The sequence below is a fragment of the Denitratisoma sp. genome, from assembly GCA_032027165.1.
GTDB lineage: Bacteria > Pseudomonadota > Gammaproteobacteria > Burkholderiales > Rhodocyclaceae > Desulfobacillus.
Genome location: JAVSMO010000001.1, coordinates 1967181 through 2022485, shown reverse-complemented (window position 1 = coordinate 2022485; position 55305 = coordinate 1967181). Strand labels below are relative to the sequence as shown.

General features: G+C 66.4%; 61 protein-coding genes (2 of these 61 running past the window's edge). 44 read left to right on the top strand and 17 right to left on the bottom strand.

From position 1 onward, the window contains the following. The 7 genes from ROZ00_09925 to ROZ00_09895 all read right to left on the bottom strand — a co-directional run. Positions 1-35: the 5' portion of a hypothetical protein gene (locus ROZ00_09925; protein ID MDT3736533.1), read on the bottom strand. 391 nt of this gene lie to the left of the window's left edge; only the first 35 of its 426 coding nucleotides appear in the window; it begins with the start codon at positions 33-35; the stop codon falls past the left edge of the window. Beyond that, entirely contained in the window at positions 32-754 is a 723-nt protein-coding gene (locus ROZ00_09920) for a hypothetical protein (protein ID MDT3736532.1), read from the bottom strand. Before ROZ00_09920 ends, ROZ00_09925 begins: the two co-directional genes overlap by 4 nt. A gap of 5 nt (positions 755-759) precedes the next feature. Then, positions 760-1206, bottom strand: coding sequence for a hypothetical protein (locus ROZ00_09915; protein ID MDT3736531.1), 447 nt, complete (start codon positions 1204-1206; stop codon positions 760-762). Next, a complete protein-coding gene (locus tag ROZ00_09910; protein ID MDT3736530.1) occupies positions 1203-1988 on the bottom strand; it encodes a molecular chaperone TorD family protein in 786 nt (261 codons plus the stop codon). The genes ROZ00_09915 and ROZ00_09910 overlap by 4 nt, the downstream gene beginning before the upstream one ends. Positions 1989-2070: 82 nt before the next feature. Beyond that, on the bottom strand, positions 2071-4707 hold the full coding sequence (locus tag ROZ00_09905; protein MDT3736529.1) for a molybdopterin-dependent oxidoreductase: 2637 nt from the start codon (positions 4705-4707) through the stop codon (positions 2071-2073). Between the two features lie 22 nt (positions 4708-4729). Then, positions 4730-5599 (bottom strand): NrfD/PsrC family molybdoenzyme membrane anchor subunit, encoded by an 870-nt coding sequence (gene nrfD / locus ROZ00_09900; GenBank protein MDT3736528.1) that lies wholly within the window; start codon positions 5597-5599, stop codon positions 4730-4732. An 11-nt stretch (positions 5600-5610) separates the two neighbouring features. Continuing rightward, positions 5611-6321 (bottom strand): 4Fe-4S dicluster domain-containing protein, encoded by a 711-nt coding sequence (locus ROZ00_09895; protein ID MDT3736527.1) that lies wholly within the window; start codon positions 6319-6321, stop codon positions 5611-5613. Positions 6322-6648: 327 nt separating this feature from the next. Between ROZ00_09895 and ROZ00_09890 the strand changes: the two genes are divergently transcribed. The 10 genes from ROZ00_09890 (at position 6649) to ROZ00_09845 (ending at position 15785) form a co-directional block, all read left to right on the top strand. Next, the gene (locus tag ROZ00_09890; GenBank protein ID MDT3736526.1) at positions 6649-7500 is read left to right on the top strand and encodes a PhnD/SsuA/transferrin family substrate-binding protein; all 852 of its coding nucleotides are present in this window, start codon (positions 6649-6651) and stop codon (positions 7498-7500) included. Position 7501: 1 nt separating this feature from the next. Beyond that, a complete protein-coding gene (locus tag ROZ00_09885) occupies positions 7502-8956 on the top strand; it encodes an ATP-binding protein (GenBank protein ID MDT3736525.1) in 1455 nt (484 codons plus the stop codon). Further along, positions 8953-10296 (top strand): sigma-54 dependent transcriptional regulator, encoded by a 1344-nt coding sequence (locus tag ROZ00_09880; protein MDT3736524.1) that lies wholly within the window; start codon positions 8953-8955, stop codon positions 10294-10296. Before ROZ00_09885 ends, ROZ00_09880 begins: the two co-directional genes overlap by 4 nt. Positions 10297-10352: 56 nt before the next feature. Beyond that, a complete protein-coding gene (locus tag ROZ00_09875; GenBank protein ID MDT3736523.1) occupies positions 10353-10685 on the top strand; it encodes a metalloregulator ArsR/SmtB family transcription factor in 333 nt (110 codons plus the stop codon). 3 nt (positions 10686-10688) lie between these two features. Beyond that, complete coding sequence (locus ROZ00_09870; GenBank protein ID MDT3736522.1) at positions 10689-11186, top strand: arsenate reductase ArsC; 498 nt, start codon at positions 10689-10691, stop codon at positions 11184-11186. Beyond that, positions 11187-12254, top strand: a complete 1068-nt coding sequence (gene arsB, locus ROZ00_09865; GenBank protein MDT3736521.1) for an ACR3 family arsenite efflux transporter — start codon at positions 11187-11189, stop codon at positions 12252-12254. Between the two features lies 1 nt (position 12255). Beyond that, positions 12256-13683: a permease gene (locus tag ROZ00_09860; GenBank protein ID MDT3736520.1), complete on the top strand. Its 1428-nt coding sequence runs from the start codon at positions 12256-12258 to the stop codon at positions 13681-13683. After that, a complete protein-coding gene (locus ROZ00_09855) occupies positions 13677-13910 on the top strand; it encodes a thioredoxin family protein (protein MDT3736519.1) in 234 nt (77 codons plus the stop codon). Before ROZ00_09860 ends, ROZ00_09855 begins: the two co-directional genes overlap by 7 nt. A 128-nt stretch (positions 13911-14038) precedes the next feature. Further along, positions 14039-14443, top strand: a complete 405-nt coding sequence (locus ROZ00_09850) for a hypothetical protein (protein MDT3736518.1) — start codon at positions 14039-14041, stop codon at positions 14441-14443. Between the two features lie 76 nt (positions 14444-14519). After that, the gene (locus ROZ00_09845; GenBank protein MDT3736517.1) at positions 14520-15785 is read left to right on the top strand and encodes a hypothetical protein; all 1266 of its coding nucleotides are present in this window, start codon (positions 14520-14522) and stop codon (positions 15783-15785) included. On the opposite strand, the gene ROZ00_09840 is transcribed toward ROZ00_09845, so the two are convergent. Continuing rightward, the gene (locus tag ROZ00_09840; GenBank protein MDT3736516.1) at positions 15782-16120 is read right to left on the bottom strand and encodes a ribbon-helix-helix domain-containing protein; all 339 of its coding nucleotides are present in this window, start codon (positions 16118-16120) and stop codon (positions 15782-15784) included. The genes ROZ00_09845 and ROZ00_09840 overlap by 4 nt on opposite strands. On the opposite strand from ROZ00_09840, the gene ROZ00_09835 reads away from it, so the two are divergent. The 12 genes from ROZ00_09835 to ROZ00_09780 all read left to right on the top strand — a co-directional run bounded on the left by ROZ00_09835 (position 16119) and on the right by ROZ00_09780 (position 22103). Continuing rightward, complete coding sequence (locus tag ROZ00_09835) at positions 16119-16733, top strand: YeeE/YedE thiosulfate transporter family protein (protein ID MDT3736515.1); 615 nt, start codon at positions 16119-16121, stop codon at positions 16731-16733. The two genes, ROZ00_09840 and ROZ00_09835, sit on opposite strands and share 2 nt — an antisense overlap. A gap of 2 nt (positions 16734-16735) precedes the next feature. Continuing rightward, positions 16736-17362 (top strand): YeeE/YedE thiosulfate transporter family protein, encoded by a 627-nt coding sequence (locus ROZ00_09830; GenBank protein MDT3736514.1) that lies wholly within the window; start codon positions 16736-16738, stop codon positions 17360-17362. A 21-nt stretch (positions 17363-17383) separates the two neighbouring features. Beyond that, positions 17384-17689 (top strand): sulfurtransferase TusA family protein, encoded by a 306-nt coding sequence (locus ROZ00_09825; protein ID MDT3736513.1) that lies wholly within the window; start codon positions 17384-17386, stop codon positions 17687-17689. Between the two features lie 3 nt (positions 17690-17692). Further along, complete coding sequence (locus ROZ00_09820; protein ID MDT3736512.1) at positions 17693-17905, top strand: hypothetical protein; 213 nt, start codon at positions 17693-17695, stop codon at positions 17903-17905. Positions 17906-18002: 97 nt separating this feature from the next. Then, a complete protein-coding gene (locus tag ROZ00_09815; GenBank protein MDT3736511.1) occupies positions 18003-18281 on the top strand; it encodes a hypothetical protein in 279 nt (92 codons plus the stop codon). Further along, positions 18281-19213 (top strand): hypothetical protein, encoded by a 933-nt coding sequence (locus ROZ00_09810; GenBank protein ID MDT3736510.1) that lies wholly within the window; start codon positions 18281-18283, stop codon positions 19211-19213. The genes ROZ00_09815 and ROZ00_09810 overlap by 1 nt, the downstream gene beginning before the upstream one ends. Next, positions 19213-19500 carry a hypothetical protein gene (locus ROZ00_09805; protein ID MDT3736509.1) on the top strand — a complete coding sequence of 96 codons (288 nt, stop codon included), beginning with the start codon at positions 19213-19215 and terminating at the stop codon, positions 19498-19500. Before ROZ00_09810 ends, ROZ00_09805 begins: the two co-directional genes overlap by 1 nt. Then, on the top strand, positions 19497-19775 hold the full coding sequence (locus tag ROZ00_09800) for a hypothetical protein (protein MDT3736508.1): 279 nt from the start codon (positions 19497-19499) through the stop codon (positions 19773-19775). The genes ROZ00_09805 and ROZ00_09800 overlap by 4 nt, the downstream gene beginning before the upstream one ends. A 20-nt stretch (positions 19776-19795) precedes the next feature. After that, positions 19796-19981 carry a hypothetical protein gene (locus tag ROZ00_09795; GenBank protein MDT3736507.1) on the top strand — a complete coding sequence of 62 codons (186 nt, stop codon included), beginning with the start codon at positions 19796-19798 and terminating at the stop codon, positions 19979-19981. A gap of 16 nt (positions 19982-19997) precedes the next feature. Then, positions 19998-20945, top strand: a complete 948-nt coding sequence (locus tag ROZ00_09790; GenBank protein MDT3736506.1) for a rhodanese-like domain-containing protein — start codon at positions 19998-20000, stop codon at positions 20943-20945. Between the two features lie 2 nt (positions 20946-20947). Beyond that, positions 20948-21565: a cytochrome c gene (locus ROZ00_09785; GenBank protein ID MDT3736505.1), complete on the top strand. Its 618-nt coding sequence runs from the start codon at positions 20948-20950 to the stop codon at positions 21563-21565. 37 nt (positions 21566-21602) lie between these two features. Beyond that, complete coding sequence (locus ROZ00_09780; GenBank protein ID MDT3736504.1) at positions 21603-22103, top strand: heme-binding protein; 501 nt, start codon at positions 21603-21605, stop codon at positions 22101-22103. A 1-nt stretch (position 22104) separates the two neighbouring features. Here the strand turns inward: ROZ00_09780 and ROZ00_09775 are convergent, their stop codons facing one another. Next, the gene (locus tag ROZ00_09775; protein ID MDT3736503.1) at positions 22105-22605 is read right to left on the bottom strand and encodes a hypothetical protein; all 501 of its coding nucleotides are present in this window, start codon (positions 22603-22605) and stop codon (positions 22105-22107) included. A gap of 73 nt (positions 22606-22678) precedes the next feature. Here ROZ00_09775 and ROZ00_09770 point away from each other — a divergent pair, with 73 nt between their 5' ends. From ROZ00_09770 to ROZ00_09755, 4 genes are all read left to right on the top strand, one after another. Continuing rightward, positions 22679-23311 carry a Crp/Fnr family transcriptional regulator gene (locus ROZ00_09770; protein ID MDT3736502.1) on the top strand — a complete coding sequence of 211 codons (633 nt, stop codon included), beginning with the start codon at positions 22679-22681 and terminating at the stop codon, positions 23309-23311. Positions 23312-23321: 10 nt separating this feature from the next. Next, positions 23322-23864, top strand: coding sequence for an arsenate reductase ArsC (locus tag ROZ00_09765; GenBank protein ID MDT3736501.1), 543 nt, complete (start codon positions 23322-23324; stop codon positions 23862-23864). Then, on the top strand, positions 23857-25149 hold the full coding sequence (locus tag ROZ00_09760; GenBank protein MDT3736500.1) for an MFS transporter: 1293 nt from the start codon (positions 23857-23859) through the stop codon (positions 25147-25149). Before ROZ00_09765 ends, ROZ00_09760 begins: the two co-directional genes overlap by 8 nt. Positions 25150-25277: 128 nt before the next feature. Next, positions 25278-26549, top strand: a complete 1272-nt coding sequence (locus tag ROZ00_09755; protein ID MDT3736499.1) for an FAD-dependent oxidoreductase — start codon at positions 25278-25280, stop codon at positions 26547-26549. Positions 26550-26561: 12 nt separating this feature from the next. Here ROZ00_09755 and ROZ00_09750 read toward each other — a convergent pair whose 3' ends face one another. Then, entirely contained in the window at positions 26562-27596 is a 1035-nt protein-coding gene (locus tag ROZ00_09750; GenBank protein ID MDT3736498.1) for a thioredoxin fold domain-containing protein, read from the bottom strand. Positions 27597-27685: 89 nt separating this feature from the next. After that, the gene (gdhA, locus tag ROZ00_09745; GenBank protein ID MDT3736497.1) at positions 27686-29029 is read right to left on the bottom strand and encodes an NADP-specific glutamate dehydrogenase; all 1344 of its coding nucleotides are present in this window, start codon (positions 29027-29029) and stop codon (positions 27686-27688) included. Positions 29030-29303: 274 nt separating this feature from the next. On the opposite strand from gdhA, the gene ROZ00_09740 reads away from it, so the two are divergent. Further along, complete coding sequence (locus ROZ00_09740) at positions 29304-30293, top strand: efflux RND transporter periplasmic adaptor subunit (GenBank protein MDT3736496.1); 990 nt, start codon at positions 29304-29306, stop codon at positions 30291-30293. Between the two features lie 99 nt (positions 30294-30392). Continuing rightward, a complete protein-coding gene (locus ROZ00_09735) occupies positions 30393-33596 on the top strand; it encodes an efflux RND transporter permease subunit (protein MDT3736495.1) in 3204 nt (1067 codons plus the stop codon). Positions 33597-33664: 68 nt separating this feature from the next. Here the strand turns inward: ROZ00_09735 and ROZ00_09730 are convergent, their stop codons facing one another. Beyond that, a complete protein-coding gene (locus ROZ00_09730) occupies positions 33665-34084 on the bottom strand; it encodes a hypothetical protein (protein ID MDT3736494.1) in 420 nt (139 codons plus the stop codon). Beyond that, entirely contained in the window at positions 34062-34652 is a 591-nt protein-coding gene (locus ROZ00_09725) for a helix-turn-helix domain-containing protein (protein ID MDT3736493.1), read from the bottom strand. Before ROZ00_09725 ends, ROZ00_09730 begins: the two co-directional genes overlap by 23 nt. 198 nt (positions 34653-34850) lie before the next feature. Here ROZ00_09725 and ROZ00_09720 point away from each other — a divergent pair, with 198 nt between their 5' ends. The 6 genes from ROZ00_09720 to ROZ00_09695 all read left to right on the top strand — a co-directional run bounded on the left by ROZ00_09720 (position 34851) and on the right by ROZ00_09695 (position 40034). Continuing rightward, a complete protein-coding gene (locus tag ROZ00_09720) occupies positions 34851-35081 on the top strand; it encodes a DUF2892 domain-containing protein (GenBank protein MDT3736492.1) in 231 nt (76 codons plus the stop codon). A gap of 207 nt (positions 35082-35288) precedes the next feature. Continuing rightward, a complete protein-coding gene (locus ROZ00_09715; protein ID MDT3736491.1) occupies positions 35289-36428 on the top strand; it encodes a Fic family protein in 1140 nt (379 codons plus the stop codon). Beyond that, positions 36425-36580 (top strand): hypothetical protein, encoded by a 156-nt coding sequence (locus ROZ00_09710; GenBank protein ID MDT3736490.1) that lies wholly within the window; start codon positions 36425-36427, stop codon positions 36578-36580. Before ROZ00_09715 ends, ROZ00_09710 begins: the two co-directional genes overlap by 4 nt. Positions 36581-36916: 336 nt before the next feature. Further along, positions 36917-37582 carry a DUF4145 domain-containing protein gene (locus tag ROZ00_09705; GenBank protein MDT3736489.1) on the top strand — a complete coding sequence of 222 codons (666 nt, stop codon included), beginning with the start codon at positions 36917-36919 and terminating at the stop codon, positions 37580-37582. A 79-nt stretch (positions 37583-37661) separates the two neighbouring features. After that, a complete protein-coding gene (locus ROZ00_09700) occupies positions 37662-38264 on the top strand; it encodes a hypothetical protein (GenBank protein ID MDT3736488.1) in 603 nt (200 codons plus the stop codon). Between the two features lie 81 nt (positions 38265-38345). Next, positions 38346-40034 carry an AAA family ATPase gene (locus ROZ00_09695; protein MDT3736487.1) on the top strand — a complete coding sequence of 563 codons (1689 nt, stop codon included), beginning with the start codon at positions 38346-38348 and terminating at the stop codon, positions 40032-40034. Between the two features lie 272 nt (positions 40035-40306). On the opposite strand, the gene ROZ00_09690 is transcribed toward ROZ00_09695, so the two are convergent. The 4 genes from ROZ00_09690 to ROZ00_09675 all read right to left on the bottom strand — a co-directional run bounded on the left by ROZ00_09690 (position 40307) and on the right by ROZ00_09675 (position 44510). Next, complete coding sequence (locus ROZ00_09690) at positions 40307-41986, bottom strand: iron ABC transporter permease (protein ID MDT3736486.1); 1680 nt, start codon at positions 41984-41986, stop codon at positions 40307-40309. Positions 41987-41992: 6 nt separating this feature from the next. Continuing rightward, positions 41993-43102 (bottom strand): ABC transporter ATP-binding protein, encoded by a 1110-nt coding sequence (locus tag ROZ00_09685; protein ID MDT3736485.1) that lies wholly within the window; start codon positions 43100-43102, stop codon positions 41993-41995. A 19-nt stretch (positions 43103-43121) separates the two neighbouring features. Next, positions 43122-44123: an extracellular solute-binding protein gene (locus ROZ00_09680; protein MDT3736484.1), complete on the bottom strand. Its 1002-nt coding sequence runs from the start codon at positions 44121-44123 to the stop codon at positions 43122-43124. Between the two features lie 75 nt (positions 44124-44198). After that, positions 44199-44510: an XRE family transcriptional regulator gene (locus tag ROZ00_09675; GenBank protein MDT3736483.1), complete on the bottom strand. Its 312-nt coding sequence runs from the start codon at positions 44508-44510 to the stop codon at positions 44199-44201. A 335-nt stretch (positions 44511-44845) separates the two neighbouring features. Here ROZ00_09675 and ROZ00_09670 point away from each other — a divergent pair, with 335 nt between their 5' ends. The 10 genes from ROZ00_09670 to ROZ00_09625 all read left to right on the top strand — a co-directional run. Next, complete coding sequence (locus ROZ00_09670) at positions 44846-45454, top strand: TetR/AcrR family transcriptional regulator (protein ID MDT3736482.1); 609 nt, start codon at positions 44846-44848, stop codon at positions 45452-45454. Beyond that, entirely contained in the window at positions 45451-46641 is a 1191-nt protein-coding gene (locus ROZ00_09665; GenBank protein ID MDT3736481.1) for an efflux RND transporter periplasmic adaptor subunit, read from the top strand. The genes ROZ00_09670 and ROZ00_09665 overlap by 4 nt, the downstream gene beginning before the upstream one ends. Continuing rightward, positions 46638-47840, top strand: a complete 1203-nt coding sequence (locus ROZ00_09660; protein MDT3736480.1) for an ABC transporter permease — start codon at positions 46638-46640, stop codon at positions 47838-47840. The genes ROZ00_09665 and ROZ00_09660 overlap by 4 nt, the downstream gene beginning before the upstream one ends. Next, positions 47841-48548 (top strand): ABC transporter ATP-binding protein, encoded by a 708-nt coding sequence (locus ROZ00_09655; protein ID MDT3736479.1) that lies wholly within the window; start codon positions 47841-47843, stop codon positions 48546-48548. An 11-nt stretch (positions 48549-48559) separates the two neighbouring features. Continuing rightward, on the top strand, positions 48560-49009 hold the full coding sequence (locus tag ROZ00_09650) for a CopD family protein (GenBank protein ID MDT3736478.1): 450 nt from the start codon (positions 48560-48562) through the stop codon (positions 49007-49009). Positions 49010-49083: 74 nt separating this feature from the next. After that, a complete protein-coding gene (locus ROZ00_09645; GenBank protein MDT3736477.1) occupies positions 49084-51474 on the top strand; it encodes an ATP-binding protein in 2391 nt (796 codons plus the stop codon). A 35-nt stretch (positions 51475-51509) separates the two neighbouring features. Beyond that, the gene (locus ROZ00_09640; protein MDT3736476.1) at positions 51510-52085 is read left to right on the top strand and encodes an ANTAR domain-containing protein; all 576 of its coding nucleotides are present in this window, start codon (positions 51510-51512) and stop codon (positions 52083-52085) included. A gap of 281 nt (positions 52086-52366) precedes the next feature. Continuing rightward, the gene (locus ROZ00_09635) at positions 52367-53635 is read left to right on the top strand and encodes an ABC transporter substrate-binding protein (protein ID MDT3736475.1); all 1269 of its coding nucleotides are present in this window, start codon (positions 52367-52369) and stop codon (positions 53633-53635) included. Between the two features lie 10 nt (positions 53636-53645). Next, on the top strand, positions 53646-54551 hold the full coding sequence (gene ntrB / locus ROZ00_09630; GenBank protein MDT3736474.1) for a nitrate ABC transporter permease: 906 nt from the start codon (positions 53646-53648) through the stop codon (positions 54549-54551). A gap of 13 nt (positions 54552-54564) precedes the next feature. Continuing rightward, positions 54565-55305, top strand: the 5' portion of a protein-coding gene (locus ROZ00_09625; GenBank protein MDT3736473.1) for an ABC transporter ATP-binding protein. Its footprint extends 51 nt past the window's final position; only the first 741 of its 792 coding nucleotides appear in the window; it begins with the start codon at positions 54565-54567; its stop codon lies off the right edge, out of view.

Below are 55305 nucleotides of genomic sequence, written 5' to 3'. Positions count from 1 at the left end.
AGCGCGGCGACGGCGGCCGCGACAAGCCTTTTCACCCGGTTCCCTCGTTCGGCAGCCCGAAGTCCGGCCCGCTGGCCAAGGCTGCAAGATAGGGATCGCTCTGGAGCAGGCCCTCGGACGCCGCAATCCGGCGCACGCCGCCCAGTTCGACCCAGGCGGCGAAGTCCGGCGCCGGATCGGCGAGCGGCGCCAGCCACAGGCGCTCGCCCCAGCGCTCGCTGAGACCGGCGAGGATGTTGAGATCGGCGTCGTCCGTCATGTCGACGCGCAGCAGGGCGCTGGATGCGCCCCGCTTGAACATCTCGCCGATCCACCAGGCGGCATGGGTGCCGCTGCGCGTGCCGTCCGCCCTGAGGATTTCCCAGCAGGGCTCGCACACCGAAGGCGTCATGACGCGGAAGTCGGCGTTGGAGACGGCATCCATGCTCCAGCTGACCTGCATGCGCCGCAGCGGCAGGTAGAGTCCGATTCGCTCGGCTCCGAACTCGGCGGCCAATGCCTCGACCAGGCTGCCGTCGAGCAGCGCGGCTTCGCCGATGTAGACCCGCTGCGCGCCCGCCAGGAGCAACTGGCGGAGGGCGTCCTGTCCGCGCTCCGGCGCGACGATGCCCTCGATGCGCTGCGGGTTGGCCGGAATCACGTTGCAGTCGAACAGGAACGCCGGCGCGCTGTCGTCCGTTGGCAGGGTCTCGCACAACGGGCGCAGCGCCACTTCCGGGGCGACCGCGGCCGAAATCTCGTGGGGAGCGTTCATCGCGTCTATTTCCGGTACTCGAACTTGTGGTACACGAAGGGCCACAACGGGCACTCGGCCTCCGGCGCCAGTCCGGCCAGCAGCGGCCGCAGTTCCTCCAGCGTGGCGAGGATCGGGTCGACCTGCACGCCGAGGAAGCCGGGCCGGAAGCGGTTGAGAGCGATCAGGGCGTCGTCGATCATCATGACGGCGCCTTCCTGATTGGCGTGCTGGGTGAAGTACAGCGCCAGTACCGCGAAAGCCAGACCCTGCAGGAACTGCGCTTCCGGATCCGCCTGGCCGGCAATGCTGTTGCGGATCAGCCGCGACCAGCGCTCGTTGAGCCAGTCGTGGGCGGCGGCGAGATCGTTGCCGTCCCACAGATGGGCCAGTTCCTCCCACTGGAAATGGGCATGCGTAGGCGCCTCCGGCGGCGCGAAGGCGCGGGGTGAAAGGTCGAGGAGCGTGGTCATTTCGCCCCCGGGCAGGCGCCGCAGACCGGTTCGTCCGGGTTGAACTCGACCTTCACCTCGCTCTTCGGCACCACCAGCCTGCCCTTGTCCTGGTCGTCTATGCGCAGGCGGAGCGCGGCGATCTCGGCCTCGGCAAACTCGCCGAGCAGCCGCGCCATCTCTCGGTAGAAGGATTGCTCGGCGGCGCGTTCAATCAGCCGTGCGTAGCCGCGTACCCATTTGCCGAGGTGCACCGTCCAGAAGCGCTTCAGCTCGCGTTCCTGTCGCCTGAATGCCGCCTGGTCGCCGGCGGCCAGCGCGGCGGCGCAGCGCTCGAGCAGCTCGGCGACGAAGGAGAGCTCGACGCCGAGCTGGTCCTCGAAGACGAAGAAACGGCCCTTCTTCAGTTCGAAGCCGGCGTGCTTGTAGGTTTCCCTCACCGCGAAGAGCGGTTCCTGCTGGTAGCGCCCGGTCAGGCGCACCGACTCCACCGGCGGAAAGCCGCCGGAGGCGGCAAACAGCGTCGAGTATTCGATGGCCAGCGCTTCGCACAGCGCAGCGGTGTCGGGCGCGGTGAAGTCCTTGCCGAAGCGCAGGCCGGCCTCGGCCAGGCTGTCCAGCGACTCCGGTTGGCGCAAGGCATCGACGAATGCCGGCCCCGCCTCCTCGACGAATACGCCGGCGAGCAGGCGGCAGATGCCGGCGCGCGCCAGGTAGTCCTCCTGCGTTGCCTCTTCGTGCGTCGCCACAGGAATCGGCAAGGGAATGCGCGCGGCAGGTTCCAGCGCCAGATCGTTCAGCATGCTTGTCCTTTCCTAAAAAAACCGGCCCGCCAAGAGGAGGGGAATCGCGGCGGGCCGGAACTCCTCGCTTACATGCTCTATATCAGTGGCCGCCGCCACCCGCCTTGTGCTTGACGCTCTCCGGTCCGCCCCAGGCCGCCATCTCCGGATGCATCTTGCGGTGCAGGTCGCCGGTGTAGGCGTAGCGCATCGTCTCCTTGAAGGCTTCGACGTGCTTCTCCCAGGAGGCCTCGATGTCGCCGTACTTGTCGTTCGGCCCGGCCTTGGTCACCTTCGCCACCGTGTCGTACCAGCCCTGCGAGCCGCCGATCGGATCGGCCACCACTGGGATGATGTCGTTCGGATGCACGCCGCGGTCGTCCCACCAGACGTTCTGCAGGTCCGGATCCTCCGTGCCGCCGAAAGCCGGCTTCTCCTTCAGCTTCAGCGTCGCCAGGCGGCCGTACTCCCAGTGGCCGAAGGCGGTCGGGATGGAGATCACCTTCGGATGGATGCCCTCGGTGACGTAGGCCTTGGTGACCAGGTGGCCGACGCGCGTCTCGATGCGCACCAGGTCGCCGGTCTTCACGCCCAGCTTCTTCGCCGTCTCCGGATTCATCCAGGCCGGGTTGCTGTGGGCGATCTCGGCCAGCCACTTCACCGCCGCCGTGCGCGACTGCTTGTGCACGTTGAGCTTGAAGGTGGACAGGATCATCTCGTCCTCCTTCATGGTTTCGTGCCAGGGGATGCGCTTGAAGGTCGGCATCGGGTTGAAGCCGTATTCCGCCCACTGGTCGACGCGCACGTTGATGATGCGGTTGCCGGTGGGGAAGCCGACGTAGTTCTTGCCGTTGCGCTTGACGCCGATGGCCTTGCCGTTCTTGCTGATCGTGCCGTCCTTGCCGACGACGGCACCGGCCATGTCGGCGTCCGACAGCTCCTTCTTGTGCAGCCCGTAGTCGGCCTTGATCTCGCGGCCGGTCTTGTCGGTGACCTTGCCGGTCTTCGGATCGAGCTTGCCGTAGATCGGCCAGCAGCCATGCTTCTTGAGGAAGTCGAGGCCGCCGGCTTCCTTCAGGCCGGGGATGTTGTCGAAGTGCTGCTTCATGTAGTCTTCGGCGTCCTTGAAGTTCCAGAACTGCTTCATGCCGCGCTTGCCGTCCGGATCCAGCTTGTGAATGATGTCGCGCAGCAGGATGCGGTTCTCGCGCGACTCGCCGAGCGAGGCATGCACCGGCTGGCGGATGCCGAGCCAGGGCCACAGCGAGTTGGGCATCGACTCCGGCTCCCAGCGCTCCAGGTAGGGGCAGTCCGGCAGGATGATGTCGGCCAGCGCCGTCTCTTCGCCCATGTGCGAGCTCATGGAGACGATGTAGGGCAGCAGCTTCTCGTCCTTGAACAGCTTGCCCCACACGGCCCGGGCCCCCGGGTTGGTGTAGACCGGGTTGTCCTGGTAGGTGAAGTAGACGTTGATCTTCTGCTTGCCCTCGGCGATCCAGAACGGCACCAGGTGGCTCACCTTGTGCCCGGCCAGCGGATACTCGGTCGGGTGCGACAGGTAGGAATCGTGCTTCGGCCCCGGCGGCTGCGGGTTCGGCTGCGGCCAGCCCATGCCGCGCGGCAGGCAGTAGCCGCCGCGCGTCTCGATGTTGCCGGTCATGATCGGCAGCATCATGCAGGCCTTCTCGTTGTAGGAGCCGTAGAGGTGCTTGGCCGGGCCGCGGTAGGTGAACAGCGTCGCCGGCTTGGTCAAGGCGAACTCGCGGGCGATGCGCTCGATGGTCTCGGCCGGCACGCCGGAGATTTTCGAAGCCCATTCCGGCGTGAACGGTTTGTAGTGCTCCTTCAGTTCCTTGACGGAGACGTTGGTCCAGGTCTCGATGAAGTCCGAATCCTGCAGGTTGTCGCGCAGGATGACGTGCCCCATCGCCAGCGCCACCGCGCCGTCGGTGCCGGGGAAGACCGGGATCCACTCGTCCGAGAAGCCCGCCGTGTTCGACAGCCGTACGTCGAAGGTGACGATCTTCATGTGGTTGTCGACGCGGCCTTCCGTCACCCGCTGCGACAGCGGGTTGTGGAAGTAGGCGGCCTCCAGCACGTTCGAGCCGAAGTTCAGCACGTACTTGGCGTTGGCGAAGTCCGGCGTCTCGATGTCCGGCCCCCAGGTGGGTTCCATGCCGATCTTCTTCGAGGATTCGCACACCGAGGTGTGGTTCACCACCGTGGCGGAGCCCAGCGTCTTCATGAAGCGGTCGATGGTGCCGCCGGTGCGATTGCGGCCGTACTTCAGCATGATGGTGTTCGGGTCCTCCTTCAGCGCCGCGTCCAGCTTCTGCACCACTTCGGCGAGCGCCTCGTCCCAGGTGATGCGCTTCCACTTGCCTTCGCCGCGGGCGCCGACGCGCTTGAGCGGGTAGAGGATGCGGTCCGGGTCGTAGCTGTACCACATGCCGGCGTTGCCCTTGGCGCACAGCCGCCCGCGCGTGGACACGTGCTCCGGGTTGCCTTCCAGCTTCACCACCCGGCCGTTCTCGACGAAAGCGATGGCGCCGTCCTGGATATTGCAGACGTGGCAGTTGACCGGGATGGCCTTGCGCTCGGCCAGCGATTCGGGATTGAAGTCCTTGCCGCCGAGTTCATGCTCCATCGCGTTGAGCAGGCGGGGCGCGGCGGCCGCCGCCGCCGTGGTGCCGGCACTGACTTTCAGGAAGGTGCGGCGCGTAACTTTTGGCATTTCCATGTTTCTGTCTCCTCGTGGCCGGTCAGTACAAGGTCTGCAGTTGCTGCGGGCCCATCAGCAGGGCGTAGCGCAGGGTGGCGCTGCCGAGCAGGATGAGCAGGGCGGAGAGCATCAGCATCGCCGCGGTGGTCTGCTGGCGCATGTGCGCGAGGAACAGGATGGCGACCGGCGCCGCGGTGCCGAGCAGGATGCCGCCGCCGACGAAGATCGTGCCCATCGTGCCGCTGGTCAGGACCATGAAGGTCAGCTCCGAAGCCGAGCCGCCGTAGTTGGTGGTGCCGAGGATGGAAATCAGCGCCACGCCGACGCCGGCCGTCGACCACAGCATGTACTCGCGCAGCACCTTCTGCGCCTCGGCGTTGCCGCCCGCCAGGAGCGAGCCGACGGCCGAGCCGGAAGCGATCGCCAGGGCGACGAACAGCACCGGCATGATCGGCGTGTTCCAGATCGGCCGCGACTGATGCACCGTCAGGTCGTAGCCGGTGTAGATCGGCAGGCCCAGCGCCAGCAGGGCGGCGATCATGGCCAGCAGCTTGCCGCGCGCGCTGTCCTGTCCCTTCTTCAGTTCGAGGACGTAGAGCACCGAGACGACGCCGAAGGCGACGATGTTCAACGCCCCCCAGGCCAGCGGCGAACTGAAGTTGAGATAGGCCGGGTTGAGGGTATTGAGGAAGCGCAGCGGCTGCGACAGATCGGCGATCAGCAGCAGGCCGCCCACCGCCAGCAGGACGAGCGAGATGTAGGCTGCCTTCTCGCGCAAGGGCCGCAGCGCCGGCGTGATCCAGGAGCCGTAGGACAGGAAGGACAGGCCGGCCAGGATGCCGATGACGAAGAAGTAGATGGCGTAGCTCGCATGCCACGACACATCGTGAAACCAGACGTAATCACCCATGATTCACCCCCTTAGATTTTGAAGTGGCGCTTGAAGGCGGAACGTTCCTGCTCCATCACTTCCGGCTTGCTGTAGGCGTCGCGACCGAACTCGGTGGCGTTGCGGTCGGCGCCGATGTAGTAGACCTGCGGCTTGGTGCCTTCCTCGGGACGCAGCACCTGGGTGGCGTTGCGGGCGATCAAATAGGAAACCTCGCTATTCGGGTCGTTGATGTCGCCGAATACCCTGGAGCGACCGATGCAGGTCTGCACGCAGGCCGGCACCATGTTCTGCGTCACGCGGTGGAAGCAGAAGGTGCACTTGTCCACCACGCGGGTGATCGACGAGTAGGTGCGGTGCGCCGGCAGCATGAAGCGGGCGTTGTAGGGGCAGGCCGCCATGCAGCTGCGGCAGCCGATGCAGCGCTCGTAGCGCTGCAGGACGAAGCCGCCGTCCTCGACCTTGTAGGTGGCGTCCACCGGGCAGTTGCGCACGCACGGCGGATCGTCGCAGTGGTTGCACAGGCGCGGCAGGAACTGCTTCTTCACGACGGGATACTTGCCGACGACCTTGTACGGCACCCAGGTGCGATTGACGCCGAGCGGCGTGTCGTACTCGGCCTTGCAGGCGACCTGGCAGGCCATGCAGCCGATGCAGCGCCGCGTGTCGACCACCATGGCATAGCGCTTCTTGCCGGCAGCCCCCCGCGTTTCTATGGACGAAACCCTCAGTTCTTCGCTCATGTGACCATCTCCTCCTTGTTTTCTCCCGGCGACTGATCGATGACATCGGAAGATGTCCTGTTTCCAGCGGAGTCTCATCAGCAACAACCGTGCCTCGCGGTAAAGTTACTGATTTGATTGGAGTGGTCCCGGGCAAACGAGGAACATTGGTTACGTTTCGGTAACATCGTGCGCCGCAGCAAGTCACCGACGGGTAACCATTCTTTTTGCATGCCGAATGCAATCCTGGCGCCGGCCCTCACGACCGCAGGCGTGTCTGCTAGCATCGCCGCTATCGCTCAACGATTCGTGCCGCTTAGAAAGGCGGCCATCCTCAAGGAGGAACACTTGGATCGCAGGACTTTTCTGGCACTGGCCGCAGCGGTATCGGCTTCGCCGCTGTGCGCCGAAGCGCAGACCAACGCCGCGATGCGCATCGGCCTCTCTCCGGTGTTCCTCGACGACCAGCTCTCCTTTCTCAACGACTGGCGCGATTACCTGCAGGGCCGCATCGGGCGCGCCGTCCGCTTCGTGCAACGCGGCAGCTACCGGGAGATCATGGACCTGCTGCTGGAGCAGAAGCTCGATTTCGCCTGGATCTGCGGCTATCCCTACGTTCGGAACAGGGCCCGGTTGCGTCTGCTGGCGGTTCCCGTCATGGAAGGCCGGCCGCAGTACCAGTCCTACCTGATCGTGCCGGCGACGGACAAGACGACGAATTCCATCCTCGACCTGCGCGGCAAGGTGTTCGCCTACTCCGACCCGGATTCGAATTCCGGTTTCCTCTACCCGCGCTACGCCCTCATGCAGTTGAAGGAGAACCCTGAGCGCTTCTTCGCGCGCACCTTCTTCACATGGGCGCACCGCAAGATCGTCGAGGCCGTCGGATCGAACCTGGCCCAGGGCGGCGCGGTCGACAGCTACGTCTGGGAGACGCTTCGCCTCTATCATCCGGAGCTGACACGACGCACCCGGATCGTCGAGAAATCGCCCTACTTCGGCCACACCCCGGTGGTGGCAAGAACCGGCGTATCGCGGGCGGAGTTCGACACCATGCAGGAGGCCCTGCTGGGCATGTCGCAGAACGTCGCCGGGAAGGCCCTGCTGAAGCGCCTCAACCTGGACGGGTTCGTCGCCGGCGACGATGCCCTGTTCGACGGCATCGCGCGCATGATGCGGGCCCTGGATGCAAGGACCTGAGATGCTGCGGTTGCACGACCTCAGCTTCCGCTACAAGATCCCGCTGCGCAGCAGCGTGCTGATGCTGATCACGGCACTGGTGGTGACGGCCTCGCTGATCGTTCGCGAGTACGACGAACTGCGCCAGGACCTGGCAACCACCTCCGGCCACCTCGGCCGGGTGCTGGCCAATACGCTGGTGGCGCCGCTCACGCACGACGACCCATGGCGCGCCTACGAGATCATCAACTCGCCGTTCCACGGCGGCGCCAGCGAGTCGAATCCGCAGACCGCCTCGCTGGTGATGGTGCTCGACGCCAACCGGCGCGTCTTCGTCGCCACCGACCCGAACCAGTACCCGATGCTGTCGGATCCGTCGCGCGCGAATACCGACTTCTACGAGCTGTGGCAGGCCGTGGCCAGACACAACGAGCCGGATACGCGCCCCGTCGAGGTCAAGGGCTCGAAATCCCTCTACATGGTGACGCCGATCATTTCCGACGGCTACCGCCTCGGCACGCTGATCATGGGCTATTCCAAGGACGCCTTCCTGCCCCGCTTCTTCGGTATCGCCAAGCGCGCCGGCCTGATCACCCTGGCGGTGCTCGTGCTGCTGCTGCCGGCCAGCTGGTACTGGGGCCAACGCTTCGCCAAGCCGCTGGTCGACCTGGCGCAAAGCATGGGGCGGATCGGCAGGGAAATTCCGGATGAAGACGAAGTCGGGTTGTACGAGTCGAAGGACGAGATCGGCCAGCTCGGCGCCGCCTTCAAGACCATGCTGCGGGAGCTGCGCGAAAAGCAGTCGCTGGAACGGGAAGTGATGCTGTCCGAGCGCCTGGCCGCGGTGGGACGGCTGGCGGCCGGCGTCGCGCACGAGATCAACAATCCGCTCGGCGGCATGCTCAACGCCATCAGCACCTACCGCCGCCACGGCAACGACGATCCCCTGGCGGCCCGCACGCTGTCGCTGGTCGAGCGAGGCCTGGTGCAGATCAAGGACACGGTGTCGGCGCTGCTGGTGGAGTCGAAAATGCAGAGCCACTACCTGACGCGGCAGGACATCGAGGACACGCACACCCTGGTGCAGACGGACGCCCACCGCAAGCGTGTGCGCTTCGACTGGCGCAACGAGGTGGACGGCACCCTGCCGCTGCCGTCTACGCTGGTGCGCCAGGTGCTGATCAACCTGATGATGAACGCCATCCAGGCGGCGCCGCAGGAAGGCGAAGTCGCCTGTCGCGTCGAGCGCGAGGGCGAACGCCTGCGCGTGCAGGTCGGCAACAACGGCGACTACATTCCGCAGGAGCGGATGGAACATCTGTTCGAACCGTTTTCCAGCCAGCGAGAGGACGGCCACGGGCTTGGCCTCTGGGTGACCTGGCAGATCGTGCACCAGCTCGGCGGCGAGATCGTCGCCGAGAGCGTGCCAGACGAGACGCGCTTCACCGTCACGCTGCCCCTGGCGGAGGCGGCATGAACGCTGCAACGCAACCGGTGATCTGCCTGATCGAGGACGATCCCATCATGGGCGAGTCGCTGTGCGACCGCTTCCAGCTGGAAGGGCTGGCCTTCGACTGGCACCAGACCGCCGCCGGCGCCATGGAAGCCATCGGCCGGCATGCCTATGCGGCGGTGGTCAGCGACATCCGCCTGCCGGACCTCGACGGCGGCGAGATGTACCTGCGGCTGCGCGCCGCGCACCGCACGCTGCCGCCCTTCATCTTCATCACCGGCTACGGCGCCATCGACCGGGCCGTCGAACTGCTCAAGGCCGGCGCCGCCGACTACATCACCAAGCCCTTCGACCTCGAGCAGCTCATCGAGAAGGTCAAGGCACTGACCAGCGCCTTCGTTCCGCCGGCAGGGCGAAAGAGGCTCGGCGTGTCGCAGGCCATGCGCCGGATCGAGGACATGCTGCCGCGCCTGGCCACGCACGCCAGCACGATCCTCATCAGCGGCGAATCCGGCGTCGGCAAGGAACATGTTGCCCAGGCGCTCGACCGCCTGGCGCGCAAGAGCGAACAGTGCCCCTTCGTCCCGGTGAACTGCGGCGCCGTCACCGAGAGCCTGTTCGAGGCCGAGCTGTTCGGCTACGAGAAGGGCGCCTTTACCGGCGCCGCGCGCACCAAGAAGGGCTTCTTCGAGCAGGCGCACTGCGGCACGCTGTTCCTCGACGAGATCAGCGAGCTGCCGCCTTCCATGCAAGTCAAGCTGCTGCGCGCCATCCAGGAGCGGCGCATCGTCCGCGTCGGGGGCGAGGCGCCGATCCCGCTCGACCTGCGGCTGTACTGCGCCACCAACCGCGACCTGAAGGAAATGGTGGAGCTGGGCCAGTTCCGCGAAGATCTTTATTACCGCATCAACGTCATCCAGCTGAGGATTCCGCCGCTGCGCGAGCGCAAGGAGGACATCCTCTGGTTCGCGCGCATCTTCCTCGACGAGTTCTCCGCGAAGCACGGCGGCGGCCGGCGCGCGCTGTCGCAGCGCGCCGAGCAGGCCTTCCTCGAATACCCGTGGCCAGGCAACATCCGCGAACTGCGTCACGCCGTCGAGCGTGCCTGCATCATTTCCGCGGATGACACGCTCGGCCCCGAGGCCTTCTTCGGCGACGGGCTGACGACCTGGACCCCGCCGGCGGCGGATGGAAACCTCAGCGCCTACCTGCAGGAGTGCGAGCGCAACTACATCCGCCAGGCATTGCTGCTGCACAACGGCCACATTTCCCGAACAGCCGAAAGCCTGGGCATCAGCCGCAAGAGCCTGTGGGAGAAGATGCGCAAGCTCGGCTTGCAGGCGCACGGCTCGGACGAGCAGTAACCGGGTGCCGGGAAGAGTGCTTGATCCCGGTCTGTCATTTCGATGATAATAGAAATATGGAAATGAAATCGGCCGTCACGGCATTGGGCGCACTGGCCCAGGAAACCCGCCTTTCGATTTTCCGCCTGCTGGTCGAGGCCGGTCCGGAAGGGCTGTGCGCCGGCGACATCGGCGCGCGGCTCGGCGTGCCGGCGGCGACGCTGTCCTTCCACCTGGCGCAGCTGGCCAGCGCCGGCCTGGTGCAGGCGCGCCAGCAGAGCCGTTTCATCTTCTATTCCGCCGACTTCGAGGCGATGAACGGCATCGTCGGCTTCCTCACCGAGAACTGCTGCGGCGGCAGGCCGTGCCCACCCGCCAGGGCCAGGCGCAAGAAAACCACAGCATCCTGACCGATCGTGGCAAATCGAACCTTCAATGTTCTGGTGCTGTGCACCGGCAATTCCGCCCGCAGCATCCTCGGCGAGGCGCTGTTCAACCATCTCGGCGGCGGCCGGGTGCACGCCTTTTCCGCCGGCTCGAAGCCGACCGGGCGGGTGAATCCCGTCGCGCTGGAGACGCTGAAGCAGCACGGCATCGCCATGACGGACGCCCGCAGCAAGTCCTGGGACGAGTTCGCCGTGCCGGGCGGACTCACTTTCGATTTCATCCTCACCGTCTGCGACAACGCGGCGAACGAAGCCTGCCCGGTCTGGCCGGGGCACCCCGCCACGGCGCACTGGGGCATTCCCGATCCGGCGCACGTCGAGCCCATCGAGGCACGGCGCGTCGCCTTCGAGACGGCCTACCAACAACTCAGGCGGCGCGTCGAGGCCTTCCTCGCCCTGCCGCTGGAAACCCTGAGCCGCGAGGAGGCGATCGCCGCCGCCCGCCGCATCCACGAGGAAAAATGAATGAGCGCGCAATGTGAAATCGCGGTGAAGGCCTCGGCCCATGCGCCAATGAGCCTCTTCGAGCGCTGGCTGACGCTGTGGGTATTCCTTTGCATCGTCGCCGGCATCGCGCTGGGCCAGTTCCTGCCGGCGCCGTTCCAGGCGCTGGGCCGCATGGAAGTCGCGCAGGTCAATCTGCCCGTCGGACTGCTCATCTGGGTGATGATCGTCCCGATGCTGGTCAAGGTCGATTTCGGCGCGCTGCACGAGGTGCGCAAGCACGTGCGCGGCATCGGCGTCACGCTGGTGGTCAACTGGCTGGTCAAACCTTTCTCCATGGCGCTGCTGGGCTGGCTGTTCATCCGGCACCTGTTTGCCCCGCTGCTGCCGGCCGAGCAGATCGACAGCTACATCGCCGGCCTGATCCTGCTCGCCGCGGCGCCGTGCACGGCGATGGTCTTCGTCTGGAGCCGGCTGACGAACGGCGATCCGCTGTTCACGCTCTCGCAGGTGGCGTTGAACGACACCATCATGATCTTCGCCTTCGCGCCCATCGTCGGGGTGCTGCTCGGCATCTCGGCGATCGTCGTGCCGTGGGACACGCTGGTCACCTCCGTCGTGCTCTACATCGTCATTCCGCTGGCGCTGGCGCAGCTCTGGCGCCGCGCGCTGCTGACGAAGGGCCAGGCGCACTTCGAAGCGACCATGGCGAAGCTCGGCCCGTGGTCGATCTCGGCCCTGCTCGCCACGCTGGTGCTGCTGTTCGCCTTCCAGGGCCAGGCCATCCTCTCGCAGCCGCTCGTTATCGCGCTGCTGGCGGTGCCGATCCTCATCCAGGTCTTCTTCAATTCCGCGCTGGCCTATTGGCTCAACCGAGCGGTAGGGGAGAAGCACAGCGTCGCCTGTCCCTCGGCGCTGATCGGCGCCAGCAATTTCTTCGAGCTGGCCGTCGCGGCGGCCATCAGCCTGTTCGGCTTCGAATCGGGCGCGGCGCTCGCCACCGTGGTCGGCGTGCTGATCGAAGTGCCGGTGATGCTGCTGGTCGTCAAGGTGGTGAACGCCAGCAAGGGCTGGTACGAGCGGGGTTGATTTGGAACTGCTCGTAACCGCGCTGCAAAGCGGCCTGGCCAGCCTCGCCGCCTACCTGGCGGCGCATGTCCTGCTCTGCCTGGTGCCGGCCTTCTTCATCGCCGGCGCGCTCTCGGCGCTGGTGCCGCAGCAGTCCATCCTGCGCTTCCTCGGACCGGATGCGCCGAAGTATGTTTCCTATCCCGCCGCCGCCGGCGCCGGCAGCCTGCTGGCGGTGTGCTCCTGCACCGTCCAGCCGCTCTTCGCCGGCATCTACGGCAAGGGCGCCGGGCTGGGGCCGGCCATCACCTTCCTCTTCTTCGCGCCGGCCGCCAACATCCTCGCGCTGTCCTACACGGGCGTCGCACTCGGCGCCGACTTCGCCATCGCGCGCGTCCTGCTGGCGCTCGTCTTCGGCATCGGCATCGGCCTGCTGATGGCCCTGCTGTTCCGCGGCGACGAAAAGGCGCGCAGCCCCATGCCCGAAGCCTTCGCCGACGGCGGCATTCCGCGCCGCAACCTGGCGTTCGTCGGCACCCTCGTCGCCCTGCTCATCGCCGGCACGCTGAAGGTGGACGGGCTGCAGGCCGAACTGGCGCGCGTCACGCTGGCCTGGGACGGCGCCGCCGCCGCGCAGGCGATGCTCGACCGCCTGGTGCCGGTCGATGAACTCCGGGGCGCCGAGGGCCTCAGCCTGCAGGGGCTGACGCTGATCGTCCTGCTCGGGCTGATCGGCGCGGTGGCCTGGCGTGGGCTGGGCAGGGTCGACGAAGGCTTCAACCGTCTCACCGCCGTGTCGCTGGGACTGACTTTTGCCGTGCTGGCGTTCGCCGCCCTCGGCGTGCGCGCCGGCGGCGACGGACTGGCCGTCACCGTGACCGTGCGCACGCTTGCCGTCGCGGTTCTGTGCGGCCTGCTGCTGCCGCTGGCGCGCCGCTTCGACGCCTGGGACATGCAGCAGTGGCTGTGGGAAACCTGGCGCTTCGTGAAGATGATCTTTCCGCTGCTGGTGGTCGGCGTCTTCCTGGTCGGCGTGATCCGGACCTTCATCCAGCCCGAGTGGATCCAGGCCATCGCCGGCAGCAACACCGTGCTCGCCAATCTGGCGGGCGTGGTCTTCGGCGTCTTCATGTACTTCCCGACCCTGGTCGAGGTGCCGATCGCCAGGATGTTCCTCTCGCTCGGCATGCACCCGGGGCCGCTGATCGCCTACCTGATGGCCGACCCGGAACTCTCGCTGCAGAGCATACTCATCACTTCGGCCATCATCGGCAAGCTCAAGGCGTGGACCTACGTCGGCCTCGTCGCGCTGTTCTCGACCGCGGCCGGCCTGGCCTACGGCGCCTGGGTCGACGGCATGTCCTTCGCCGCGCTGGCTCTGACGGTCGGCGGCGGCCTCGCCGCGCTGCTGCTGGCCCTGCGCCTCATCGAAAGGAGACGCCCATGCTGATCAAGATCCTCGGCACCGGCTGCGCCAAGTGCAACCGGCTGGAGCAGCTCACGCGCGAAGCGGTTGCGGAGCTGGGAATCGACGCGACCTTCGAGCACGTCAGGGAGATGGACAGGATCATGGCCTATCCGGTGATGACGACGCCGGCGCTGGTGATCGACGAGGCGGTCAAGGTGTCCGGGCGCATGCCGAGCCGGGAAGAGATCGTCGGCTGGCTGAAGCCATAAGCCATTCCGGCGTCGCGCCCGGGTTCGGCTTGGACTTTCAGCGAAACAGGACTATCTTGAAGCAGCAGAACAAGAAATTGCCGGCAGGCAGCAGCCGGTCCATCCCAACGGTCAGAAAGGAACACATCATGAAACTTGCAAAGATCGCAATGACGGCACTGCTCGGCGCCTCGCTCTCCATTTCCGTACACGCGCAACAACCCGGCCAGGGCATGGGCCCCGGCGGCGGCATGGGGCCGGGCATGGGTCCCGGCGGCGGCATGGGTGGCATGGGCGGCATGGGGCCCGGCGGCCGGGGCATGCGCTTCGAGTTCAACAAGGACAACACGCCCGGCTGGAGCCTGATGACGCCGGAAGAGCGCACCGCCCACCGCGAGAAGATGCTGGCGGCGAAGACGCCGGAGGAATGCAAGGCCGTCCAGGAAGAGCACCACCAGCAGATGGCAGCGCGCGCCAAGGAGAAGGGCCAGACCCTGCGCGGCCCGCGCCAGAACGCCTGCGACCGCATGAAGGCGCGCGGCTTCTACAAGTAATACACGGCGTTTCATTTTGACGGCCCGCCCCTGGCGGGCCGTTTTCATGCGCCGTACTGCGGAGACTGACTTTCGGATGCGCTTGCTGCTGCGGCTGGTGTTCCTGTTCTTCGTTGCGATTGCGCCGGCGACCGCCGCCGAACCGCCTTCGCTGACCATCCACTACTTCCGCGCCGACGGCTGCCCGCACTGCGAGGACGCCGGCGCCTTTCTCGCCCGCCTCGCCGCCGAGGAGCCGCGCATCGCCGTGCGCGACTACGAGGTCAGCCGCGACGCGGCCAACCGCGCGCTGTTCCAGGCTGCGCTGCAGGCGCTCGGCGTGGAGGAGGGCGGCGTGCCCTTCATCTTCGTCGGCGACTGGGCCACGCTCGGCTACCACACCGACGCGACGAGCGGCGCCGAGATCCGCCGCCAGGCGGCGCGCTGCCTGGCCTCGTCCTGCCCAGACGCGCTGGCGGCGATCCGCGAAGGCCGCGCCCTCGCCGCGCCGCCGCGTCCGCACGACCCGGCCCCGCTCAGATTGCCGCTCATCGGCGAGGTCGATGCCGCCTCGCTGTCGCTGCCGCTGCTGACCCTCACGCTGGCCGGCCTCGACGCCTTCAACCCCTGCGCTTTCTTCGTGCTGCTGTTCCTGCTTTCGATGATGGCGCACCAGAAGAGCCGCGCGCGCATGCTCACGGTCGGCGGCATCTTCGTGCTGTTCTCCGGCCTGATGTACTTCGCCTTCATGGCGGCCTGGCTCAACCTTTTCCAGCTGCTCGGCCAGCTCGCCTGGGTGACGCTGGCGGCGGGTGTGCTCGCCGTCGTCGTCGGCGCGGTGAACGTCAAGGACTTCTTCCTGTTCGGGCGCGGCGTCAGCCTGTCGATTCCGGAATCGAAAAAGCCCGACCTCTTCCGCCGCGCCCGCGCCATCCTCGCCGCCGACAAGCTGCCGGCGATGCTCGTGGCCACGGTGTTCCTCGCCGTCGCCGCCAATTTCTACGAACTGTTGTGCACCGCCGGCTTTCCGATGGTCTACACGCGCCTCCTCACCCTGGGCGAGCCGTCGCCGGCCGTGCGCTATCTCTACCTCGCCTTCTACAACCTCATCTACGTGCTGCCGCTGGCCGCCATCGTCGTCGTCTTCGCGCGCACGCTGGGCGCGAGGAAGCTCGGCGAGCGCGAGGGCCGCCTGCTGAAACTGCTGTCGGGAACGATGATGCTGGAACTGGGCGTGCTGCTGCTGTTCGCGCCCGAATGGCTGAGCCGCCTCGGCGTCGCTTTCGCCCTGCTGGCGGTCGCGGTCGCCGTCACCTGGATCGCCGCGCGGCTGACGCGCGGCGGCGGGGGAAAGCCCGCCTAGGCCACCCGCGTCAACTCGGCGCGCGCCGCCGGGGCGCAGCCGCTGTAGACGTTGAGGTACTTCAGGCAGATCACGCGCAGGCAGGAGGCGATGTTCTTGTCGTTGGCGACGAGGCAGCCGTCGTGCACCTTCTCGATCAGGCGCGGCAGGGGCATCTTCGATTCGCTGGCCATGTCGTCGAGCACGTTCCAGAAGGCGCGCTCCAGCGAGATGGTGGTGCTGTGGCCGTGGATGCGGAAGCCGCGCTTCTCCGGAATGAATTCGTTGATCTGCGAGGTGGAGCACGCGTTGAACATGTGGTCCAGCACGTCGTTGATTTCAGAGTAGATATTCATGCCTGTTTCCTTGCGATGGGCAGTTGGCAATAATTACCACCACACGACTTGGCGTGGCCAATACCATGTGCAGCATACAAGAAGAGCGGCGGTTGGCGTAGACCGGCGCGTGGAGGAGACGATGGAGTTTTTCCGCAAGACCCTGGACCCGGTGTTCGCCCTGGCGGCGATCGCCATACTGGACATCTTCCTGTTCCTCATCCTCGGCGCCTGGACGGTGGGCGGCGGCGAGACCATGATGACCGGCCTGGTCGCCCAGCTCTTCCTCGGCGACGAGCTGATGCGCATTCCCTTCTGGCAGCTGGTGTTCCCGCCGCAGGGCGACTACTGGAAGATCTACATCAGCCTCGGCATGTTCTTCGGCGCCTTCGTCGGCGCGGTGCTCTCCAAGGAGTTCTACTGGCGCCTGCCGCGGCGCGCCTCGGAGTGGCTGATGATCACCGTCGGCGGCCTGCTGATGGGCATCGGCATCCGCCTCGCCTTCGTCTGCAACGTGTCGACCTTCTTCGGCATGGGCGCGGAGATGAACCTCGGCGGCTACCTCGCCATCTCCGGCATCATCGCCGGCGCCTGGGTCGGTTCGCTGATCTACAAGAAGATTCTGGAGGGTTGAAAATGTCCGCTGTCGCCGAATGCCTCGTCGCGTTCCTGTTCGGTTCCATCGTCGGCCTGCTGGTGCAGCGCTCGCGCTTCTGCAACACCGCCGCGCTGCGCGACGCCATCATGTTCAAGACCTACCGCAACACCAAGGCGCTGCTGGTGGCGATGATGATCCTCTCCATCGGCTTCACCGGCTTCATGACGGTGGGCGCCGGCCACCCGATGCAGTTCGACGTCGGCCTCAACACCTTCGCCGGCCTGTTCCTGTTCGGCATCGGCATGGTGCTGGCGGGCGCCTGCACGGTGTCGACGTGGGTCAAGGCGGGCGAGGGCAACATCGGCGCAATCTGGGCGCTCTTGTTCACCTTCGTCGGCATGTTCCTTTTCTCGCTGGTCTGGTCGTGGAACTACTGGCCGCCGGCGCCGCAGAGCATGACCGGCGAGCCCAACCTGCCGGCGCTGCAGCTCGGCTTCGCCAACGCGCGCACCCTGCAGGACAAGCTGGGCATCCCGGCCATCTTCTTCGGCCTGATCCAGTCGGCCGTGCTGTTCGCCATCTACCGCGCCATCCTGCGCCGCGAGCGGGCGCAGCACGCCAAACACGAGCAGCATCAGCAGGAAGCCGCCGGGCAGGAAGCCTGACGATCAATTGGGAGGAAAAAGATGGGACTGTTCGGATCGAAGAAGAAGGTCGAGGAAGCCGCCGCCGGCGGCGAGGCCGTGCTGTCCGACGGCAGCAAGGTGCAGGTGGCGCGGCGCGTCGACTGCCGCGGCGACTCCTGCCCGCGGCCGCAGCTGATGACCAAGAAGGCGGTGAACGAGATCGCCTCGGGCGGCGTCGTCGAGGTGCTGGTGGACAATCCCTCCTCGGTCGAGGCGCTGCCGCCGATGTGCGACGAGCTCAACGCGACGCACCTGGAAACCATCAAGGACCCGGCCTGCTGGCGGGTCTACATTCGGAAGGACTGAGCCATGTTCGCCCGCATCGCCATGCGCCTGCTCATCGCCGCCTCGGCCGTCGCCGTGCTGGGCGGACTGACTTTCGTGTACGTCAAGCCGCCGGAGAGCATGAAGGTGACGCGCGACGGCGTGCCGCTGCTGTCGCCGCCGGTGGCGCATCCGGCGACCGGCGAGGCGATTCCGCTGGAAGTCCTGGTGAACCACTACAAGGGAGGCGGACGCTGATGGATTTCGAGACGATCGTCCAGATCGGCATGTTCTGCGTCGCCTTCGGCATGATGGCGCTGGCCTTCTTCAGCGATTCGCTCTAGGGAACCCCGCCATGATGAACCGTGAGAGCCTGATTTTCTGCGGCGTGTCCCTGGCGGTGACGCTGGCGGTGAGCGCGGTCGGCTTCCGCCTCGCGGCGCTGCCGGACGAAACCGTCGCGGCCATGAAGAAGCCGGCCCCGGCCGAGACCCTGCCCGACGTCGACATCGGCGGCGGCTTCGGCAAGGTCTCCGTCATCGAACTGGTCGGCTACTACATGGAGAATCCGCCCGCGCCGAAGGGCGGCGGCGGGGACGCCTCGCCGGCCGTCAAGCGCTTCGGCGGCTGCTGATGAAACGCCTGGCCGTCCTCGCCATGCTGCTGACCGCGCTGCCCGCGCAGGCGGCGGAGGACTTCGCCTACGTGCGCGCGGTCCCGCCGGAAGCGGACCTGGTCGTGATCGATGCGCGCCCGTCAGCCGACTGCGCCGCGAAGAGCCTCGCCGGCGCGCGCTGCCTGCCGGCGGCGGATTTCCTGGGGCCCCACAACTGCCTGCCCAGCGCGCGCGACCTGCTCTGGCTGCTCGGCACCGCCGGCCTCTCGGGCGAGGAAACGGTGCTGGTGGCCGGCCAGGATGCGGTCGCCCGCGACTTCGTCGCCGGCCTGCTGCATGTCGCCGGCCAGCGCAGCGTCCGCGTGCTGACCGAGCCCGTCGGCCGCGTGCTGGAGCAGGGCGCCGCCGCCGGAGCGGGCCGCAGCCGCGGCATGATCCGCGAGGCGGTTTTTACGGCGCCGATGCGCGACGGACTGCTGCTTTTGCGCGACGAGCTGCGCGCGCAGCGTCCGCAGCCGCTCCTGCTCGACGGCCGCACGGAGCACGAATACTGGGGCGAGACGGTGCGCGCCGCGCGCGGCGGCCACCTGCCCGGCGCGATCAGCCTGCCGGCGCTGCAATTGCGCGGGGCGCAGAACCCCGTCCTGCCGGAAGGAAGTCCGGTCGCCTACGCCCACGACGCCCTCGAAGGCTTCGCCTACCTGACCCTGCTGCGCGCCGGGCACGGCGTGGCGGCGAAGCTGTATGCCGAAGGCTGGGCCGAGTGGGCCGCCGCCGGCGCGCTGCCGGCCGACAGCGTGTCCTATCCGGAGCGCGCGCAGCCCGCGGCGGAGAAAAGTCAGTCGCCGCAGGACGGCGCCGCGCGTTCGCCGGCGCTGCTCGCGGTGACGCTGGTCCTCGTCGTCACGGCCTTCATCGCCGGCTGGTTCGCACGACGGAGGGCGGCCTGATGGACATCCTCTTCCACGTCGGCACCGAGGCCGGTGCGCAATTTCTCGCGCCGCTGGCACGCGCCTGCCGCCGCGGCAACCGCGCCTTCGCCGCCTTCTTCACCCACGAGGGCGTGCGCGCGCTGCGCGACGCGGAGGTGCGGGCGGCGCTGGAGGGCGCGCGTAGCGTGGTGTGCGAGGAATCCTGGCACCGCTTCTGCGCCGACGAAGCCTGTCCGGCCGAGCTCGGCAGCCAGACGGTCAACAGCGCCCTGATGGGCGAGGCGCGCAAGGTGGTCAGTCTATGAGCGAGAAGAAACTGCTGGTGCTGGCCCGGCGCGACCACGCCGAGGCGATGCGCGTGGCGGCCGGCCTGACCATCTTCGGCCATGCCGTGAGCCTGGTCTTCATGGACCGCCCGGTGGAGGAGAGCGCCGAGAACGCCGCCAACGCCGAGTTGCTGGAGCTCTCCGGCATCGAACCGCAGACCACCGTCGCGGCGATGGCGGACGACTTGCCGCTGCTGGATGCGGACGGCCTGGCGCGGGCCTTCGCCGCCGCCGATGCCGTACTGAGCCTATGACCGAAGGAAATCCCCCTGGGATGAAGATTCTCGAACTGAATACCGGTCTGTTCCCCGACGCCCAGACCGTGATCGCCGCCATGCGGCGGATGGAGGCGGCGCACCGCGTCGAATCCATCGACCTTCGGCGCCGGGACATGGAGGACGAAGCCTGGGACCGCGTCGTCGACGCGATCCTGGATTCCGATCTGACGATTACCACCTGAGAAGAGGAGACAAAGGATGAAGACGTTATTTGCGACAAGATGGGGCGCACTGATGGCGGGAATGCTCTTCCTCCTGCTGACCGCGCGCGCGGCGACGGCGGCCGATCCCCTGGTGACGGTCGACTGGCTGAAGGCCAACCTCGGCAAGCCGGGCCTCGCCATCGTGGATTTCCAGCCGCCGCCCGACTACCTGCGCGCCCACATTCCCGGTGCCGTGAACAGCAACTACGCCAAGGACGGCTGGCGCGAGGAGCGCGCCGCCGACAAGGTGCCGGACATGTTCCCCGAGAAGCTCGACAAGCTCGTCGCCCACATCGGCGCCCTCGGCATCGACAACGCCACCCACGTCGTGCTGGTGCCGATGGGCATGAACTCCACCGACGTCGGCGTCGCCACCCGCGTCTACTGGACCTTCAAGGTGCTCGGCCACGACAACGTCTCCATTCTCGACGGCGGCATGGCGGCTTGGACCAAGGAGAAGGACAAGACCAAGGCCAACCCGGTGCAGGCCGGCGCGGCCAAGGCCGAGGCGAAGTCCTTCAAGGCCAGCCTGCGCAAGGAGATGCTGGTCACCATGGACGACGTCAAGAAGGCCAAAGCTTCAGGCATCCTGCTGGTCGACCACCGTCCCGAGGACCAGTTCGTCGGCATCAACCGCCATCCCAAGGCCACCGAGAGCGGCACGCTCGCCGGCGCCAAGAACCTGCCCAACGGCTGGCTGACGGTGAACGGCATGGGCCAGTTCCGCGACAAATCGCAGCTCGAGCAGCTCTACAAGGTCGCCGGCGTGCCGACCAGCGGCGAGCAGATCAACTTCTGCAACTCCGGCCACTGGGCCTCGGTCGGCTGGTTCGTCTCCAGCGAGCTGATGGGCAACAAGAAGGCGCGCATGTACGACGGCTCGATGCTCGAGTGGACCATGCTCAAGGGAGGCGCCATGGAGCAGAAGGTCAAGCTCAACTGACCGTGAAGTTGCGTTTCGTTCTGGCGTTCGCGGCCGCGGTGGTTTCCACCGCGGCCGCGGCGCAGGGCGAGCATCAACGGCGCCTCGCCGCCGAACTGGCAGTCATGGCGGGCGACGTGCGCCGCATCCAGTCGCCCGGCGAATTGCCGCTCCACCGCGAAGGCCTGCGCGCCCGCCTGGCCGGCGCGCTGTCCTCGCTGCCCCTCCTGATGCGCCGCGCCGAAGCCGATCCCGCCGCGGTGCCCGCACTGCGCGCGGCCCTGGCGAAGCGCGACTGGCGCGCCCTGCAAGCCGGCCTGGAGACGCTAAGGCACCGGCATCCCTTCGCGGCCGGCGCGCTCCTGCCGAACGAAGCCACGCCGGAGCGGCTGCGCCTCGGCGAAGCCATCCACCGCCAGGCCTGCGCCGGCTGCCACGAGGCGCCGGTGACGGAGACGCAGCTGCCGGCCTTCAACCTCTTCGAGCAGTCCAGGCGCACGCCGCGCGAGGAATTCGCGGCGCGCCTGCTGATCGGCGTGCGCGGCGACCGCAGCACCGCCTGGCGCAATCCCTTCAGCGATCTGGAACTGGCTGCCCTGCTGGCTTATTATGAGAACGGAAAGGCCGGCGGCCGCCGGTGAAGTTTTCCAGCCGGGACTTACGCAAAGGAGAGCACGCATGAAACGCACAACGGTTCTTGGTACCGCACTGGTTCTTGCGCTGGCATCCGGCAGTGCCGCCGCGCAGGACGCCACCTACAACATCCGCACCCTGACGCCGGAGACGGCGCTGAAGGCCGCGCAGGCGGCGCTGAAGTCATGCCGCGACGGCGGCTACCAGGTGGCGGTGGCGGTGGTCGACCGCTCCGGCCTCGCGCAAGTCATGCTGCGCGACCGCTACGCCGGCGCACACACGCCGAAGACCGCCATCGGCAAGGCGTGGACGGCGGTGAGCTTTCGCAGCAGCACCACCGCCATGGCGGAGATGACCCAGCCGGGCAAGCCGGCCAGCGGCATCCGCCAGTTGCCCAACGTCGTGATGGTCGGCGGCGGCGTCCTCATCGAGGGCGGCGGCAACATCCTCGGCGGCATCGGCGTCTCCGGCGCGCCCGGCGGCGACATCGACGAGAAATGCGCCAACGCCGGCATCGCCGCCATCAAGGACGCGCTGGAGCTCTGAACTACTTCACCCGATAACCCGCGTGGCAGGCCACGCACTGCGCCGTCGTCGCGGCCAGTGCGGCCAGCGCCGGCCTGACGTCGCCGGTGGCGGCGGCGTCCTTCGCCGCGACGGCGAAGCGGCTGGCGTTGCGGTGCATGGCGGTGCCGGCCTCCTGCATGCCCTTCGGCATGTACTTCGCCACGTCGTGCGCGCCATGAAGCTGAAGCGAGCTCATGCCGAGGCGCCGCTCGGCGATGTCGGCGGCGCGGTCGTATTCCTGCTTCGCCAGCGCCTCCTGGATTTCCTGCAGCGCCAGCAGGTGGTCGCGCATGTTGGCCAGGGTGTGCTCGCGCAATGTCTTCGGGAAATGAACAGCCTGGCGGGCGTCCTTCGGCGCGGCCTTCGCGGTCTTTGCCGCCTGCGCATGGTGCTGCATGTGCAGGGCGTGGTCGTGCTGCTGGGCGCGGGCGGTGCCGAAGCACAGCGCAGCCGCCAGCGTGGCGATCAAAACGCGGTTCATGTGAATTTCTCCTCGATTGAAACAGCCGGCAGGGTAGGGCGCGCGGCCCGGCCTGCGTTATGATCCTGATCATATGATTAGCGACTGGCCCGTCCTTGCCGCCGACCATCCCGAACTGACGCACATTCCGCCGGCGCTGCGCGATGCCGCCCGCCTGCGCGCGTTCGCCGCCGGGGAGACGCTCTTCCGCCAGGGCGACCGGCCGAAGGCGATGTACTGCGTCCTCGACGGCGAGGTGCGCCTGCTGCGGCACTCGCGCACGGGGGGCGAGGTGGTGCTGCAGCGCAGCCGCGGCGGCTTCTTCGCCGAGGCCAGCCTGGAATCGAAGGCCTATCACTGCGACGGGGTGGCCGCTGCCGACGGGCGCCTGCTGGCCTTTCCGATCCGCGAGTTTCGCGAGGCGCTGGAAGGCGACGCGGCCTTCCGCAATGACTGGATGGCGCAGCTCGCGCGCGAGGTGCGCCGGCTGCGCGCCCGCTGCGAGCGCCTCAGCCTGCACGGCGCCGAGGCGCGCATCCTGCACGCCATCGAGTCCGAGGGCACGGCGGGCACGCTCGTGCTCGCCCAGTCGCGCAAGGCCTGGGCGGCCGAGCTCGGCCTCACCCACGAGGCGCTTTACCGCACGCTGGCGCGGCTGCAGGACGAGGGCACGCTCGCCGTCGACGGGCCGCGCTTGACGTTGCGTCAACCCGGCAGGCGTTTATGATTAAAGGGCCATGAGCGACCGCCCCTGGAACATCCTCGTCCTCTGTACCGGCAACTCGGCGCGCAGCATCCTCGCCGAGGCGCTGTTCAACGCCCTCGGCGGCGGCCGCGTGCGCGCCTACTCCGCCGGCAGCAAGCCGGCCGGCCAGGTGAATCCCTTCGCGCTGGAACTGCTGGAGGCGCAGGGACTGGAGACTGCCGGCCTGCGCAGCAAGCGCTGGGACGAATTCTCCGCGCCGGGCGCGCCGGCGCTCGACCTGGTGGTGACGGTGTGCGGCAACGCCGCCAATGAAACCTGCCCGGTGTGGCCGGGCAACTTCCTGCGCGCCCACTGGGGCGTCGACGATCCGGCCGCCGTGACCGGCAGCGACGACGACAAGCGCGCCGCCTTCATGAAGGCCTACGCCCTGCTCGCCGAGCGCATCCTCACCTTCCTCAGCCTGTCCTTCGAGACGATGGAGCGCGCCGAACTGCAGCGCCATCTCGACGAGATCGGCCGCGCCGGCGCCGCCGCCGCCGTGCCGCAGGGACTGACTTTTACCTACGATGATTGAACTGACCGAATCGCAGAAACGCCTGCGCACCACGGTGCTGCTGCTCGCCATCGGCGCCTACCTGCTGTCCTTCTTCCACCGCGTCGCGCCGGCGGCCATCGCGCGCGACCTCGCCGCCGCCTTCGAGACCAGCGCCGCCTCGCTCGGCGTGCTGGCGGCGACCTACTTCTACGTCTACACGGTGATGCAGATCCCCACCGGCGTGCTCGCCGACACGCTGGGGCCGCGCAAGATCCTCACCCTCGGCGGCATCGTCGCCGGTGCCGGCTCGCTGCTCTTCGGCCTGGCGCCGACCTTCGACATCGCCGTCGTCGGCCGCACCCTGGTCGGCCTCGGCGTCTCGGTGGCCTTCATCGCCATGCTCAAGCTCGTCGCCGTCTGGTACGAGGAGAACCGCTTCGCCACGCTCACCGGCACGGCGATGTTCATCGGCAACATCGGCTCGGTGGCGGCCGGCGCGCCGCTCGCCTGGGCGGCGCAGGCCGCCGGCTGGCGCTCGGTGTTCGTGGTGGTCGGCGTCCTCTCGCTGGCCATCGGCCTCGCCTCCTGGTTCCTCGTGCAGGACAAGCCGGGCGAGAAGCGGGGAGAGAAGCGCGCCGCCGCGCCGCACGGAGCGAAGGTCGACCGCACCGCCTGGCTCGGTAACCTGATCGTGGTCATGAAGAACCCCGCCACCTGGCCCGGCTTCTTCGTGAACCTCGGCATCGCCGGCAGCTTCTTCGCCTTCGCCGGCCTGTGGGCCGTGCCCTACCTGACCCAGGTGCACGGCATGACGCGGGCGGTGGCCTCCAACCACATCAGCGTGTATTTCATCGGCTTCGCCATCGGCTGCGCGGTGATCGGCCGCATCTCGGATCGCATGGGCAAACGCAAGCCGCTGATGGTCGGCGGCGCCATTTTGCATGCTCTCGGCTGGTGGCTCTGGATCGCCTCGGGCCCCTTGCCGTTAGGGCTCACTTACCTGATCTGCGGCGTCATGGGGCTGGTCACCGCCAGCCTCACGCTGTCCTGGGCCTGCGCCAAGGAAGTGAACCCGCCGCTGCTCTCCGGCATGGCCACCAGCGTGGTGAACGTCGGCGTCTTCCTCGGTCCGGCCGTCCTGCAGCCCCTCGTCGGCTGGGCCATGGACCGCGGCTGGGACGGCGCCATGGCCGAGGGCGCGCGCCTCTACGCCCCGTCCGCCTACGCCACCGGCCTGCTCATCCTCGCCGGGGCCGCCGCGCTGGGCGCCGCCGCCACGTTCTTCGTGCGCGAGACCGGCTGCCGCAACATCTGGCAGCAATAAGCTTCAGGTCTGAAGCAATAAGGCTGCATTATCGGCCCATCGCAATCGCGATTGCGGCGCACGAAACGGGCGCACGATAATGATCCACCCGCCGGGTCCGGCGAGAAAGACTATATGAGGAGACTTGGATGGCACATGTCGTGATCATGGGCGCCGGCATTGGCGGTTTGCCGGCGGCTTTCGAACTGCGCGAGGCGCTGCGCAAGGAAGACCGCATCACTGTCGTATCGAATTCGAAGACGTTCCATTTCGTCCCGTCCAACCCGTGGGTGGCCGTCAACTGGCGCAAGCGCGACGACATCGAGCTCGACCTCGCCACCATCCTCGGCCGCAAGAAGATCGATTTCTCCGCCGCCGGCGTCAAGCGCGTGCATCCCGACAAGAACCAGCTCGAACTGGGCGACGGCGGCACGATGGACTACGACTACCTCGTCATCGCCACCGGCCCGAAGCTGGCCTTCGACGAGGTCGAGGGACTCGGCCCGAATGGCCACACCCAGTCGATCTGCCACGTCGACCATGCCGTCGCGGCGGAAAAGGCCTGGGGCGAGTTCGTCAAGGACCCCGGCCCGATCGTCGTCGGCGCGGTGCAGGCGGCGTCCTGCTTCGGCCCCGCCTACGAGTACGCCGCGATCATGGACACCGACCTGCGCCGCCGCAAGGTCCGCGACAAGGTGCCGATGACCTTCGTCACCGCCGAGCCCTACATCGGCCACCTCGGCCTGGGCGGCGTCGGAGACTCGAAAGGCATGCTGGAGTCGATCTTCCGCGACCGCCACATCAAGTGGATCTGCAACGCCAAGACCACCAAGGTCGAGGCCGGCAAGATGTACGTCACCGAGCACAACGACGACGGCACGCCGAAGAAGGACCACGTGCTCGACTTCAAGTACTCGATGATGCTGCCGGCCTTCAAGGGCGTCGACGCCGTCTTCGGCATCGAGGGCCTGGCCAACCCGCGCGGCTTCATCGTCGTCGACCAGCACCAGCGCAACCCGAAGTACAAGAACATCTACTCGGTCGGCGTCTGCATCGCCATCGCCCCGCCCGAGCCGACGCCGGTGCCCACCGGCGTGCCGAAGACCGGCTACATGATCGAGTCGATGGTCACCGCCACGGTGCACAACATCCGCGCCGAGCTCGACGGCAAGGAGCCCTACGAGAAGGCCACCTGGAACGCGGTGTGCCTGGCCGACTTCGGCGACACCGGCGTCGCCTTCGTCGCCCTGCCGCAGATTCCGCCGCGCAACGTGAACTGGTTCTCCGAGGGCAAATGGGTGCACCTCGCCAAGATCGCCTTCGAGAAGTACTTCATGCGCAAGATGAAGAAGGGCTCTTCCGAGCCGGTCTTCGAGAAGATGGTGATGGGCGCGCTCGGCATCATGAAGGTCAAGCGCTGAGCGGATCGAGCCTTATTTCATCAGCTCGATCTTCTCGCCCTGCGCGCGCCGCGCCGCGGCGCGCGCCTCGATGAAGCGCTGGAATTCCGGCTGCTTCTTGTAGGCGCCCGACGCCACGTAGTCGAGCGAGGAGGCGAGGTGGAAGGGGCGCAGGTAGCCCTCGATGCGGAAGACTTCCTTGCCGGCCGCGTCGAAGAAGACGAAGCTCGGCGTGTAGACGATCTTCAGCTGCCGTGCCCACTCGCGCATCGGCAGCCGCTTCCCGTCCGGCGTCTTCACCGCCTCGTTTGCCGCGATGTCCACCCGCCCGGCGCGGAAGCGCTTCAGCAGCGCCGCCACCTCCGGCCGCGGGAAGCCCTCGGCATGCATCTCGTCGCAGCCGGCGCACACCTTCTGCTCGAAGAGCGCCAGCGTCGGCCGGCCGTCGCGCTTCGACAGGTCCAGCGGCGGCTTCAACAGCCAGGTCGCCTCGTGCAGCTTTCCGCTCGCCGGCTCGGGCGCGCGCACCAGCAGGTAATCGGTGAACGACTGGCCCTTCTCCAGGCGTCCGCCGACGTAGTCGAGCGCGGCGTGGAACTGGTGCGGCGGCACGTAGCCGTTCAGGCGCAGCGCGGTGGCGCCCTTTTCGTCGAGCATCAGCAGGGTCGGCGTGAACTGCACGCGCAGGGCCTTGGCGAAGGCCTTTTCCGTCGTCGTCCTGCCGGCGAGGTCGGTCACCTCGCGGTCGCCCCAGAGGTTCACCGCGATCGTGTCGAAATGTTTCCGCGTCTTGTCGGCGATGGCCTTCTCGCCGAAGTTCTCGCGCAGCAGCTTGGCGCAGTAGGGGCAGCCGTCCTGGTAGAAATACAGCATCAGGCGGCGGCCGGATTTCGCCGCCTCGGCGACGTCGTCGCGCAGGTCGAGGAAGGATTCCTTGAACCACGCCGGCGGCTCGTGGAAGCCGGGATTGACCATGCCCGGCGCGAGCGCGGCCGGCGGATCGGCCGCCATCGCCGTCGGGCCGGCGAGGGCGGTCAGCAATAGAAGCGGTATGAAGATCGCGCGCATCGTTGTCTCCCGGGACGCGCGAAGGTGAAGGTAGCGAAGCGGAATCCGGGCACCCTCGCGGATGCCCGGACGATCGAAGCGCGTCGTGCCTAGTATATGCCCTGCTGGGTCATGGCATCGGCGACCTTGACGAAGCCGGCGATGTTGGCGCCGTCGACGTAGTTGATGAAGCCATCCTTGCCGCTGCCGTACTGCACGCAGTTTCTGTGGATCTCGTGCATGATGCCCTTCAGGCGGCCGTCGACTTCCTCGCGCACCCACGGCAGGCGCTGCGCGTTCTGCGTCATCTCCAGGCCGGAGGTGGCGACGCCGCCGGCGTTGCTGGCCTTGCCCGGTGCGTAGAGGATGCCGGCCTTGATGAAGACCTCGACGGCTTCCAGCGTGGACGGCATGTTGGCGCCTTCGGCCACGCACTTCACGCCGTTCTTCACCAGCAGCTTGGCGTCCTCGCCGTTCAGCTCGTTCTGGGTGGCGCAGGGCAGGGCGATGTCGACCGGGATGTGCCACGGCGTCCTGCCGGGCAGGTACTCCAGGCCGAACTTCTTGGCGAACTCGTCGACGCGGCCGTAATGGTCGTTCTTGATGCTCATCAGCGCATCGAGCTTCTCGCGGGTCATGCCGGCCTTGTCGTACACCGTGCCGCCGGAGTCGGAAACCGTCACCACCTTGGCGCCGAGCTCGATCAGCTTCTCCGCCGAGTACTGCGCGACGTTGCCCGAGCCGGAGAGCGAGACCGTCTTGCCCTCGAAGCCTTCCTTGCGGGTCTTCAGCATGTCGTCGACGAAGTACACCAGGCCGTAGCCGGTGGCCTCCGGTCGGATCAGGCTGCCGCCGAAGGACATGCCCTTGCCGGTGAACACGCAGGCGGCGTTGTTGGAGAGCTTCTTCATCATGCCGGCCATGAAGCCGACTTCGCGGCCGCCGACGCCGATGTCGCCGGCCGGCACGTCGGTGTCCGGGCCGAGGTGGCGGTAGAGCTCGACGATCAGCGCCTGGCAGAAGCGCATCACTTCATTGCGGCTCTTGCCCTTCGGATCGAAGTCCGAGCCGCCCTTGCCGCCGCCCATCGGAAGCGTGGTCAGCGCATTCTTGAAGGTCTGCTCGAAGGCGAGGAACTTCAGGATCGACAGGTTCACCGAGGGATGGAAGCGCATGCCGCCCTTGAACGGGCCGATGGCCGAGCTGTGCTGCACGCGGAAGGCGCGGTTGGTGTGCGCTTCGCCGCGGTCGTCCACCCAGGAGACGCGGAACTGGATCACGCGCTCCGGCTCGACCAGGCGCTCGAGCAGCGCGGCGTCGGCGTAGCGGGGGTTGTGCTCGATGAAGTTCCACAGGCTGCCCATGACTTCCCGCACGGCCTGCAGGAACTCGGGCTGGTTGCGATCGCGCGCCTCGACATACGCCATGAAGTCGTCGAGATTCTTGTATTTCATGAAACTCTCCACAAATATGAGTGAAAATCGAAATCCGGGCGGGTACCGCATGCCCCCAGCCGCCGCGGGGGAGGAATTTTAACGCCCATATGCACCCTATTGGTGCAATTGCCGGCAATGTTCACCAAAATGGTGCATTGGGCCGCGCACCTGAAACGGCGGCTTTTTGACAACATCTTGATTTTATTGTTCTCGGGAAATGCTACTGTGGAAACAGTCGTGGTCGTTGACATCAATATAAGAAAACTCTAATATAACGTTCATGTTTTCTCGCATGCCATCCAAACTTGCCTTCCTCCTGCTGGCCGCCGTGCTGCCGGGACTGACTTTTGCCCAGTCCGTGCCGCTGGCCACCGCCACGGTCGAGCTGCGCGAGATCGAGCTGACCTATCCCGCCGAGGCCGTCGTCGAGGCGGTGAAGCAGGCGACCATCGCCGCCCAGGTGCCGGGCCGCGTCATGGAAGTGCGCGCCGACGCCGGCGACGCCGTGAAGCAGGGCCAGCTCCTCATGCGCATCGATGCGCGCGAAGCCGCCGAAGGCTACGCCGCCAGCCAGGCCACGCTCGCCAACGCGAAAGCCAACTACGAGCGCACCAAGAACCTCCACGCGCAGAAGTTCATCAGCAAGGCCGCCCTCGACAAGGCCGAGGCCGACTACCGTGCGGCGCAGGCCGGTTCCGGCGCCGCGGGTGCCGCCGCCAGCCACGCCAGCATCGTCTCGCCGCTGACGGGCTTCGTCGCCCAGCGCCACACCGAGGCCGGCGAGATGGCCGTGCCCGGCAAGCCGCTCATCACGGTCTACGATCCGAAGGGCCTGCGCGTCAGCGCCAGCATCCCGCAGTACAAGCTGGCCGAAGTGCGCGCCAACCTGCGCGCGAAGATCGAATTCCCCGAGAGCGGCAAGTGGATCGACGCGGCGAAAGTCGAAGTCTTCCCCTCGGCCGACCCGCGCACCCACAGCGTGACGGCGCGCGTGTATCTGCCCGACAACCAGCCCGGCATCATTCCCGGCATCTTCTCCCGCGCCCACTTCGTCACCGGCAAAGCGAAGAAGCTGCTGGTGCCGGCCGCGGCCGTGCTGCGCCGGGGCGAGGTGACGGCGGTGTACGTCATCGACGAGAAGAACGCGGCGCGCCTGCGCCAGGTGCGGCTCTCCGAGCCCTTGGCCGGCGGCTTCCATGAAGTGCTGGCGGGACTCTCCGCCGGCGAAAAGGTCGCACTCGATCCGGTCAAGGCGGGCATTACTGCTCGCCCTGCACCGTAAAAGCTAGTGAGCGCAGGGATTCAAACGGGGCAGGGGTTTCCTCCCTCCTCCTTCCTCTGATCCCGTCCCTGCGCTCCTTTTATTCCTGACGGAAGACGAATGGGCATCTCCGGAAAAATCGCCGAACTGTTCCAGCGCTCGCAGATGACGCCGCTCATCGCGCTGATCGCCTTCCTGCTCGGCCTGTTCGCCGTGCTGGTGACGCCGCGCGAGGAAGAGCCGCAGATCAACGTGACGATGGCCAACGTCTTCGTGCCGTTCCCGGGCGCCTCGGCGCGCGACGTCGAGAACCTGGTGGCGCGGCCGGCCGAGCAGGTGCTCTCGCGCATCGCCGGCATCGAGCACGTGTACTCCGTCTCGCGCCCCGGCATGGCCGTCATCACCGTGCAGTACGTCGTCGGCGAAGACCCGATCCAGGCGCTGGTGCGCCTCTACGACACCGTGAATTCCAACCGCGACTGGGTCTCGCCCCAGCTTGGCGTCGGCGAACCCATCATCAAGCCGAAGGGCATCGACGACGTGCCCATCGTCACGCTGACCTTCTGGACGAAGGACCCCGCCCGCGCCGCCTTCGAGATGCAGCAGGTGGCGCGCGCCGTCGAGATCGACATGAAGCGCATCCCCGGCACGCGCGACGTCGTCACGCTGGGCGGCCCCGGCCACGTGATCCGCGTGGCGATGGACGCCGAGCGCATGGCCTCGCACGGCATCACCGCGCAGGACATCAAGGCCGCGCTGCAGCTCTCGAATGCCCTGCAGCCTTCCGGCAATCTGGTCTCGGGCAACCGCGAGATCCTCGTCGAGACCGGCACCTATCTGGAAACCGCCGCCGACGTGAAGCGCCTGGTGGTCGGCGTCGACGCCGGCAAGCCGGTGTTCATGTCCGACGTGGCCCGCATCGACGACGGCGCCGACCAGCCGTCGCAGTACGTCTGGCACGGCAACAAGGATGGGGAATTCCCGGCCGTCACGCTGTCGATCTCCAAGAAGCCCGGCGTCAACGCCGCCGACGTCGCCGAATCCGTCATCAAACGCGCCGAGGCGCTGAAGGGCGCGGTGATCCCCGGGGGCGTCGAGTTCACCGTCACGCGCAACTACGGCGCCACCGCCACCGACAAGGCGCAGAAGCTGATCGGCAAGCTGGTCTTCGCCACCGGCGCCGTGGTGCTGCTGGTGTTGTTTGCACTCGGCAAGCGCGAGGCCGTCATTGTTGGCGTGGCGGTGACGCTGACTTTGGCGGCGACGCTGTTCGCCTCCTGGGCCTGGGGCTTCACGCTGAACCGCGTGTCGCTGTTCGCCCTGATCTTCTCCATCGGCATCCTGGTCGACGACGCCATCGTCGTCGTCGAGAACATCCACCGCTGGCAGCAGCTCGAACCCGACAAGCACCTCTGGCAGATCATCCCGAAGGCGGTCGACGAAGTCGGCGGCCCGACCATCCTCGCCACCTTCACCGTCATCGCGGCACTCTTGCCGATGGCCTTCGTCAGCGGCCTGATGGGCCCCTACATGAGCCCCATCCCCATCAACGCCTCGATGGGCATGTTCATCTCGCTCGCCATCGCCTTCGTGGTGACGCCCTGGCTGGCGCTGAAGCTGCTCGGCGGCAAGCATGGCGGCAGTCACGCCGCGCACGGCCCCGACAAGGTCACGGCCAAGCTCGAGCCGCTCTTCCGCAAGTACGTCACGCCCTTCCTCGACGAGCGCACCGGCCGCGCCGCCCGCCGCAAGCTCTGGCTCGGCATCTTCGCCGCCATCGCCGTCTCGGTGTCGCTGGCCGTGGTGCAGCTCGTCGTGCTGAAGATGCTGCCTTTCGACAACAAGAGCGAGTTCCAGGTCGTGCTCGACATGCCGGCCGGCACGCCGCTGGAAGACACCGCCCGCGTCCTGCGCGAGATCGGCGCCGAGATCGCCCAGGTGGAAGAGGTCACCGACTACCAGGCCTACGCCGGCGCCGCCAGCCCGATCAACTTCAACGGCCTGGTGCGCCAGTACTACCTGCGCGCATCAAGCGAGCTGGGCGACATCCAGGTGAACCTCGTCGACAAGAAGCACCGCCACCGGCAGAGCCACGAGATCGCCGTCTCCGTGCGCGACCGCATCGCCGCGATCGCGAAAAAGCACGGCGGCAACGCCAAGGTGGTCGAAGTGCCGCCCGGCCCGCCGGTGCTCTCGCCCATCGTCGCCGAGGTGTACGGCCCCGACTACGCCGGCCAGATCGCCGTGGCGAAAGAGGTGCGCAAGGCCTTCGAGGGCACCGCCGACATCGTCGGCGTCGACGACTCCGTGCAGGCCGACGCGCAGAAGTTCGTGCTGCGCGTCTCGCAAAGCAAGGCCGCGCTGCTCGGCGTCGCGCAGAAGGATATCGTCGAGGTGGTGCGCATGGGGCTGGCCGGCGAGAACGTCACGCCGGCCCACTCGCAGGACGCCAAGTACGAGATCCCGGTGCGCGTGACCCTCGCCCCGGAGAAGCAGAACGCGCTCGACTCGCTGCTCAAGCTCACGGTGCGCGCAAGGGACGGCCGCATGGTGCCGGTCTCCGAGCTGGTCGAGGTGCGCCAGGCCCTGCGCGAGAAGGCCATCTACCACAAGGACCTGCTGCCGGTGGTGTACGTCGTCGGCGACATGGGCGGCAAGCTCGATTCACCCTTGTACGGCATGTTCGACATCCGCAGCAAGGTGAACGGCATGGCCCTCGAGCAGGGCGGCACGCTCGGCGAATATTTCATCAAGCAGCCGAAGGACCCCTACGCCGGCTATGCGCTGAAGTGGGACGGCGAGTGGCAGGTGACCTACGAGACCTTCCGCGACATGGGCCTCGCCTACGCCGTCGGCCTGATCCTCATCTACCTGCTGGTGGTGGCACAGTTCAAGAGCTACCTGGTGCCGCTGATCATCATGGCGCCGATCCCGCTCACCATCATCGGCGTCATGCCCGGCCACGCCCTGCTCGGCAGCCAGTTCACCGCCACCTCGATGATCGGCATGATCGCGCTGGCCGGCATCATCGTGCGCAACTCCATCCTGCTGGTGGACTTCATCAACGAGCAGGTCGCCGGCGGCATGGACTTCGCCGAGGCCGTGATCCAGGCCGGCATCATCCGCGCCAAGCCCATCGCGCTGACCGGTCTCGCCGCCATGATCGGCGCCATCTTCATCCTCGACGACCCGATCTTCAACGGCCTCGCCATCAGCCTCATCTTCGGCATCTTCGTCTCGACGCTGCTGACGCTGGTGGTGATCCCCGTCCTCTACTACGCCGCGATGAAGAACCGCATCGCCGCGCCGTCCCGCGCGGACTGACTTTCATCTCCTCCCCTCTCCCGCGTGCGGGAGAGGGGCCGGGGGAGAGGGCCAGGACGAGGGGCCGTCTACTTCCCAACCAGCTTCCCCACATCCCCGATCAGATCAGCCACCACCCCGCAAAGCTCAACGATCGCGGATTCCTCCACTTCAAGGAAACCCTCGTACTCGGCCATGTTCCGTTTCTGGTGGGCGGCATCCAGCACCCGCCAGCGGGGCGCCGGCCAGTCGAGGGTGTGCGTGAGAGACTGGAACACTGTGAAGCGATTTTCGCTGCGGTAGCCATGCCAGCGCAGGGCGGCCAGGGCCGCGGCATGCGCGGCGTTGTAGGCGCTGGTGAAGCGTCCTTCGAGCGAGATGTTGGTCTGCTTCGCATCGACCAGCCGGCTCCTGGCCATCGCCAACATGCGCTCGACCTCGGCCACGTTGCGCGGCTCGGCCTTGAGCTGGCCGATGCGCACCAGATTATCCAGCGCGGGAAGATTCATGCAGTGCTCCGATCAAAGGCAGGACAGGTTGCGCCAGGACGCGATTGACGAACGAATCGGCTTCGGCGCGGCGCCGCGCGAATTCGGCCGGCGTGTAGCAGGTCGGATTGATCTTGCGCCCGAGCTGCGCCTCCACCGGCAGCAGCAGCTCCAGCACTTTCGCGAGCGACAGGTTCTTGCCGACCAGCATCACGTCGATGTCGCTTTGCGCCGTGTCGGTCTGCTTCGCCACCGAGCCGAAGATCCACGCGCCCTGCAGGTCGGGCAGCAGCGGCTGCAGCGCCTCGCGCAGCAGGGGCTCCGCCCCCAGCGTCTTGCGCGTGAGCGCCACCAGCTCGCCGAATACCGGACTGTGCGGATTGGCCTGGAAGCGGCGCAGGTTGCCGACCCGCTCGGATTGCACCAGCCCCGCTTCGGCCAGGCGGTTCAGTTCCCGTTGCAGCGAAGCGCTGCCCAGGCCGGACAGGCGGCGCAGCTCGCTCAGGTGAAAGCCGCGATCCGGCTGGCCGAACAGCCAGCGCAGCACGCGGGTCTGGCTGTCGGAAAAAAGGGCGGAGGCAATTGACATGTCCAGATTCTAGCATGATCGTGCCAATAAATAGCACGTTATTTGCGGGAATCCTCCCCCTCTCCCTCTCAGGGAGAGGGCCGGGGTGAGGGTAATCGCCCCTCTGTAACCCAAGTCACACACCCGAAATTTCCGCTTGACCCGTCGCCTCAGCAACAGTACATTAGCAACAACTAATATTACTCAATGGAGCACCACATGACCGTCAATCAATACATCCGCATCTTCGCCGGCACCTTCATCCTCGTCTCGCTGGGCCTCGCCCACGCCAACGGCCAGGCCGACCTGTCGCAGATGTCGTGGCTGTGGTTCACCGCCTTCGTCGGCGCCAACCTGTTCCAGAGCGGCTTCACCAAGTTCTGCCCGCTGGAGACTATCCTGATCAAGCTGGGCGTCGCCAAGCCGTCCATCGGCGGCAGCTGCGCGTAAGCCGCAACCCTCCTCCTCCTCGCCGCGCAAAGCGGCAGGTTCCAACGGGAACTCCGAAATGGGTTCCCGTTTTTTTTCTGGCGTACCTATGCGAACCTCAATCAGCCGCCCCTATTGATTTAGGTTGGAGTTACAACCTAAAATAACGCTCGCGCTTATTTTAGGTTCGGCTCAACGCCCATGCAGCGACCCGCTCCCGGCAGGTATGTGAGAGTCACCACGACAGGCGAGCCGTTCGACGCCTTCGTGCCGGCGCCGTTGCCGCCGGCGCCGCCGCTGGAGTGGTCGCCGGCCTTGCGCAGGCGCTTCGACGATGCCTTGCTGGCGCTCGGCCGGCTCGATGCCATCGCCGCGCACCTGCCCAATGCGTCCCTGCTGCTCTACAGCTTCGTGCGCAAGGAGGCGGTGCTGTCCTCGCAGATCGAGGGCACGCAATCGTCGCTCGCGGACCTGCTGCTGTACGAGATCGACGAGCAGCCGGGCGTGCCGGTAGCCGATGCGCGCGAGGTGAGCCGCTGCGTGATGGCGCTGGAGCGTGGCCTGAAGCGGCTGAAAGGCGGGCTGCCGCTGTGCATGCGCCTGCTGTGCGAAATGCACAAGGTGCTGCTCACGCATCCCGGCGGACGCGGCAAGACACCCGGCGAGGTGCGGCGCTCGCAGGTGTGGATAGGCGGCACGCGGCCCGGCAACGCGACGTTCGTGCCGCCGCCGGCCGATGCGCTGCAGGACTGCCTCGCGCCGTTCGAGCGCTTCCTCAACGACGAGCCGGAGTCCACGCCGCCGCTCATCAAGGCGGCGCTGGCGCATGTGCAGTTCGAGACCATTCACCCGTTTCTCGATGGCAACGGCCGCCTCGGGCGCCTGCTGATCGTGCTGCAACTGGTCGCCGACGGTGTGCTGCGCGAGCCGATGCTCTACCCGAGCCTGTTCTTCAAGAAACACCGCGCGCTGTACTACGAGCTGCTCAACGAGGTGCGGCTGCGCGGCGACTGGGAACGCTGGCTGGATTTTTTCGCCGAGGGCGTGCAGGTGAGCGCCGTGCAGGCGGCGAGCACGGCCAATGCGCTGCTGGCGCTGGTCAACGCGGATCGCGACCGCATCGCCGGACTGGGGCGCGCTGCGACGTCGGCGCTCGCGGTCCACCACGCTTTGCAGCGCCAACCGATCGCCACCGCGGCCGCGCTGGTCAGCGCCACCGGCCTCACCGCCGCCACCGTGAACAAGTCGCTCGCGCATCTTGAAAGTCTTGCGATCGTCGGCGAACTCACCAACCGGCAGCGCGGGCGGGTGTTTAGTTATACCGCCTATGTGCAGGAACTTGCCCGCGAACTGGAGCCGGACCAATGAGCCGGTTCGGCTTCCTGCAATGCGAATGGCCTGCCTCCGCCTTCGTCGACGCCAACCTGTTCCAGAGCGACTTCACCAGGTTCTGCCCGCTGGAGACCATCCTCGTCAAGCTGGGCGTCGCCAAGCAGTCGCCCGCCGGCAGTGGCGCGTAAGCCGCAACGAACCTCCTCCTGCCGAGCAACGCGACAGGTTTCGACGGGGACCTCGAAAGGGGCCTCCGGTTTTGTATTGGGTTGGAAAGTCAGTCGCTGGGATACGGCGCAGCTGAGGCGTATTCGTCTGCCAACAGCCAGGAGCGGGTCGATGCGCCCAGTTTCGGCTAGCCGGCATATTGGAGTTGTTATTCGGATCCCGCCAGGCAGGATGTCTTGTGCATCAAGGCATTGCGGGAGCATACTTTTAAATAGATATCAATTCATATCCTGACCCTAGGGGGTCCGTCTAATAGCTGTTAGCCGGTAGATCTAGTTTCAGCGAAGGTTATAAGAATGAAACCAACTCAAATAAATGAACTAGGCGTTAGAGCGAGATGCCCTGACTGTAACGGAGCGTTGTCGGTCTTTGACTTCAGAGACTCTAGTCGGGAGTTAGGGTACGTTTTGGTTAATAGACGCCATATCTACGACGGAAAGCCATATGACCGAGTTCACTGGCGGATACTACAGTGCTCCGGCTGCGGCCGCGCAGGTTTAGCAAAATTTCATGACGGAGTGAACCCCACCGTTCTCGAATCATTCCATCCGCGCGCATTGGCGTCATCACCTTTGCCTACGGCAGTCCCTGACGGCATACAAAAGGAATTTAGGGAAGCGGAATTGTGCATGTCAATAGAAGCATGGCGTGCGGCAAGTGCTCTGCTTCGCTCCACTCTAGAAAAGTCTCTCAAGACTAACGGCTATGTAAAAGGATCATTGCAGCAAAAGATCGATGACGCTGCTGATGATGGAGTAATAACCGCCGCAAGAAAGCAAAAAGCGCACGATGACATACGGGTTCTTGGAAATGAGGTGGTTCACGACGAGTGGCGCGTCGTTACCGAGGAAGAAGTGGAATCCGCGCTTCACTATGCGCAGCGGATTCTTGAAGACTTATATGATGACAGGGCATCGGTCGAACAAATATTGATTGCTAAAGGAAAGATGAAGGCGCCATGAATTTGCGCATTCGGCTAACAAGTGCTTTGAGCCGGCGCAAGAACCGCGCGGCTGAAGCGCATCGTTGGGCCTTTCAGTCATGAAGCATCCACCCAAGCTGTTACTTACGATCAATGGCGTTGCTTTCGTCGGCGCTGTCGCTTGGCTGATTTCTCAACCAAGCTGGGAACCCGCTGTCGCTTCCCTAACCTTATTGGCCACGCTTTCGGGCCTTATCATCGCCGATAGAAAATCCCCACAGCCTATGCCTGGCCAAGGTGGTGCAGCTATTCGCACAGAAGATGCGGAAAACCTACACCTCGATAATCAAGGCGTTGTGTGTGCCGGAGCTGGAGGTTCCGGCGGCAGCGGTGGTGATGCAATTCACGTTGCTAACGGCGTTAAAGTCACGATCATCAACAAAGGGGTGATTGCCGGCGGAAACGCCGGCCACGTAGTGCCGAACTATGAAGACAAGTGGGTCGATTTCCAGTACCCAAGCGACAGCGGCCTTCAGGAGCGCCTCGCAAATGCCGGGTACAAAGTTGCTTGGTGTCTTGATACTAGGCTCTCGCGAAAAATCGACATCGAAGGTTGGGAAATCGTTACCGAGTTAAATGAAAGAGGTATCCCTACGAGATTTCGCCTCAAGGACAAGCCTGCCGATCAAACTCTGATTAAGAAGCATGGCGCAAATGGCTAGGCCCAACCCTTCCACCGGACGCCGCGCGGTAAAGACGTGCAGTGCCGGTGAATGCAGCTGTTGAGCAGGACATGCTCTGTTATGTTTGATCTCTCGATAAAGATTAAGAATTACAAGTGTTTCAAAGAAGATTCCGGTTTCGATGTTATCCGGAGAGTCAACCTCATTATCGGGAAGAACAATGCAGGAAAATCATCATTGCTGGATCTGGTTGAAATTGTTGCCAATAAGAACTATCAGTTTGACCGCGCCACCTGGAGAGAGGCTCAAACGCCACAAGTAATATTCAGCGCCAGAGTATCAAAAGACGTTGCCACCAAAACATTTCCCTCCGATACAAGCGGCGGCCCGATCAACGGAAACCACGGTCAATACGGATTGAAATTCGAAGATAGGAAACTGACGTGGACTAAAACCGGACGAGATCGTATCCACGCACAATTGATCCACTGTGATGATGATGGAATCTATCCACCATTAGCGAATACTGGGGATTATGCACAACGCCTGCCGAACAACATGCCTATTCCATTAGAAGGAAAGGCATTTAGAAGAGTTCTTGCTGAAAGAGACATTTTGCCAGAAGTCGACAGCTCAACGATCGACATTAGGCCAAATGGAAGCGGTATCACCAATGCAATTCAGTGTTTTGTAAATAGATCAATCCTTCCAAGTGAGGTTGTCGAGACACACATACTCAATGCATTGAATGAAGTCTTTGCGCATGATGCTACGTTTACAGATATCGTTTGCCAACTCCACGAAAACAATCAATGGGAAATATACCTTGAGGAACAGCACAAGGGCCGCATTGCACTTTCTCAATCCGGTAGTGGGTTGAAGACCATCATCACTGTTTTAGTGTGCTTATTTATCGTCCCATGGCTGGAAAAAAAATCATTAGATCACTACATTTTTGGTTTTGAAGAACTAGAAAATAATATTCACCCCGCCTTGCTTAGAAGGCTTAACGACTATATTTACAGAGCATCTGTAAAACACAATTTCATATACTTTCTCACCACGCACTCTAATGTTCTGATTGATCAGTTTAGTAAGCAAGAGGACGCGCAAATACTGCACGTCAAGCAACATGAAACTATATCGCGGTGCGTGACTGCTAAGACGTATGTCGATAACAATGGGATATTGGATGATTTAGATGTACGGGCAAGTGATCTTCTTCAAGCTAACGGAATTATTTGGGTTGAAGGTCCGTCGGATCGCGCCTACATTAATAGATGGATTCAGCTGTGGAGCGATGGTTTGTTAAGGGAGGGCACCCACTATCAAATTATATTTTACGGAGGAAGGCTCTTATCGCACTTATCTGCCGATGTGCCAGAGTCAATCGAGACTGGGATATCGATTCTCAATGCAAATCGAAATGCCATAATTATTATGGATAGCGACAAGAAGACGCAGCAAGCACGAATAAACGATACGAAACGAAGAGTTCAAGATGAGTTTGAGAAACTAGAAGCGATATGCTGGATTACAAAAGGCAAAGAAATCGAAAATTATATTCCCAGCGATGTTGTTAATAGGTTCTGGGGCTTAAAACAAACCTCTCAGGTTGGGCAATACGATTCCTTTTATGAATACGTTGACTCACTCAAGCCTGGTGAAGGGACAAAATATTTAGCCAAGAAATCGCTACTCGCTGAACAATTAGTGAGTCATATGACCGCTGAGAATATGAGAACGGTGCTGGATCTGGACGAGAACATGAAAAGTATCTGCGCGTGCATAAGAAGTTGGAACAGTTGAAATGTAACTAGATGCGCCAATGGACGCTGAGCGATAATTCAGCTCAGCGCCCCTGAACTTCGGCGCTGAATGTCACTTTCCACTTAGGAAAACTTCACCTCAGTTAGATAGCTCTTCTACGCCGTGTTACACACACTGACTTTTGAATACGTCCCGAAAGTCAGTTCCCACAACACGGCGCCACATACTCCTCCCCTTCATTTCAAGCATTGCTAATGCGTCAATCTGTCGCAGTAGCGCTGCATCAGTTCAGCAGGAGGGCTGTCAGCAACTCAAGCCGCAGTAATCTTGAACCGGTTCCCGATCAGCGTCGCCAGCACGACCAGGCCGGTCGAGATCAGGATCATGACGATGCCGAGCGCCGACAGCCGGCCCCACATGCCGTCTTCGCTGTAGCGCAGGATCTGTATGGCGAGGACTTCCGTGCCCGGGCGCGAGAGCACGACCGAGAGGGTCAACTCGCGCACGAACATCGAGGCCAGCAGGATCCAGCCGGCGACGATGCCGGGCACCAGCAGCGGCACGATGATGCGGCGCAGGGTGACGAGCGGGCTGGCGCCGCAGACGAGGGACGATTCCTCGAGGTGGCTGTGGATCTGGATGAAGGCGCTCGACATCGGCCGGATGCCGTAGGGCAGGTAGGTGGCGATGTAGCCGAGCAGCAGCGCCCAGATCGTCGCGTACAGCGGCGTCTGCACGAAGAACCACATGAAGCCGACGCCGATGACGATGCCGGGAAACGAGAACGAGAGGTAGCTCAGCGATTCGAGCAGGCCGGCGGCGCGGGTCTTCACCTTGACGATGACGTAGGCGACGAACACCGACAGCACGACGCCGAGCGTCGCGCCGACGACGGCGAGGAACAGGCTGTTCTTCAGCGCCAGCAGCGAGATCGGGTCCTCGAGCACGGCATGCCAGTGGCGCAGGCCCATCAATGAGAAAGCGCGCGCGCCGGGCACCATCGAGTAGGGCACGAAGGAGGTGTACAGCAGCACCGCCACCGGCAGCACGATCAGCGCCACCGAGAGCAGGCCGACGAGGCCGAACAGCGGCAGGCGCGCGCGGCCGAGATCGACCAGCGTCGGGCGGAAGCCGCGGCTGGAGACGGTGACGAACTTCTCGCTCTCTGCCGTGAGGGCGCGGTACACCACGATCAGCGTCACCGAGGCGACCAGCACGCTCATGCCCACCGCCGCGGCCTTGCCGTAGTCGGTGGCGAAGCCGGTGGAGATCATGGTGTACAGGTGCGTGGCGAGCACCTGCACGCGGCCGGGCATGCCGATCATCGAGGGCACGGCGAAGGAGGCGAGGCTGCGCACGATGCCGAGCGTGAAGGCGGCGAGGATCGCCGGGCGCAGCACCGGCAGCGTCACGCGCAGCAGCGTGCGCCAGGTGCCGGCGCCGCAGACGCGCGAGGATTCCTCCAGGGCGACGTCGAAGGAGGCCATGGCCGGCGCGACGATGAGGTAGGCGATCGGCAGCTCGAGCAGGGCCTCGACGAAGATCATGCCCCACAGCGAATAGATGTTGAACGGCGCCTCGTCGAGGCCGAAGGCCTCCTTGAGCGCCAGGTTCACCAGGCCGTTGGAAGGGTTGAGCAGCAGCGCCCAGCTCACCGCGAAGAGCAGGTGCGGGATCATCATCGGCACGATGGAGATGACGCCGAAGAGGCCCTTGAAGGGGATGTCGGTGCGCGTGTTGAGGTAGGCGAGGAACAGCGCCAGCAGCGTGGACAGCAGCGAGGTGCCGAGCACGAAGACGGCGGTGTTGGCGAGCACCTCGTAGAAGGCCGGGTCGGTGTAGGCCTCGACGTACTTGTCGGTGGTGAAGCGGCCGAAGGCGGTGAGCCCCTCGGAGAAGCTGCCGAGCATCAGCATCAGCACCGGGAAGACGGTGAGCGCGCCGACGAGGGCGATCAGCGACCAGGTGAGCTTGGTTCTTGGATTGGCCATGCCTGCCTACTGCGCCACCAGCAGGCAGTGGTCGGGGGCGAGGGCGAAGTGCACCGCGTCGCCCTCGGCGAGGCCGGCGTCGGGGTCGGCGCGGGCGAGCAGCAGCGCGTCGCCGGCGCGGATCTCGGCCTCGTAGGCTTCGCCGACGAAGACCAGCGATTCGATGCGGCCGCTGACGACGTTTTCGACATCCGATCCGGCCGGCGCCTCGCCGCGGGCGAGGTGGATGAACTCGGGGCGGATGCACAGCGTCGCCTCGCCGCCGGCGGGGAGGTCGCGCTTCTGGCAGGCGATGCGGCCGAGGCCGCAGTCGACGAGGGTGCGGCCGGCGAAGGTGTGGCCGAAGTCATCGGCCACGACGCGGGCCGGCACCAGGTTGGCGCGGCCGATGAAGTCGGCGACGAAGCGGTGGTCGGCGTCGAAGTAGATCTTCTGCGGCGTGCCGGTCTCGACGATGCGGCCGGCACGCATCACGGCGATCTCGTCGGACAGGGCGAGGGCCTCGACGCGGTCGTGGGTGACGTAGACGGCGGTGATGGCGAGCTTGCCGAGGAAGGCGCGCAGCTCCTTGCGCGTTTCCTCGCGCAGCTTGGCGTCGAGGTTGCTGAGCGGCTCGTCGAAGAGGATGACCTTCGGCGCGGCCACCAGCGCCCGCGCCAGGGCGACGCGCTGCTGCTGGCCGCCGGAGAGCTTGGTGGCGGGCCGCCGCTCGAAGCCTTCGAGCTGGACGAAGCGCAGCGTCTCGGCGACGCGGTGGGCGACCTCGTCCTTCGCCGTGCCGCGCACCTGCAGCGGGTAGGCGACGTTGTCGAAGACGTTCATGTGCGGCCAGATGGCGTAGGTCTGGAACACCATGCCGAGGCCGCGCTTCTCGGGCGGCACCGAGATGTTCTTGTCCTTAGACCAGACGATCTCGTCGCCGATGCGGATCTCGCCGCAGTCGGGCGTCTCGAGGCCGACGATGCAGCGCAGCAGGGTGGTCTTGCCGCAGCCGCTCGGGCCGAGCAGGGTGAAGATGCGGTTGGCGGGGATGACGAGGTTGACGTCGTCGAGGGCCCGGATGACCTTGCCCTCGGCCGCGTACGACTTGCCGACGCCGCTGATGCGGATTTCCATGCTCAGCGCACCGGCCGCCTCACTTGACGTCGAAGATCTGCTTGAACTCGGCGCCCCACTTCACGATCTCGTCGTCCGACAGCTCGCGGATGGCGATCACCTTGGCGTCCTTGATGCCGTCGATGGGCGGGTAGACGCCCGGGGCCAGCACGTATTCGCCGACGTCCTTGGCGAGCATGGCCATGGATTTCTGCGACAGCCAGTAGTCGACGAAGGCGCGCGCGGCGGCCGGGTGCGGCGCCTTGGAGGTCACGGCGATGGCGCGCGGCGTGCCCATCATCGGCTGCGACAGGCGCGCCCAGTCGAGGGGCGCCGGCGCTTTGGTGACGATGTACTTGGGCATCGAGATGGCGATGAGCTTCTCGCCGCTTTCCACCGGCGCCGGCGTCGGCCCGAAGGAGGCGACGAACATCGGCTTGTTGGCGGCGAGGCCCTTGAGGAAGGCGCGCCATTCGGCCTCGGACTTGAAGACGTTTTCCTTGAGGCCGATCAGCCAGGAGATCGTCGTGGCGTGGTTGGCCGGGTTGGCCATGACGATCTGGTCCTTCCACTTCGGCAGCGTCAGGTCTTCGTAGCGCTTCGGCACGTCGGCGGGCTTGACCCGCTCCTTGTTGTAGATGAGGGCGACATATTCGATGCCGAAGAGCTGGATCGCGGCGTCCTTGCGCGTCCACTCGGGATAGCCGGCCGCCGCGGGGGAGCGGTAGTTGGCCAGCACGCCCTTCTCCTTGAGCATCTCGAGCACCGGCAGCGGCGCCTGCACCACGTCGGCCTGCAGCTTGCCGGCCTCGAACTCGGTGATCGCCGTGGCGACGAACTTGGAGGTGGAGATGCGCGTGTACTCGCCGGTGACGCCGGTATCGGCCGTGAAGGCCTTGATGATCGGCTCGACGGCGGTGATGTTGGCGTAGAAGGCCGCCTTGCCCTCGGCCCGGGCCTTGTCGAGCTGGGCCTTGTCTTGCGCCCCGGCCTGGGCGATGGCGCCCAGCACGCAGAATGAAGCGACGAGCAGTTTTTTCATCTCAGGTCTCCCGGCAGGCCGCGGCGCGGCGTTGGGGGCATTTTGCAGCATTTCGGGGGGACGTTGTCGGTCGGGTCAGGCCGCCGCCAGTTCCCCGGCGCGCTTCCTCGGCTTCTTGATGGCGATGCGCGGCTCGAGGCCGGCGGCGGTGGCCATGTCCATGAGGGTGGCGAGGGAGAAGAGGTCGATCTTGCCGCGCATCAGGTCGGACATGCGCGGCTGGGTGATGCCGAGCAGCCGCGCCGCTTCGGCCTGAGTGCGGCCGCCCAGCCTGGCCCACGCCTGCAGCGCCAGGAGCAGATCGGCGCGCGCGCGCAGGCTGGCTGCTTGCTGCGGCGTTTCCTCGATGGCGTCCCAGACGCTGGCAAATCGCTTTTTCTTGCTCATGGCTGCTTCCTCACCAGTTTGGAACCCGGCTTCGCGCCGCGCCGGGACGGGAAAGGCACGCAGGGCATCGAGGGCGCTTCCCAGGAATTCGATCGGCTTCGTCGTCATGGCGAATATACAAGAACTTGTAATTATTGGGAAGCGGCCTCGTCGTACCGAGGAGACTGACTTTCCCTCAGCCTCGGAACGAATGTCCTGGCTATGCTAAGGAGGGGACTGGGTCAGGAAGTGAGCCAGCGACCTGACGCCGAGGCAGCGCCCGCCTGCCCGCCCGGCTTGCCAGGCGGCCCGGCCTGGGCTATATTGGTAAGTAATCTATTACTAACCAAGCCGCCATGCAGCCCGTCCGCGCCCGCCTTTCCACCGAAGCCCGCCAGGCCGAGATCGTCGACACGGTGCTCGACCTTTCCGCCAGCGTGAGTCCCGGCGAGATCACGACGGCCGACATCGCCCGCTCCCTGGGGCTGACCCAGGGCGCCCTCTTCAAGCACTTCCCGAGCAAGGACGCCATCTGGCTGGCGGTGATGGGCTGGGTCGAGTCGCACCTGCTGTCCGCCCTCGACGCCGCGGCGATGGCGGCGCCGACGCCGCTGGAGGGGCTGCGGGCGGTCTTCATGAAGCATGTGCGCTTCGTCGCGAAGCATCCCGGCGTGCCGCGCCTGATCCTCAACGAACTGCAGAAGCCGCGCGACACGCCGATCAAGCGCCGCGCCCGCAGCATGCAGGAGAGCTACCGCAAGCTGATCGTGCGCCTGCTGGCGGAGGCGCAAAATCGCGGCGAGGTCGCCGCCGGCTTCGACAAGGAGGGCGCCGCCACGCTGTTCATCGGCGCCGTGCAGGGCCTGATGCTGCAGGCCATGCTGGCCGGCAGCACGGCGAAGCTGGAGGCCGAGGCGCGGCGCGTGTTCGCCCTCTACCTCAACGCCGTGCGGGAGCCGTCATGAAGCTCGATGCCCTGTCGTTGCGCCGCGCCGGGCTGGTCCTGCTCGGCCTCGTCCTGCTCGCCGCGTTCGTCTTCGTCATCGTGCGCACCGGTCCCTTCGCCTCGACCCGCGTCACCGTGATGAAGGTGGAGGAGGCCAGCGTCGCGCCGGCGCTGTTCGGCATCGGCACGGTGGAGGCGCGCCGTTCCTACCTGATCGGCCCGACCGCCTCGGGCCGCGTGCTCAGGGTGGCGGTCGACGTCGGCGAGGCGGTGAAGGCCGGCCAGCTCCTGGCGGAGATGGACCCGGTGGACCTCGACCAGCGCGTGGCCTCGCTCGAGGCTTCGATCGCCCGCGCCGCCAGCACGGCCGCCGCCGCCGAGGCGCAGCGGCGCGACGCGCTGGCGCGCCGCGAAGTGGCCGCCATCAACGCCCGGCGCTATGCCGATCTCGGCGAGGAGAAGTTCGTCAGCCCCAGCGTCGTCGAGGCGAAGCTGCAGGAGCGCACGTCCGCGGAGGCGGCGCTGGCCGCCGCCGAGGCGAACCTCGCCGCCGCCCGCCAGGACGGGTCGCGCCTGCGCGCCGAGCGCGACGGCGTGCGCCAGCAGCGTCAGAACATCCGCCTCGTCGCGCCAGCCGACGGCGTGGTGACGGCGCGCGATGCCGAGCCCGGCTCGACCGTCGTCGCCGGCCAGGCCGTGGTAAGGCTGGTCGATCCGGCCAGCCTGTGGGTGAAGGTGCGCTTCGACCAGGGCCGCTCGGCCGGCCTCGCCGTCGGGCTGCCCGCCGAGATCGTGCTGCGCTCGAATCCGGCGCGGCCGCTGGCCGGCAAGGTGCAGCGCCTGGAACTGCTCGCCGACAGCGTGACGGAAGAGCGCATCGCCCAGGTGGCGTTCGACACGCTGCCCGCGGGGATTTCGCTCGGCGAGCTGGCCGAGGTCACGCTGAAGCTGCCGCCGGCGCAGGCCGGCCCGGTGCTGCCCAACGCCAGCATCCGGCGCCGCGGCGAGCAGTCCGGCGTCTGGGCCATCCGCGACGGCGCGCTGACCTTCGTGCCGGTGCGCCTCGGCAGTGCCGACCTGGAGGGCCGGGTGCAGGTGCTCGAAGGCCTGCAGGCCGGCGACCGGGTGATCGTGCACAGCGAGAGCGAGCTCACGCCGGAGAGCCGCATCGGCGTCGTCGAATCCCTCGTCGGAAAAGCGCAGTGATCAGCCTCGCCGGGCGCGACATCCTGCATTCCTGGGGCAAGTTCGTCTTCACCGGCGTCGGCCTCGGCCTGCTCATCGGCGCCACCCTGACCATGGCCGGCGTGTACCGCGGCATGGTGGACGACGCCCGGGTCCTGCTGAGCAACAGCGGCGCCGACATCTGGGTCGTGCAGAAGGACACTCTCGGCCCCTATGCCGAGCCCTCCAGCATCCGCGACGACGCCTACCGCGCCATCCTCGGCATGCCCGGCGTGGCGCGCGCCGCCAACGTCACCTATCTCAACATGCAGGTGCAGAAAGGCGGAGAGAACGCCAGCGACGTGCGCGTGATGGTGGTCGGCTTCGAGCCGGGCCAGCCGGGCGAGCCGGCCTACCTGGTGGCGGGGCGGCAGCTCACGCGCAGCCACTACGAGGCCGTCGCCGACGTGCGCACGGGATTCAGGCTGGGCGAACGCATCCGCATCCGCCGCCACGACTACACGGTGGTGGGGCTGACGCGGCGCATGGTCTCCTCCGGCGGCGACCCGATGGTCTTTATTCCACTCAAGGACGCCCAGGAGGCGCAGTTCCTCAAGGACAACGACGCCATCGTGAACGAGCGCGCGCGCACCGCCGCCAATCCCGCCCTCAACCGCCCCGGCGTGCCCGGCCTGCTCGAAGCCATCCAGGCCTCGCAGACCGTCAGCCGCAGCGTGAACGCCGTGCTGGTGCAGGTGCAGGCGGGGCAGGACGCCGAAGCCGTGGCCGCGCCGATCCGCCGCTGGAAGCATCTCGAGGCCTACACCCGCGCGCAGATGGAGGAGATCCTGGTGGCCAAGCTGATCGCCACCTCGGCGAAGCAGATTTCCATGTTCCTCGCCATCCTCGCGGTGGTGAGCGCCGCCATCGTCGCCTTCATCATCTACACCATGACGCTCGGCAAGATCCGCGAGATCGCCGTGCTCAAGCTGATCGGCACGCGCAGCCGCACCATCGCCGGCATGATCCTGCAGCAGGCGCTCGGGCTGGGGGCCATCGGCTTCGTCGTCGGCAAGATCTCCTCGGCGCTGTGGGCGCCGTTCTTTCCGAAGTACGTTTTGCTCCTGCCGAGCGATGCGCTGCGCAGCTTCGTCGCCGTGATGATCATCTGCGCCATCGCCAGCACGCTGGCCATCCGCGCCGCGCTGCGCGTGGACCCGGCAACGGCCATCGGAGGCTGAGTGGACGGCTTCGGCATCCGCATCGAGGGCCTGCGCAAGCGCTACGGCGAGGGCGATACCGCCGTCGACGCGCTGAAGGAAGTCAACATGACGGTCGCGCCGGGCGAGGTGGTCGGCCTGATCGGCCCGTCGGGCTCGGGCAAGACGACGCTGCTGAAGTGCCTCGGCGCGGTGATCGAGCCGACGGCGGGCCGCATGACCCTCGGCGACGAGGTCATCTACGACGGCGGCTGGAAGATCGGCGACCTGAAGGCGCTGCGGCGCGACCGCATCGGCTTCGTCTTCCAGGCGCCCTACCTGATCCCCTTCCTCGACGTCACCGACAACATCGCGCTGCTGCCGATGCTGGCCGGCAAGCCCAACGGCGTGGCACGCAAGCGCGCGCAGGAACTGCTCGAGGCGCTCGACGTCGGCCACCGCGCCCGCGCCGAGCCCTCGCAGCTCTCCGGCGGCGAGCAGCAGCGCGTCGCCATCGCCCGCGCCCTGGCCAACCAGCCGCCGGTGATCCTCGCCGACGAGCCGACGGCGCCGCTCGATTCCGAGCGCGCGCTGGCCGTCATCCGCATCCTCAACCGCATGGCGCGGCAGTACAACACCGCCGTCATCGTCGTCACCCACGACGAGAAGATCATCCCCACCTTCAGGCGCATCTACCACATCCGCGACGGCCAGACCCACGAGGAAGCCGGCGAGGGGCGGGAAGTGTGATAATCGCCGCCATGCTCCGACAACTCCTGATCTTCCTGCACCTCGCCGGCGTCGTCGTCTGGGTCGGCGGCATGTTCTTCGCGCACTTCTGCCTGCGCCCGGCCGCGCTCAGGCTGCTCGAGCCGCCGCAGCGCCTGCCGCTGTGGGCGGCGACGCTAGGCGCCTTCCTGCGCTACACGGCCGTCGCGGTCGTCGTCATCCTGCTGAGCGGCTTCGCGCTGATCTTCGAGGCGGGCTTCGGGCAGGCGCCCATCGGCTGGCACGTCATGATGGGCATCGGCCTCGTCATGGCCGGCATCTTCGCCTGGGTTTACGGCGGGCTCTATCCGCGCCTGCGGCGGCACGCCGAAGCCGGCGCCTGGGCCGAGGCCGGCGCCGCGCTCAACGCCATCCGCCGCCTGGTGACGACCAACCTCGCGCTGGCGCTCGCCACCCTCGCCGCGGCGTTCTTCCTGCGCTGACCGCCCGCGTCCTGCCGCGAAGGTTGATTTCACGGCGGGATGGGGTAACCTCCCCGGAAAAACGGGGAGGACCCTTGCATACAAGTACCGGCATCCGGCTGCTGCTGCTCGCCGCCGCACTGCTGTGGCCCTGCCTGGCCGCCGCCGCGCTGCCGGCGCCGTGGACCGAGGCGGGCTTCCTGTTGTCCGATGCGTCGCAGCCGCCCGCCGACGACGAGGCGTGGGGCGTGCAGACCTTGCCCGACGAATGGCAGCACACCCGCCCGGAGACGAGCGCCGCCGCCTGGTACCGCTTCCGCGCCGAGCTGGCCGCCGTGCCCGCCGAGGTGCAGGCGCTCTACGTGCCGCGCGGCAACGACCGGCTGACGGTGTACGTCAACGGCCGGCTGGTCGGCGACACGGCCGAGCCGGGCGGCCAGGCGATGGACACCTGGAAGCGGCCCCTGCTGTTCACCGTGCCGCCCGCCGTGCTCGTCGCCGGCGAGAATCGCATCCACCTCCGCCTGGAGGGCCGCGCCGGGCACTACACCGGGCTTTCGCCGGTGGTGTTCGGGCCGCAGGCGGCGCTGCGCGAGGCGTACTGGAGGCGCATGGCCCTGCAGACGGCCGCCCCGGTCGGCCTGGCCGCGGCGCTCGGCCTGCTCGGCATCTTCTTCCTCATCCTGTGGTGGCGCCGCCGCGACGACGCCACCTACGTCCTGTTCGGCGCCGCCTCCATCGTCTGGGCGGTGCGCAACGTCGCCGACGTGCAGTTCCACCTGGCGGTGCCGCAGCCGCACTGGGAAATCCTGATGACGGCGCTCTACTTCACCTTCGTCGGCCTGCTCTGCCTGTTCTGCCTGCGCTTCGTCGCCGCCTCGCTGCCGCGCTACGAGCGCCTGCTGCGCGGCGCGATGGTCGCCACGCCGCTGCTGCTTTACGCTGCGCTGCCGTGGATGTCGGTGCTGGACGCCTCGCGGATCGTGCTGCTCGCGATGCTCGGCTTCGTCGCGCCGCCGCTGGCGGTGGTGGCGCGCAAGGCCTGGCGCGAGCGCAGCCTGGGCGCCGTGCTCATCGCGCTGGCCGGCGGCGTCGCCTTCGGCTTCGGCGCCTACGACTGGATCGCCGTCGGGCAGCCCGGCATGTTCGACAGCGTGCGCCTGGTGCCCTATGCCGCGCTGTTCTTCACCACCGCGGTCGGCTGGATGCTGGCGCACCGCTTCCTGCAGGCCTATGCCGGACTCGAGCGGCTCAACGCGGAACTCGACCAGCGGGTGGCGAAGAAGAGCGCCGAGCTGCTGCGCAACATGGAAAATCTCGGCCAGGCCAAGGCCGAGGCGGAGGCGGCCAACGCCGCCAAGTCGCGCTTTCTCGCCGCCGCCAGCCACGACCTGCGCCAGCCGCTGCAGGCACTCGGCCTGTTCGCCGCGTCGCTGGCCGGCCAGACCGATCCGCTGCACATCCGCAGGCTGGTCGGCCGCATCAACCAGTCGGTGGAGGCGCTGGAGAAGATGTTCTCCGGCGTGCTCGACGTCTCGCGGCTGGATGCCGGCGTGCAGACCGTCGAACGGCGTCCCTTCCCCGTGCAGGAGGTCTTCGCACGCATCGCCGTGGATTTCCTGCCGCAGGCGCAGGTGCGGGGACTGCGCCTGCGCGTGCGGCCGACCGGCGAGTGGACGGAGAGCGATCCGCTGGTCTTCGAGCGCATCCTGCGCAACCTGGTGTCCAACGCCATCCGCTACACCGAACGCGGCGGCGTGCTGTTGGCCTGCCGCCGGCGCGGCCGACGGCTGTGGATCGAAGTCTGGGATACCGGCATCGGCATCGCCGAGGCCGATCGCGAGAAGGTCTTCGAGGAATTCTTCCAGGTCGGCAACGCCGCGCGCGACCGCAGCCAGGGTCTCGGCCTCGGACTGGCGATCGTGCGGCGCCTGGCCGACCTGCTCGGCGAAAAGCTGACGCTGCGCTCGGTGCCCGGCCGCGGTTCGGTGTTCGCCCTGCGCTGCAGCCGCGCCATGCCGGTGCCGGCCGCCGCTCAGGTTGCGTCGCCGGCCACTCCGCATGAGGCGGGCGGGCGGCAGCTCGTCGTCCTGCTCGAGGACGACGCCCTGGTGCGGATGGCGCTGGAGGGGCTGCTCGTCCAGCGCGGCCTGGCAGTGGCCGGCGGTGCCACCTTCGACGAGGCCTGCCAGGCGGCGCGGCAGGCCGTCCGCACGCCGGAACTGATCATCGCCGACTATCGCCTGCGCGACGGAGAGAACGGCGTGGCGGCGGCGCGGAAGTTGCAGCAGGCATTCGGCGCCGCCATCCCGGTCGTGCTGCTCACGGGTGAAACCACCCACGGCGGGCTGGAGGAGGCGGAGGCGAGCGGCTTCCCGATACTGCGCAAGCCGGTCACCGGCGCCCGCCTGCTTGCGGAAATCGACATCCTGCTCGGCCGCGCCGGCGTGAGCGGCAAGGCGGCCGAGGTGCCGACGGACTGCTAGGGCCGCTCTGGCACACCCCTTGCTCGGCAGAAGGCATGCTGAGCATCCTCGTCATCGACGAATCCCGCACGCGCGCCGCCGAGATCTGCGCCGGGCTGGCGCTCGCCGGCCACCAGGTGGCGGCGGTGCTGTCCTCGGCGCTGGATCTGTCCGAGCAGGTGCAGGCGATCCAGCCCGACGTGATCCTCATCGAGACGGATTCGCCCTCGCGCGATACGCTGGAGCACCTGGCGACGCTGAACCGCGACCTGCCGCGGCCGGTGATCATCTTCGCCCAGGAGGGCGACGCCGAGTCGATCCGCCACGCCATGAAGGCCGGCGTCGCCGCCTATGTCGTCGACGGGCTGGAGACGGCGCGCCTGAAGCCGATCGTCGACGTGGCGGTGGCGCGCTTCGAGGAGCACCAGGCGCTGCGCCGCGAGCTGGCCGCGGCCTCGCAGAAGCTCTCCGAGCGCAAGCTGGTCGAGCGCGCCAAGGGCCTCCTCATGCAGAAGCGCGGGTTGGCCGAGGAGGACGCCTACCGCGCGCTGCGCAAGCTGGCGATGGACCGCGGCCGCCCGCTGGCGGAGGTCTCGCGCGATCTCATCGAGATGGCGAAAGTCCTGCTGTAACGCCCCCACGCTGGTGCGGTTTTGAGAATGCCGCACCGCATTAGTGCGCGGCGACTCGTTCGATCATCTTCGCGGCGATACCCGCCGATCCCATAAAAAACCATTGCAGGCACGGTGTTGCGCGCGATTCGCCGGACCTGGCACGGGCTTTGCAATTGAAGGGGCAAGCACCGGGTCAACGGCGATCCGGAAGGTTTCGGGCAAGGGCGTCCATCCGCGGAGTTCTCCTCCTCTTCTTCGCGGGTGCGACGCCCATTTTTTGTGGAAACAGGGAGCATGCAATGGACGACAAGCACATCGAATCGGGAATCACGCGGCGCGACTTCCTCAAGACCACCTCGCTCGCCGTCGGCGGCGCGGCGCTGATGGGCATGGTGCCGCCCGGCGTGCGCGCGGGCGCCTGGGCCGCCGGCTCTGACGCGCCGGAGAAGAAGGAGGTGAAGATCGGCTTCATCCCGCTCACCGACTGCTCCTCGGTGGTGATGGCGGCGGTGAACGCGTTCGACAAGAAGCACGGCATCAGGATCATTCCGAGCAAGGAGGCCTCCTGGGCCGCCGTGCGCGACAAGCTGGTGAACGGCGAGCTGGACGCGGCGCACGTGCTCTACGGCCTGGTGTACGGCGTGCAGCTGGGCATCGGCGGGCCGAAGAAGGACATGGCGGTGCTGATGACGATCAACAACAACGGCCAGGGCATCTCGCTGTCGACGCAGATGAAGGAGAAGGGCGCGGTCGACGGCGCCTCGCTGAAGAAGGTGGTGGCGGCGAGCCCGGCCGGCACCTACACCTTCGCGCAGACCTTCCCCACCGGCACGCACGCCATGTGGCTCTACTACTGGCTGGCGGCGCACGGCATCGATCCCTTCCGCGACGTCAAGTCGATCGTCGTGCCGCCGCCGCAGATGGTGGCCAACTGCCGCGTCGGCAACATGCACGGCTTCTGCGTCGGCGAGCCGTGGAACCAGCGCGCCATCGTGGACAAGGTCGGCTTCTCGGTGGCCACCAGCCAGGACGTGTGGACCGACCACCCGGAGAAGGTGCTCGGCACCACCGCCGACTGGGTGGCGAAATACCCGAACACGGCGCGCGCCATGACGGCGGCGGTGCTGGAGGCCTCGCGCTGGATCGACGCCTCGCTCGCCAACCGGCGCAAGACGGCGGAGACGGTGGCGGCCAAGGCCTACATCAACACCGACATGGACGTCATCCTCGGCCGCATGCTCGGCCGCTACGAGAACGGCCTGGGCAAGAGCTGGGACGACCGGAACTACATGAAGTTCTTCAGCGACGGCGCGGTGAACTTCCCCTATCTGTCGGACGGCATGTGGTTCCTCACCCAGCACAAGCGCTGGGGCCTGCTCAAGGCCGACCCCGACTACCTGTCGGTGGCGAAGGCGATCAACCGCATCGACGTGTACAAGCAGGCCGCCGCCGCGGCGGGCGTGGCGCTGCCGAAGGGCGAGATGCGCAGCGCCAAGCTGATCGACGGCGTGGTGTGGGACGGCAAGGACCCGAAGAAGTACGCCGGCGGATTCAAGGTGCATGCATAAGGAGACGACCATGAGTGCCACAGCCGTGACGATCGACAAGCCCGCCGCCCCGGCGGCGGACAAGCGGAAACCCGCCCCGGCCGCGCCGGAGGTGCAGGTCGTGGAGAAAAAGTCAGTCTCCGCGGGACGGCGGCAGCGGGTGGGCGCAGGCTTTGCCGCAGCATTGCGCCTGCTGCTGCCGCCGGTTCTCGGCCTGGCGGCCTTCGTCGGCGTCTGGGCGCTGGTGTCGAAGTCGAGCCCGCAGCTGCCCGGCCCGTCGGTGGTGTTACAGGCGGCGGTGACGCTGTTCGCCGACCCGTTCTACCGCAACGGGCCGAACGACCAGGGCATCGGCTGGAACATCCTGTTCTCGCTCGAGCGCGTCGGCATCGGCTTCGGCCTGGCGGCGCTGGTCGGCATCCCGGCCGGCTTCCTCATCGGGCGCTTCAAGTTCCTCGCCGACATGACGGCGCCGATCGTCAGCCTGCTGCGGCCGGTGTCGCCGCTGGCCTGGCTGCCGATCGGCCTGCTGGTGTTCAAGGCCGCCAACCCGGCGGCGATCTGGGTGATCTTCATCTCCAGCATCTGGCCGATGATCATCAACACCGCCGTCGGCGTGCAGCGCATCCCGCAGGACTACCTCAACGTGGCGCGCGTGCTCAACCTGCCGGAGTCGAAGGTGTTCACCAGGATCCTCTTCCCGGCGGTGCTGCCCTACATGATGACCGGCGTGCGCCTGTCGATCGGCGTCGCCTGGCTGGTGATCGTCGCCGCGGAGATGCTCACCGGCGGCGTCGGCCTCGGCTTCTGGGTGTGGGACGAGTGGAACAACCTGAAGGTGGAGAACATCATCATCGCCATCTTCGTCGTCGGCCTGATCGGACTGCTGCTGGAGCAGATCCTGGTCATGCTCGCCAAGCGCTTCAGCTACGAGTGAAAGGAGCACGGTCATGAAGAAGATGGTGCAGATCGAGGATGTCGGCATGACGTTCGCCACGAAGAACGGCCCCTTCACGGCGCTGCGCGACATCAACCTGACGATCCACGAGGCGGAGTGCGTCTCGCTGATCGGCCATTCCGGCTGCGGCAAGTCGACGCTGCTCAACCTGATCGCCGGGCTGACGCGGCCGACTTCCGGCGTGCTGCTCGCCAACGGGCGCGAGGTGGCCGGCCCCGGCCCCGACCGCGGCGTGGTGTTCCAGAACCACTCGCTGCTGCCCTGGCTGACCTGCTACGACAACGTCTACCTGGCGGTGGAGCGCGTCTTCGGCGCCAAGGAGGGCAAGGCCAAGCTGAAGGCGCGCACGCAGGCGGCGCTGGCGCTGGTCGGCCTGACGCACGCCGAATCGAAATTCCCGCAGGAGATCTCCGGCGGCATGAAGCAGCGCGTCGGCATCGCCCGGGCGCTGTCGATGGAGCCGAAGATCCTGCTGCTCGACGAGCCCTTCGGCGCGCTCGACGCGCTGACCCGCGCCAACCTGCAGGACGAGCTGATGAACGTCATGGAGGCGACCGGCGCCACGGTGGTGATGGTGACCCACGACGTCGACGAGGCGGTGCTGCTCTCCGACCGCGTGGTGATGATGACCAACGGCCCGGCGGCGACCATCGGCGAGGTGCTGGAAGTGAAGCTGCCCTGGCCGCGCGAGCGCCTCAGGCTCGCCAACGACCCGGTGTTCACGGCGGGCCGC

Coding starts and splice junctions, on each gene's coding strand:
- ROZ00_09815 (MDT3736511.1), top strand. CDS start 18,003: ATGATGAACCGTGAGAGCCTGATTTTCTGCGGCGTGTCCCTGGCGGTG.
- ROZ00_09685 (MDT3736485.1), bottom strand. CDS start 43,102: ATGGAAATCCGCATCAGCGGCGTCGGCAAGTCGTACGCGGCCGAGGGC.
- ROZ00_09755 (MDT3736499.1), top strand. CDS start 25,278: ATGGCACATGTCGTGATCATGGGCGCCGGCATTGGCGGTTTGCCGGCG.
- ROZ00_09700 (MDT3736488.1), top strand. CDS start 37,662: ATGAAGCATCCACCCAAGCTGTTACTTACGATCAATGGCGTTGCTTTC.
- ROZ00_09805 (MDT3736509.1), top strand. CDS start 19,213: ATGGACATCCTCTTCCACGTCGGCACCGAGGCCGGTGCGCAATTTCTC.
- ROZ00_09770 (MDT3736502.1), top strand. CDS start 22,679: ATGATTAGCGACTGGCCCGTCCTTGCCGCCGACCATCCCGAACTGACG.
- ROZ00_09910 (MDT3736530.1), bottom strand. CDS start 1,988: ATGCTGAACGATCTGGCGCTGGAACCTGCCGCGCGCATTCCCTTGCCG.
- ROZ00_09875 (MDT3736523.1), top strand. CDS start 10,353: ATGGAAATGAAATCGGCCGTCACGGCATTGGGCGCACTGGCCCAGGAA.
- ROZ00_09800 (MDT3736508.1), top strand. CDS start 19,497: ATGAGCGAGAAGAAACTGCTGGTGCTGGCCCGGCGCGACCACGCCGAG.
- ROZ00_09915 (MDT3736531.1), bottom strand. CDS start 1,206: ATGACCACGCTCCTCGACCTTTCACCCCGCGCCTTCGCGCCGCCGGAG.
- ROZ00_09845 (MDT3736517.1), top strand. CDS start 14,520: ATGCGCTTGCTGCTGCGGCTGGTGTTCCTGTTCTTCGTTGCGATTGCG.
- ROZ00_09635 (MDT3736475.1), top strand. CDS start 52,367: ATGGACGACAAGCACATCGAATCGGGAATCACGCGGCGCGACTTCCTC.
- ROZ00_09920 (MDT3736532.1), bottom strand. CDS start 754: ATGAACGCTCCCCACGAGATTTCGGCCGCGGTCGCCCCGGAAGTGGCG.
- ROZ00_09705 (MDT3736489.1), top strand. CDS start 36,917: ATGAAACCAACTCAAATAAATGAACTAGGCGTTAGAGCGAGATGCCCT.
- ROZ00_09640 (MDT3736476.1), top strand. CDS start 51,510: ATGCTGAGCATCCTCGTCATCGACGAATCCCGCACGCGCGCCGCCGAG.
- ROZ00_09680 (MDT3736484.1), bottom strand. CDS start 44,123: ATGAAAAAACTGCTCGTCGCTTCATTCTGCGTGCTGGGCGCCATCGCC.
- ROZ00_09760 (MDT3736500.1), top strand. CDS start 23,857: ATGATTGAACTGACCGAATCGCAGAAACGCCTGCGCACCACGGTGCTG.
- ROZ00_09810 (MDT3736510.1), top strand. CDS start 18,281: ATGAAACGCCTGGCCGTCCTCGCCATGCTGCTGACCGCGCTGCCCGCG.
- ROZ00_09690 (MDT3736486.1), bottom strand. CDS start 41,986: ATGGCCAATCCAAGAACCAAGCTCACCTGGTCGCTGATCGCCCTCGTC.
- ROZ00_09830 (MDT3736514.1), top strand. CDS start 16,736: ATGTCCGCTGTCGCCGAATGCCTCGTCGCGTTCCTGTTCGGTTCCATC.
- ROZ00_09665 (MDT3736481.1), top strand. CDS start 45,451: ATGAAGCTCGATGCCCTGTCGTTGCGCCGCGCCGGGCTGGTCCTGCTC.
- ROZ00_09820 (MDT3736512.1), top strand. CDS start 17,693: ATGTTCGCCCGCATCGCCATGCGCCTGCTCATCGCCGCCTCGGCCGTC.
- ROZ00_09790 (MDT3736506.1), top strand. CDS start 19,998: ATGAAGACGTTATTTGCGACAAGATGGGGCGCACTGATGGCGGGAATG.
- ROZ00_09775 (MDT3736503.1), bottom strand. CDS start 22,605: ATGAACCGCGTTTTGATCGCCACGCTGGCGGCTGCGCTGTGCTTCGGC.
- arsB (MDT3736521.1), top strand. CDS start 11,187: ATGAGCGCGCAATGTGAAATCGCGGTGAAGGCCTCGGCCCATGCGCCA.
- nrfD (MDT3736528.1), bottom strand. CDS start 5,599: ATGGGTGATTACGTCTGGTTTCACGATGTGTCGTGGCATGCGAGCTAC.
- ROZ00_09725 (MDT3736493.1), bottom strand. CDS start 34,652: ATGTCAATTGCCTCCGCCCTTTTTTCCGACAGCCAGACCCGCGTGCTG.
- ROZ00_09895 (MDT3736527.1), bottom strand. CDS start 6,321: ATGAGCGAAGAACTGAGGGTTTCGTCCATAGAAACGCGGGGGGCTGCC.
- ROZ00_09765 (MDT3736501.1), top strand. CDS start 23,322: ATGAGCGACCGCCCCTGGAACATCCTCGTCCTCTGTACCGGCAACTCG.
- ROZ00_09730 (MDT3736494.1), bottom strand. CDS start 34,084: ATGAATCTTCCCGCGCTGGATAATCTGGTGCGCATCGGCCAGCTCAAG.
- ROZ00_09780 (MDT3736504.1), top strand. CDS start 21,603: ATGAAACGCACAACGGTTCTTGGTACCGCACTGGTTCTTGCGCTGGCA.
- ROZ00_09880 (MDT3736524.1), top strand. CDS start 8,953: ATGAACGCTGCAACGCAACCGGTGATCTGCCTGATCGAGGACGATCCC.
- ROZ00_09750 (MDT3736498.1), bottom strand. CDS start 27,596: ATGCGCGCGATCTTCATACCGCTTCTATTGCTGACCGCCCTCGCCGGC.
- gdhA (MDT3736497.1), bottom strand. CDS start 29,029: ATGAAATACAAGAATCTCGACGACTTCATGGCGTATGTCGAGGCGCGC.
- ROZ00_09825 (MDT3736513.1), top strand. CDS start 17,384: ATGGGACTGTTCGGATCGAAGAAGAAGGTCGAGGAAGCCGCCGCCGGC.
- ROZ00_09735 (MDT3736495.1), top strand. CDS start 30,393: ATGGGCATCTCCGGAAAAATCGCCGAACTGTTCCAGCGCTCGCAGATG.
- ROZ00_09650 (MDT3736478.1), top strand. CDS start 48,560: ATGCTCCGACAACTCCTGATCTTCCTGCACCTCGCCGGCGTCGTCGTC.
- ROZ00_09885 (MDT3736525.1), top strand. CDS start 7,502: ATGCTGCGGTTGCACGACCTCAGCTTCCGCTACAAGATCCCGCTGCGC.
- ROZ00_09855 (MDT3736519.1), top strand. CDS start 13,677: ATGCTGATCAAGATCCTCGGCACCGGCTGCGCCAAGTGCAACCGGCTG.
- ROZ00_09835 (MDT3736515.1), top strand. CDS start 16,119: ATGCCTGTTTCCTTGCGATGGGCAGTTGGCAATAATTACCACCACACG.
- ROZ00_09905 (MDT3736529.1), bottom strand. CDS start 4,707: ATGGAAATGCCAAAAGTTACGCGCCGCACCTTCCTGAAAGTCAGTGCC.
- ROZ00_09840 (MDT3736516.1), bottom strand. CDS start 16,120: ATGAATATCTACTCTGAAATCAACGACGTGCTGGACCACATGTTCAAC.
- ROZ00_09675 (MDT3736483.1), bottom strand. CDS start 44,510: ATGAGCAAGAAAAAGCGATTTGCCAGCGTCTGGGACGCCATCGAGGAA.
- ROZ00_09710 (MDT3736490.1), top strand. CDS start 36,425: ATGAGCCGGTTCGGCTTCCTGCAATGCGAATGGCCTGCCTCCGCCTTC.
- ROZ00_09795 (MDT3736507.1), top strand. CDS start 19,796: ATGAAGATTCTCGAACTGAATACCGGTCTGTTCCCCGACGCCCAGACC.
- ROZ00_09670 (MDT3736482.1), top strand. CDS start 44,846: ATGCAGCCCGTCCGCGCCCGCCTTTCCACCGAAGCCCGCCAGGCCGAG.
- ROZ00_09695 (MDT3736487.1), top strand. CDS start 38,346: ATGTTTGATCTCTCGATAAAGATTAAGAATTACAAGTGTTTCAAAGAA.
- ntrB (MDT3736474.1), top strand. CDS start 53,646: ATGAGTGCCACAGCCGTGACGATCGACAAGCCCGCCGCCCCGGCGGCG.
- ROZ00_09850 (MDT3736518.1), top strand. CDS start 14,039: ATGAAACTTGCAAAGATCGCAATGACGGCACTGCTCGGCGCCTCGCTC.
- ROZ00_09720 (MDT3736492.1), top strand. CDS start 34,851: ATGACCGTCAATCAATACATCCGCATCTTCGCCGGCACCTTCATCCTC.
- ROZ00_09740 (MDT3736496.1), top strand. CDS start 29,304: ATGCCATCCAAACTTGCCTTCCTCCTGCTGGCCGCCGTGCTGCCGGGA.